We start from the raw sequence: 55,707 nt of genomic DNA on the forward strand, positions 1-55,707 counted from the left end.
GTGAGCGGGCTCTGGTGCCGTGGATCGCAAGGCGGAGGAGGGAGGCATGGCGGAGCCATGCCGACCGACGACAACGCGGCGAGGCGCGGCACCAGAGCCCGCGAGCCCGGCAAGATCCAGACGACAGGCCCTAGCGGCCCAGGGGCCAGGCGAACTGCTCCGGCGTCGCGTTCTCGCCGGCGTACTTCGCGCACGCGTCCGTCAGCGTCTCCAGCAGCGTCAGCGGGTCCGGCAGCGGATGCTCCGGCCCGCGCACCCAGCTCACGTCGAGGTCACCGGGCAGCCGCGCCGGCGGTACGAGCACATAGCTGCCGCGGCAGTGCCAGCGCAGCCCCGGGTGCTCGTCCATGGTCTCGGGATGGCAGTCCAGCTCGCACGGCCACCACTCGTCCTCGTCCTCGGGCGTGCCGCGGGTGGCGGTGAAGAACAGCATCCGGCCCTCGTCGTCGGTCCCGGCGGACTCGGCGACCGGGCCGACCTCGATCCCCTGCTCGAGCAGGCGCTCCAGCGCGCCACGGCCCGCCTCAAGCGGTACGTCGAGCACGTCGTGGACCATGCCGGTCGCGGTGATGAAGTTGGCCTCGGGCTGGCCCCCGGCCCAGCGCGCGATCTGCGCGCGGTCGGTGGTGGACTGCGTCTGCCAGGCGAACGAGACGGGGTGGCGGCCGGGCGTCGGACAGCCGATGCGCTCACAGGAACACCGGTACGAGACGGGATACGCGGCGGGCGCGAGCGGCAGTCCCGCGGCGGCGGCGGCCAGCAGCAGGGTCTCGCGGCGGGAGTCGTCGGGCTCGGTGTCCTTGGGGCGCCGGCGCAGCCACTGGGGCAGCCGGGACTCCCGGGAGAGCCTGTTCTCCGTACCGCGGTAGCGGCCTTTACCGTCGCCCATCTATCCCCTCACACCTCACGCTCGCCCCAAGCGGACTCTGCCATCGTCCCACCATCCTGCTCCGCGGGTGGACACAGTCCCCAACCGGGGTGCGGACCGGTGCATTCCGGGGCGCTCTCGGAGCGCGGCGGGGGCGCTCAGCGGCGCGCGGTGAGGCCGTACAGCGCGTAGTCGACGAGAGCGTCCGCGTAACCGTGAGTGAGCGGGAGGGTGCGCAGCAGCCAGCGGTGCGTGAGCGGTCCGACGAACAGTTCCAGCGCGATACGGAGGTCGATGTCCGGGCGGACGTCGTCCGCGTCCTGGGCCGAGCGCAGCCGCTTCACATAGAGCTGGAGCTGGGGTTCGAGCAGCTTCTCGACGAACTGTGCGCCGAGCACCGGGTCGACCACGCCCTCGGCGGCGAGCGCGCGGGCGGGGGCGTCGTAGCCGGGGCTGTTCATCTCGTCGACGGTGGCGCGCAGCACCAGCTTGAGATCGGCCTCCAGGTCGCCGGTGTCGGGGATCTCGGCCTCGCCCGCGGCGGCCTGCTCGGCGAGGTCCATGAAGGCTTCGAGGAGCACGGCGGCCTTCGACGGCCACCAGCGGTAGATGGTCTGCTTGCCGACGCCGGCGCGGGCGGCGATGCCCTCGATGGTGGTACGCGGGTAGCCGAGTTCGCCGACGAGCGCGAGGGCGGCGTCGTAGATCGCGCGGCGGGAGCGGTCGCTGCGGCGGGTGGAGTCCGGGGTCTTGGAGTCCGGTGCCTTGGGGTCGGTCATGGCGGCAAATCTACAACCGGGCTGATCCGAGACGTTTCGTCTCGCATGACAAGTGACGTACAAAACGATGAAGCACTCGGCGGAGTGCAGCACAACCGGTACCGCAGGCCTCATATTGGCAGCACGCAGACCGCGTGTTCCCAGTCTCCACCGTCGTACGTGAGGAGCCCTCATTGCGCTCATCGCTTCGTGACGCCTCGCCGCGCCGCTATCTGATGTGCCCACCCGCGCACTTCAAAGTGACGTACTCCATCAACCCGTGGATGGATCCGGCGAAGCCGGTCGACCTGCCGCTGGCCCTGACCCAGTGGGAGGACCTGCGCGACCGCTACCGCTCGCTCGGCCACACCGTCGAGCTGCTGCAGCCGCAGGCAGAACTGCCCGACATGGTCTACGCCGCGAACGGCGCGACCGTGATCGACGGCCGGGTGCTGGGCGCGCGCTTCGCCCACCCGGAACGCGAGGCCGAGGCCGCGGTCCATCTGGACTGGTTCCGCGCCAACGGCTTCACCGAGATCCACGAACCGCTGCACATCAACGAGGGCGAGGGCGACTTCGCGGTCACCGAGTCCTATGTGCTGGCCGGGCGCGGCTTCCGGTCGAGTCCGCTGTCGCACGACGAGGCGCAGGAGTTCTTCGGCCGGCCCGTCATCGGGCTCGACCTGGTGGATCCGCGGTACTACCACCTGGACACGGCGCTGTGTGTGCTGGACGACGCGGCGGACGAGATCATGTACTACCCGGACGCGTTCTCGCCGGGCAGCCGCAAGGTGCTGGCCCGGCTCTTCCCGGACGCGCTGATCGCGGCGGAGGCCGACGCGGCGGCGCTGGGCCTGAACGCGGTGAGCGACGGCCGCCATGTGCTGCTCGCGCAGGCGGCGGTCGGGCTGTACGAACCGCTGCGCGACCGCGGGTTCGAGCCGCTCGGCATGGACCTGGGTGAACTGCTCAAGGGCGGTGGCAACGTGAAGTGCTGCACACAGGAGCTGCGACTCTGACCGTCAGTCGGAGTGGGGCGGCCACGCGTCGCCCCACGCCGCATCCCGCGCCTCCTTGTACAGCGCGCCCTGGCGCTTGGTGACCGTGTCGCGGCGCAGGCCTTCCGTGTCCGTGCAGAGGTCCAGCAGCACAAGGCCCTTGCGGATCTGGGGCTTCCGGGTGATGCGCGACAGGGCCGGGGTCGCCGGGAAGCGGGTCGCGGCCACATAGCTGAACTTCTCGTCCTCGTACGGCAGTGAGCCGCCCTTGACCTGGCGGTGCAGCGAGGAGCGGCTGACCCGGGCCGCGAAGTGGCACCAGTCCGCGCCCGGCTCGATCGGGCAGGCGGCGCTGTGCGGGCAGGGCGCGGCGACCGTCAGGCCCGCCTCGATCAGCCGGTCGCGCGCCTCGATCACACGGTGGTAGCCGTCCGGCGTACCGGGCTCGACGATCACGACGGCCTGCGCCGCGCGCGCCGCCTCGGTGACGACCGCGGCCCGGTCCTGCGCGGTGAGCTCATTCAGGACGTACGAGACGGTGACGAGATCGGTGCTCTCGATACGGAGCGCCGAGCTGATCCGTGAGCGCTGCCACTCAGCCGTACGCAGCGAGGGCACCCCCGACGCGGCGGCCAGTTCCCGGCCGAGCGCCAGCGCGGGCTCCGCCCAGTCCAGCACCGTGGTGCGCGGCGCGGCGTCCTCCCACGCCTCCGCGACGGCCCAACTCGCCGCGCCCGTACCGCCGCCGATGTCCGTGTGCGTGGCCGGGGTCCACTCGGGAGCCGCGGCGCGCAGCCCGGCGAGCGCGGACCGTACGGCCTGGAACGTCGCCGGCATCCGGTACGCGGCGTACGCGGCGACGTCGGAGCGGTCCCGGAGCACGGGCGCGTCGGTCGGAGTGGCGCCGCGGTAGTTGGCGATCAGCCGCTCGACGGCCTGCGCGGCCTGCCGGGCCGGCAGCCCGTCCAGCAGCGCGGCAAGGGCGCTGCGCAGGGCTTCCGCGGTGGGAAGGGTGGCGTTCACCTGGAGATTCTAGGCAGAGATGGCGTGGGCTGCGGTGGTCACACCGACTCCGTACGCCGCTGCCACGGCCGGCACAGCCCCAGGAAGCAGCCCGCCGCGGCCACCGCGCACACCACCTGGACCAGGGCCATCGGGACCGCCGTCGCCTCGCCCGCGATCCCGACGAGCGGCGAGGCGACCGCGCCGATCAGGAACGCGGACGTGCCGATCAGCGCGGACGCGGAGCCCGCGGCGTGCGGCGTGCGCAGCAGGGCCAGCGCGTTGGTGTTCGGCATGACCAGGCCCATCGCCGACATCAGCACGAACAGCCCGGCCGCGACGGCGGACAGGCTCGCATCGCCGAACACGCCCGAGGTGAGCAGCAGCAGCGCGGTCGCGGCGAGCACGATCACCAGGAGTCCGAACCCGAGCGACTTGTCCAGGCTGACCCGGCCCACCAGCACCTTGCCGTTGATCTGGCCGACCGCGATCAGACCGATGGAGTTGAGGCCGAAGAGCAGGCTGAAGGTCTGCGGGGACGCGCCGTAGATCTCCTGCACGACGAACGGCGAGGCGGAGATGTACGCGAAGAGCGCGGCGAAGGCGAGTCCGCCGGTGAGCGTGTAGCCGGTGAAGACCCGGTCGCCGAGCAGTCCGCGCATGGTGCGCAGCGCCTCGCCGAGGCCGCCACTGTGCCGTTTCTCCGGTGGCAGCGTCTCGTGCAGCCACTTGGCGACGACGAGCGTGAGCACCAGCCCGACGGCGGTCAGGACGACGAAGATGCCGCGCCAGTCGGTGATCCGCAGCACCTGGCCGCCGATCAGCGGCGCGATGATCGGCGCGACGCCGGATATCAGCATCAGCGTCGAGAAGAACCGGGCCATCTCCACGCCGTCGTACAGATCGCGGACCACGGCCCGAGCGATGACGATGCCGGCCGCGCCCGCGAGGCCCTGGAGCAGCCGGAATCCGATGAGGAGTTCGGCGGTGGGCGCGAGGGCACAGGTCGCGGTGGCGACGACGTACACGATCATGCCGATGAGCAGCGGCCTGCGGCGGCCCCACTTGTCACTCATCGGGCCGACGACGAGCTGGCCCAGCGCCATGCCCGCGAGGCATGCGGTGAGCGTGAGCTGGACGGTCGCCGCGGACGCGTGGAACGACTCGGTGACCGCGGGGAGCGCCGGGAGATACATGTCCATGGAGAGCGGCGGCACCGCGGTAAGTCCGCCGAGAACGAGCGTGACGAGGAACCCGACGCGGCGCGCGGCCACCACCGGAAGCCGGTCGGCGACCTGCTCGGCGACCTGCTCGGCGGGCGTCACCGATGCCGGGTCCGCGGCCTGTATGTGTCCTTCTGTGTTTCTCCGGCCGCTGTCCGGCTTCGCCATTGCGTCTCCATGTTCTTGAATCCCTCCCTATGCTCTCAGCTCGTCCGGAGTGGTCGAGACCTTTTATCGTTCGAGGGCAGGGCTGGGATGAGCGAGATCGTACGGTGGGGCGTGCTGGCGACCGGTGGGATTGCCGCCTCCTTCACGGCTGACCTGCAACGGATGCCGGACGCCGAGGTGGTGGCGGTGGCCTCCCGCACGGAAGCGTCCGCCAAGGCGTTCGCGGATCGGTTCGGCATCACTCGGGCCTACGGCGACTGGGCCTCGCTCGCCGCCGACGAGGACATCGACGTCGTGTACGTCGCGACCCCGCACTCCGCGCACCGGACCGCCGCCGGCCTGTGCCTGGAGGCCGGGAAGGCGGTGCTGTGCGAGAAGGCCTTCACGCTGAACGCCGCCGAGGCCGAGGAGCTGGTGGCCCTGTCCAGGGACCGCGGCCGCTTCCTGATGGAAGCCATGTGGATGTACTGCAATCCCCTGATCCGCCGGCTCGCCGCACTCGTCGGGGACGGCGCTATCGGTGAAGTACGCACGATCCAGGCCGACTTCGGGCTCCAGGGGCCCTTCGCGCCGGACCACCGGCTGCGCGACCCGGCTCTCGGCGGCGGCGCGCTGCTCGATCTCGGGGTCTATCCGGTGTCGTTCGCCCAGCTGCTGCTCGGTGAACCCGACCGGATACAGGCCGACGCGCTGCTCTCGGACGAGGGCGTGGATCTGAACACGGGCATCCTGCTGGGCTGGCAGGAGGCGGGCGCGACCGCGCTGCTGTCGTGCTCGGTGACCGCCGCAACCCCGGTGACGGCCTCGGTGACGGGCACGGCGGGCCGTATCGATCTGCCGCCCGGCTTCTTCTTCCCGGACCGGTTCGTCCTGCACCGCGAGGGCCGGGAGCCGCAGGAGTTCAGCGCCGACGGGCAGCGGGACGGAATGCATCATGAGGCGGCCGAGGTGATGCGGTGTCTGCGGGCGGGTGAGACGGAGTCGCCGCTGGTGCCGCTGGACGGGAGCCTGGCCGTGATGCGGACGCTCGACGCGGTACGGGACCGCATCGGCGTCCGCTTCCCGGGAGAGCTCCCGGACACCGGCGTCACACGGGCTTGAGCCCGGGATCGCCGGCTTCCGTCACGAAGGACGCGGCCGTCGTGATCGGCGCCCCCGGCGTGGTGACGGCGGCGACCGTCTTGAAGTCGGCGCGCGCCTGCTGCTCGCCCAGCGTGACGGTCACAAAGCCGCGCCGGCCGTTGTAGAACTTCATGTGCGGGTTGGACTGGGTGAGGTTGTCCCAGTTGGCGGGCTTCTCCGCGCCGTCCTTGCCGCTGCTGATGGACGTGGCGACGATCTCGGTGCCGACGGTGCGGGACGCCGGGTCGGCCCAGTCCTTCTTGAGGTCGAGGCCGTAGCCGACATGGACGTCTCCGGTGAGGACCATCAGGTTCTCGATGCCGGCCGCCTCGGCTCCGGCCAGCAGGCGCTGCCGCGAGGCCGGGTAGCCGTCCCAGGCGTCCATGCTCACCTTGTACGTGCCGGTGGGCGCATCGCGCCGCTGGGCGAAGGTGACCTGCTGCGGCATGAGGTTCCACAGGGCGCGGGAGCTCTTCCAGCCGTCGAGCAGCCAGCGTTCCTGGGTCGCGCCGGTCATGGTGCGCGCCGGGTCCTCGGACTCCGGGCCCGGCACCTTCCAGCCGTCGCCGTACGCCTGGTCGGAGCGGTACTGACGGGTGTCGAGGATGTCGAACTGCGCGAGCCGCCCGAAGTGCAGCCGGCGGTACAGCTGCATGTCGGGGCCCTGCGGCTGCTGGGGCCTGCGCAGCGGCTGGTTCTCCCAGTACGCGCGGTAGGCGGCCGCCCTGCGCAGCAGGAACTCCTCCGGCGGCACGTCGTTCTCCGGCACGCCGCCCGCGTAGTTGTTCTCGGTCTCGTGGTCGTCCCAGGTGAGGACGAAGGCATGCGCGGCGTGCGCGGCCTTGAGGTCGGGGTCCGACTTGTAGAGGCCGTAGCGCAGCCGGTAGTCCTCGAGCGTGACGGTCTCGCGGTTGAAGTGGGCCGGCAGCCGGCGGTCGGTGTAGTTGCGGGCGCCGCCGACGGCGTTCACGGCGTACTCGTAGAGATAGTCGCCGAGGTGGAAGACGACGTCCAGCTCCTCCTGGGCGAGGTGCTGGTACGCGGTGAAGTAGCCGTCGTGGTACGCCTGGCAGGACACGGCGGCCAGCTTCAGCTCGCCGATCCGGGCCGAGCGGGCGGGCGCGGTGCGGGTGTGTCCGGTGGGGCTGATCCAGCTCCCGGCGCGGAAGCGGTAGTAGTACGGCCGGTCGTTGTCGAGGCCGTCGGCCTCGACATGGACGCTGTGGTGGAACTCGGGGTGCGCGGTGACGGATCCGCGCCGCACGATCCGGGTGAAGCGCGAGTCGTGCGCGATTTCCCAGCGCAGCGTGAACTTTGCGCGGGGCAGTCCACTGTCGGGCTCGTACGGCCGGGGTGCGAGCCGGGTCCACAGGAGTACGGAGCCGGGCTGCGGGTCACCGGATGCGACGCCCAGCGTGAAGGGGTCCTCGGTGATCTTCCTGGCGTCCAGTTCGGCGGCGTGGGCGGTGCCGGGCAGGTCGACGGCGAACGCGAGTGCGGCGGCAGCGCCGGTGACGGTGAGAAACCTGCGGCGGCCGATGTGCTGGGCGGCGGCCCGGAACTCGGGTGCGTGCGATGCGGGTCTCATGTACCCCTCCCCTGACGGCTGTTGTCCTTTGCATTTGAGTAGGGGCCGACGACTCCGTGTTGTCGAGGACACAACATCCGTATGTCGGTCGGATGAGTTCCCCGCACACGTACACACGGCCAGATACACGGCTACGCTGCGCGTCCATGAACGCTGTTGGGAAAATCGCGGTGGTGACGGGAGCGGGCTCGGGCATCGGCCGGAGCGTCGCGGTGACGCTGGCGGGCGCGGGCTGGTCGGTCGCGGCGGCGGGCCGCAGGGCGGAGGCGCTGGAGGAGACGGCGTCGCTGGCGGCTGGGAACGTCCTTTGCGTCCCTACGGATGTGACATCGCCGACGGACGTCACCGCGCTGTTCGCGACGGTGCGCGAGCAGTACGGCCGCGTCGACCTGCTCTTCAACAACGCGGGCACGTCCGGGCCACGGGGCGTCCGCTTCGAGGACATTTCATACGAGGACTGGCGCGCGGTGGTGGACGTCAACCTCACCGGCGCGTTCCTCTGCGCGCAGGCGGCCTTCCGGGTGATGAAGGATCAGTCGCCGCAGGGCGGCCGGATCATCAACAACGGCTCGATCTCGGCGCATGTGCCGCGCCCGCACTCGGCGCCGTACACCTCGACGAAGCACGCGATGACCGGCCTGACGAAGTCGCTGTCGCTGGACGGGCGTGCGTACGGGATCGCCTGCGGCCAGATCGACATCGGCAACGCTGCGACGGAGATGACGCGGCGGATGCAGTCGGGGATTCTGCAGGCGAACGGCGAGAAGATGGTCGAGCCGGTGATGGACGCGGCCGATGTGGCGCGGACGGTCCGTCATATGGCGGAGCTGCCGCTGGAGGCGAATGTGCAGTTCGCGACGGTGATGGCGACGGGTATGCCGTACATCGGACGCGGGTGACGTCTGCCGCGGGCCCGTTCGGGCTCAGTTTCCGCCGGCGCTCGCGTCGACGGCCTCCGAGCCGGGCACGTGCTTGGCCGAAGGCCGCTTGAGGTCCGAGGCGCGGGCCGGTCGGCCCAGGCCCGGCCCGGGTGCGGCTGAGCGGAACGCGGCCGGGGTCTTGGGGCGCAGCCCCAAGTCTGAAGGTGCGAGCCCCGCTCACCCGAAACGGACCGGGAGGTGCTTGATGCCGTTGATGAAGTCCGACCGCATCCGGCGCGGCTCGCCCGTCAGCCTCACCTCCGCGTGCCTGCGCAGCAGCTCCCTCGTCAGCGACTTGATCTGGGTGCGCGCCAGGCCCGCGCCCAGGCAGTAGTGCGGGCCTCCGCCGCCGAACGTCAGATGGTCGTTCGGCGCGCGGCGGATGTCGAAGACGTCCGGGTCGTCGAACACCGCCTCGTCCCGGTTCGCGGAGGTGTAGTACAGCACCGCCTTCTGGCCCGCCTTGACCGGTACGCCGCGCACCTGCGTGTCCCTCGTCGCCGTACGCCGGAAGTTGTGGATCGAGCCGTTCCAGCGCAGGAACTCCTCCGTCGCCGTCGTCCACAGCGCTTCGTCGTCGACCGCCGCCGCCAGCTCCGCCCGCGCGGCCGGCTGCTCGACCAGCGTGAGCATCGTGCCCGCCAGCAGATTCCGTGTCGTCTCGTTTCCCGCCACGCAGAGCGTCACGAAGAACATGTCGATCTCGTGCGTGCTCAGCCGCTCGCCGTCCACCTCCGCGTGGACCAGCGCGCTCAGGATGTCGTCCCGCGGTGACTCACGGCGGGCCTCGGCCAGAGCGTCGCAGTACGCGTAGATCTCCGCCGCCGCGTTCTGCCCGTCCTCCGGCGACGTCCGGAAGTCCGGGTCCTGGAGGCCGACCATCCGGTTGCTCCAGTCGAAGATGCGGTCCTCGTCCACCGCCGGGACGCCGATCATCTCGCAGATGATCTGGAGCGGCAGCCGGGCCGCGATCTGCTCGACGAACTCCGCCTCGCAGCCCGGCCGTTCCACCGTCGAGGCCAGCGCGGCCGCCCGGCGCTCGATGTCCTCGGTCAGCTTCCTGATCATCCGCGGCGAGAACGCCGTGCTCACCAGCCGCCGGTACCGCGTGTGCTTCGGCGGGTCCATGCCGACCAGCGTGAGCCCGAGGCTCTCCAGCGCCTCCGGCGTCTGGTCCCGGATGAAGAAGGAGCCGAGCTCGACGGACCAGAGCTCCGGGTCGCGGCTCGCGGCGACGATGTCCTCATGCCGGGTCAGCGCGAAGAAGCCCTGGTGGTCCGGGACTTCGTGCCAGTGCACCGGATCCTCCCGGCGCAGCCGCGCGAACTGGTCGTGCGGCACCTCCCGCGCCCAGGTGTCCTCCAGCAGATCGATCATGACGCACCTCCTGGCTGTGTCTCTCGGGTGAGGCCGAGCAGCCCGCTCAGCCCGTCGACGACCAGCTGCTGCGGCATGCAGCGCGGATCGAGCCGGTACTGCATCGCGCAGCCGAGGAGCACGCCGAGCACCAGCCCGCCGGTCTCGTCCGGCGGATACGGCAGTTCGGAGCCGGTGGCCGCGGCCCAGTCCGCCAGGCCCTCGCCGAGCAGGGCGCGCACCTCGGCGTACCGCTGCGAGAGCTGCGCGCCGACGAGCGGGTCCCGTACTCCGTACAGCCAGAGTTCGAGCTCGAGCAGCAGCCAAGCGTCGCCGCGGTCCGCGGCGGGCCGGGTGACGCTGCGCCACATCGCGGCGAAGTGGGTGCCGGGGTCGGGCGCGCGGGAGAGCTCGTCGGCCAGTTGCTCGGCGGTGCGTTCCCGCCAGACGTCGAGCAGCGCGAGCAGCAGGCCCTCCTTGCCGCCGAAGTGGCTGTAGAGCGCGCCGGTTGTGCGGTCGGCGGCGGCCGCGACCGACTCCGCGGAGACGGCGTGGAAACCCTTGCGGGCGAAGAGGTCGGCGGCGGCGTCGATGAGCCGCGCGCGGGTCTCGGACTTGCGCTGCGCCTGCGTACGGGCCATGGGTTCCCCGGGCTGTGTGTCGGTTCGGGCTGTGTCCGTTCGGGTTATATCGGTTCGGGTTATATCGGTTCGGCGATATAACCTGAGGAACCCACAGAACTGACGACCCGTCAATCCTTCGCGCAGGAGTTGCCTTCGAGGTGGTGGGTCGGGGACAGCGCCGCTACGCCGCCGACTCGCGCGAGAGCAGCTTGTCGATCTCCTCGAGCTGCTCGGGACGGAGCGGGCCGTGCTCGAGCGCGCCGGCGTTCTCCTCCACCTGCGCCACGGTGCGGAAGCCCGGGATCGGCACGGTCTGCGGGCTGCGCGCCCACAGCCAGCCGAGCGCGCCCTGCGCGAGCGTGCGGCCGTCGGAGGTGAGGACGTCGCGTACGGCATCGACGCGGGCCATCCACTCCGGCGCGGGCACACCGCCCTCACCGAACCAGCGCAGCCAGACCGGCGGAGTCGCCCGGATGTCGCCGGAGGAACTGCGGCTGCCGGGGCCGTACTTGCCGGTGAGCAGGCCCATCGCGAGCGGACTGCGGTTGACGCCGGCGAGTCCGCGCCGCTCGCAGAGGTCCAGCAGTTCGGGTGCGTCCTGAAGCACATTGCAGGCGTGCTGCACGGCCACGCAGTGCGGGCCTTCGGCGAAGAGCGCGGCGCGCTCGGGGTCGTCGGTGCTCCACGCGTAACCGCGGATCAGCCCCTCGGTCACCAACTCCTCGCAGACGTCGCGGAGTTCGGCCGCCTGCGCGAGCGGAGCGTCGGAGAGATGCAGCTGGTAGAGGTCGATGTGATCGGTGCCGAGCCGGGCGAGCGAACCGGTGAGCGCCTGGCGCACATAGCCGGGCGTGGCATCGGCGCCGGTCAGCGTGCGGGTGTCCGGGTCGAAGCGGTTGCCCCACTTCGTGGCGACGACCACCTCGTCACGGCGGCCCGCGAGCGCCCGGCCGAGCACCCGCTCACTGTGCCCGGCGCCGTAGGTGTCGGCGGTGTCGAAGAAGGTCACGCCGAGGTCGAGCGCGCGGTGGATCGCGGCGACGGACTCGGCGTCGTCGACCGCGCCCCAGCCGAGCGCGTTGCCCTCGACGTCCTGCCACTCACCGCCGATCGCCCAGCACCCGAGCCCGAGCGCGCTCACGGTGATGCCGCTCTGCCGTCCCAGTGTCCTGCTCTCCATTGCGTTCATGCCGCAGGACGCTACGAGTTGGAGTGCACACCAGGGCAAGGCCCGCGACGCCCGCCGTCACCAGGAACGCGGCACTCAGTCCGTGGAGGTCGGCGTACGCGCCGAGCAGCGCGGGTCCGGCGACGGTGCCGAGCCCCAGGAAGAAGACGGTGACGCTGAACCCGGCGGACGGCCGCTCCGGGAAGACCCGGTAGCTCCACACCGCCAGGACACCCGAACCGGCCATGAAACACGGGCCGTAGAGCAGCGCGGAGACGGCGACGGCGGGCAGCGAGCCGGGCGCGAGGCCGAGGAGCGCAACCGCCACGGCGATGCCGGTGAAGAGACCGGCATGAACGGCGCGCAGTCCGTACCGGGCGACGGCATGGCCGGTCAGCGCTCCGGCGGTGCCGGCCAGCCCCATCAGCGACCAGAACAGCGGGGCGGTCGCGGAGCCGGTGCCTTGGGCGTCGGTGACGGCCTGCACGGCGAAGGACCAGTAGAAGGAGCCGACGACGCCGTAGAGGACGGCGGTGATCAGCAGCGGCAGCGCGGCGCGGCGGTGCTGCGGGCGGCCTTGGGGGCGCGCGCGGCCCGGACCTCGGGGCAGGACACGGGCGTTGTAGACGCTCGCCGCCAGCGCCGCCAGCGCGAACACCAGCCAGGCGTACCGCCAGCCCGTGCCGCGCGCGAGCAGCGCCAGCGGTCCGGCGACGACGACCGCGAAGGCGGTCCCGCCCGCGATCACGCCCATCACCTGCTCGCGCCGCCCGGCGGGCACCATCCGGTCGACCGCGTCGGAGTACGGGGCCCAGGCCCAGCCGGAGCTGGTGCCGGCGAGCACCAGACCGGCGATCAGCAGCGCCGGTTCCTGGGCGAGCGCGACCAGTCCCATGCCGACCGCGGCAAAAAGGCCGCCGGCGAGAACCAGCGGCCTGGGTCCGACGCGCGCCACGAGGACGCCGACCAGCAGGAGCGCGGCGAGATAACCGGCGTACGTGGCACTGCCGATGAGCCCGACGAGCGAGACGGAGAGCCCGAACTCGGCGCGCAGTTCGGGGAGGAAGAGTCCGTATCCGTACCGTGCGAAGCCGAAGGTCACGCCGATCGCCGAGACGCCGGCGAGGGCGAGACGCCCCGGTCCGGCGAGTGGTCCGGTGAGTGGGTTGATTCGCATGCACCTACCTTCCGACCTGCTACTTCTCCATACCACTGGCGTAAACGTCAGCTTCCACTAGATTTACGCCATGGCACTTCGTGTGGTCGTGACGCTGCTGGAGGAGACCTCGCTGTTCGAGCTGGCCGTGCCGTGCGCGGTGTTCTCGGGCGCGGGGTACGAGCTGACGCTGTGCGCGACCGCGCCCGGCGGCGAGCAACGCGCTCCCGGCGGGCTGCGGCTGGCGGCCGAGCACGGCCTCGACGCGCTGTCCGAGGCGGATCTGATCGTGGTCCCGGCCGCGATGATGAACGGCTACGAGCCGCCGGCAGCGCTCCTCGACGCGCTGCGCGCCGCGCACGCCCGCGGCGCGCGGATCGCCTCCCTCTGCTCGGGCGCGTTTGTGCTGGCCGCGGCGGGACTGCTGGACGGCCGCCCGGCGGCGACCCACTGGATGTACGCGGAGGAACTGCGCCGCCGCCATCCGCGGGTGCGCGTCGACGACCGTTCGCTGTACGTCGACGACGGCTCGATCCTCACCAGCGCGGGCACCGCCGCCGCGATCGACCTGTGCCTGCACATCGTGCGCGGCGACTACGGCTCGGCAGCGGCGGCGGAGATCGGCCGCCGGATGGTGGTGGCGCCGCACCGGGAGGGCGACCAGAGCCAGTACGTACCGGCTCCCGCCGCACCGCGGGCGGAAGGACTCGCACCGGTGCTGGACTGGGCGGTGCGCCGGCTCCACCGGCCGCTCACGATCGGCGAGTTGGCCTACCGGGCCGGGATGAGCACACGCACGTTCGGCCGGCACTTCGCTCAGGAAGTCGGAGTGACGCCGCTGAAATGGCTGAACCAGCAGCGGCTGGCGCGGGCGCGTGAACTGCTGGAGACGACGGATCTGCCGGTGGACACGGTGGCGGAACGGAGCGGGCTCGGCAGCGGAGACAGTCTGCGCCAGCACTTCCACGCCGCGCTGGGCACGACCCCGGCGGCGTACCGCCGGACGTTCCGCGGCACAGGCCCTGCTTCGGGCTCTGCTCCGTACTCCGCTCAGGCCTGACCGGTCTCGAAGCGGCCGACCTTCCCGTCCTCGACGACGAACTTCCAGGCGGTACGCATCTCGCCCCAGGTGTCATTGCGGTACCGGGCGACCAGGGCAAGCCCGTCGGCGGACTGCGACTCGATCTCCATGTGCCCACCGGAGGAGAAGATCTCGCGCTCGGTCCACTCCCCGAGATCCCGGTCGGTTCCGTCGTCGGACATGGTCGCGCCGGGCGTGAGGGCGGCACGGAAGCTGTCGCGGTCACCGGAGTTGAGCGCGCCGACGAAGGCGCGTACGGCGGGGTCGGTGAGCCGGTCCACGGAAAGGGTCACAGTGTCTCCTTCGGCCTGACGGGCACTCGATTTCGGGGCATCTCCATCCCTACACCGCCAAGCCCGCCGTCACCCCTTGGCATGGGCCACCCGCGCGACCCACTCCCCCGGCCGCCGGCCATGGCACCCTTGCGCCATGCCACAGACCCTGGACTCCACGCTCGACCCCATCTGGGACACCGTCGACCGCCTGCACACCTGGCTCGACCGGGAGAGCGAACTCCCTCCCCAACAGGAGCTGCTGCTGCGGATGTTGAAGTTGACCGAGGAGGTCGGCGAGGTGTCCGCGGCCATCATCGGCGCGACGGGCCAGAACCCGCGCAAGGGCCGTACGCACAGTTGGCAGGACGTGGAGGCGGAACTCTGCGACGTCATCATCACGGCGATGGTGGCCCTGCGCACGCTCACGCCGGACACGCGGGAGGTCTTCGCGGGTCATGCCGGGAGAGTGGCGCAGCGGTCGCTCACCGGCTGAACTCCCGGCGGCAGTGGCCCTCTTGGGTCACGCCGGAGGCTCCCATTCGAGTGCCTCGACCGTGGCCAGCGGCCAGCGGTGGTCGCGCTTGCGCGAGTCGTACGCCTCGGCCTCGCTCGCCTGCTGTTCCCGCCACAGTGTCTGCTCGGCGTGCAGCGCCGGCCGGGACAGCCGGCCGACCGAGGCGTAACACGCGCCGATGACCTGCGCCAGCGCCAGCGCGGCCGCCGCGTCGCTGCCGGGGTCGCCGGGGCTGTCGTGCGGTACGCCGTACCACTGCGCGACCTTCTCCAGCGCCCGGCCGCCGGACCGGAAGCGGTCGACGTGCCGGTCCAGGAGCAGCGGATCGCAGATCGGGAAGAGACCGGCGGGGCCGCGCGCGGACAGCGGTGGCAGCCCGTGGCGCAGCAGCTCGGACTCGATGAAAGTCAGGACGTACGGAGCGTGCCAGACGACCACCAGCTCCTTCGCCGTCAGCTGCTCGCCGAGGAGCGTCGCGAGTTCGTCCAGCGCCTGTTGCGGCAGCAGGCCGTCGGCGCGTGCGCGGTCCATGGTGATGCCGTGCGTCTTGCGCGGATCGACCGACGGTCCGGGACCGGGGTCGATCAGCCAGTCGGCGTCGCGCTCGTCGGTGCTGCGTACGGCCGCCGCGAGGATCCGGTCGACGCCGGTGCGGTTGCCGGTCGTCGCGATGTCCACGGACATCAGACGGCGGCGGTGCCAGCCGGTGTGCCTGCCGCGCGGCGGCGGAGCGGGTTCGCGTGCGTGCCCGGTGTGGAAGACGTCCCAGCCGCCGTGCTGTCCGGGCAGTACGACTCCCTGGCCCGCGGGCACGGTCTCGCCGCAGACGACGCAGGGGTCCGCGTAGCGGTTGGGCCGGGGTGTTGCGTTCACGGGGGCCGCCCTCGGTCAGGAGCTCCGACCATCATGTGACACGGCTCGGCGGCAGGCTCCCTGGACGCTTCGGGAGCGTGGCCGGGCTGAAGGGGCGGGCAGCCTGGATCGTGCCTAACCTGAAGGCCCGTCCCCCAGGAGGACGCAGATGGTTGGCCGCCTGGAAACCGAACGGTTGATCCTTCGCCCCTGGCGCGTCGAGGACGCGGAAGAGGCGCTCGGCATCTTCAGCGCGGCCGACGTCGCACGCTGGCTGAGCCCGGCCATGGACCGGGTCGCGGACGTCAACGCCATGCGGCTGGTGCTCCAGCAGTGGATCGGCGAGTCCGGCAGGCTGCTCACCCCGGCGGGCCGCTGGGCCATCGAACGGCGGGACGACCATCGCCTCGTCGGCGGCGGAATCCTGCTGCCGCTCCCGCCCCGCGGAGAGGACCTGGAGATGGGCTGGCAGCTGCATCCCGACGTGTGGGGACAGGGTTACGCCTCCGAGGCGGGGCGCGCGATCGCCCGCTGGGCCTTCGACCAGGGGTTCGACGAGGTAGTCGCGGTGGTCCGGCCGGCCAACGACCGCGCCGCGGCAACGGCTCGCCGGATCGGCATGGAATGGGTCGGCGAGACCGAGAAGTACTACGACCTGCGCCTTCAGGTGTTCCGGCTGCGCCCCGGCGACTTCAACGCCCAGGGGCCCCAGTCCGGCCCGGCGCCCTGACCTGGGCGGGAGCGGGTGTGGCAGACGAGTCGGGCTGTACGCCGGGTTCTGTGCCCCGGGACCTCGCGGTCGTCGGGGCGACGGCCATCCATCTAGGACCGGCGTTGCCACCGGTCTCGTGCGGTCTACCCGCGGACTCGGGCGGGCAGCCCTCGAACGTCCGCGCAGGGCCGCGTTTTACGGCGACCCCTCTTGACCTTGCTCCAGGTGGGGTTTACCTAGCCGCCTGAGTCACCTCAGGCGCTGGTGGTCTCTTACACCACCGTTTCACCCTTACCGAGGACCGAGGTCCACGGCGGTCTGTTTTCTGTGGCACTGTCCCGCGGGTCACCCCGGGTGGCCGTTAGCCACCACCTTGCCCTGTGGAGCCCGGACGTTCCTCGGGAAGATCCACTGGACCTTCACGCGGCCGCCCGCCCGGCTCGTCTGCCGTGGCGACCATGCTACCCGGCGTGCGGAGGGAGCCGGGTCAGAGGAAGTCGGCCGTCTCCAGGTCGAAGCCGAAGGGGTCGGGAAGGGGAAGGGACTTCCCGAACGGTGCCAGGTAGTGCTGGCGGTACTCGTCGTCCTCCGGATCGCTGAAGAGCGTCACGGTGGAGGCCTCACGGTCCACGAGGAGATAAAGCGGGATGGCGCCACGGGCGTAGCAACGGCGCTTGATCTCGCGGTCGACGTTGGGGCGGGTCGAAGTGACTTCCAGAACCATCGCCACGCCGTCGCAGGGCATCCAGGGTTCCGCACCGCGGTAAAGGCGCAATGCCTCCGGTGCAAAGGTTCCGTCCGGGATGACGTGGTCCCTGGGGGCACCGGGGGCCTCCTTCAGGGTCAGGCCCTTATTGCCGGAGAATTGCATCTGGGTGCGTGATCGCCGGTAGATCTGGCCGACGATCAGCCCGATGTAGTCCTCGTGGTCCCCGTCCGGCGGCGGTGTCACAACGATCTCCCCCTCGATCAGCTCCGCGCGGAAGCCCTCCGGCGTGTCCAGCGCCAGGAAGCCCTCGAGCAGGAACTCCGCCTGCGTGAGTGGTTCGTGCGGCATGGCAGTCATGTCGTCAGCGTCAGACATCGAGGAACCCGCCGTCCGTGAGATCGGGGTCGTTCCCTCGATCGTGGCACATGATCGAGGAGACGCGGCGGACGTGGCTTGACCCTGCCGCAGCGTCATGCTTTCTACTGGCCCCATGAGGATCGGAGAGATCGCCGCACTCGCCGGCGTAACCCGCCGCACCGTCCGCCACTACCACCATCTCGGTCTCTTCCCGGAGCCCGAGCGCCTGCCGAACGGCTACCGCGACTATGGCCTCCAGCATGCCGTCGCGCTGGCCCGTATCCGGCGGCTCACCGAGCTCGGGCTCGGCCTCGCCGAGGTGCGCGATGTGCTCGCGGACGACGCCGGGCGGGAGCTCGCCGAGGTGCTGGCGGAGCTCGACGCCGATCTGGCGCGGCAGGAGGCCGCCATCGGTGAGCGGCGGGCACGGCTCGCGGAGCTGATCAAGCAGGCGCAGGAAGGCCGGCTGCCGGCCGAAGGGCCCGTGTCGCCGGAGCTCGCCGGGCTGTTCGGCGCGCTCGCGCCCAGCGAGTCGCCGATGGCCGCGAAGGACCGCGCACATCTGGCGCTGCTGGACACGATCGTGGCGCCCGAGCAGCGCGACCGGCTGTTCGCGGCGCTGCGGCCGCTCGCCGAGGACCCCGAAACCAGTGGCCGCGTCCACGAGTTGTACGAGCGCCTCGACGCACTCGAGGACGCCGACGTGGACGACCCCAGGATCGGCCCGCTCGGCGACGAGCTCGCCGCGAGCATGCCCGACGCGCTGCTGGATCTGATGGCAGACGGGCCGCGGAACGTGGACGACTCCTTCGGCGCGGCGTTCCTCGCCGACTTCGCACCCGCGCAGGGCGCCGTCGTACGACGGATGCTGGCTGTGCTCAACGCACGTGTGGAGGCCCGCCGATGAGGGTCCTGCGCCGACTGCTGGTTCACGAGGTCCGGGCCGCGTACAGCCTCGCGCTCTGGATCGCCCGGCGGCGGCACGGCATCGGACCGGGCGCGCACGCCGCCCCGTACACCGAGCCGCAGACCGCGATGATGTGGGGCTTCATCTTCGTTTCGGTCGTCGAGACGGTGGCGCTGGCCGTGCTGATCCCCTGGCCGCTGGTGCATTCGATCACGCTGGTGATCGATGTGTACGGCGTGCTGCTCATGGTCGCGCTGCACGCGTCCTGTGTGACACGGCCCCATGTGGTGGAGGCGGACGGGTCGTTGAGACTGCGCTACGGCGCTCTGTTCGACCTGCGGATTCCGGCGGACCGGATCGTCCGCGCGCGAGTCGAACGCCGCTACCCGGACGGAAGGCTGGTTCAGCCGCGGGAGGACGGTTCGCTGGAGATCGTCGTGGCGGGTCAGACGACCGTGAGCATCGAACTGTCCGCTCCTGTCGGCTATGTACGCCCGCTCGGCAAGCGCGGCACCGCCCACACGGTCCGCTTCCACGCCGACGACCCGAAAGCCCTGGTCGCCGCGCTCACGCGGGAGCGAACAGCGCCTTCGCCGATCCCGGGTCCGCCTGTGTGAGCCGTACCCGCAGCCGCTCTCCCAGCGGCAGCGGCGACCCGCCGCTCTCGACCCGGGCCACCACCGCCGGGTCCTCCAGATGGATCGTGCCGACGGCCGGTTCCTGTTCGTTCACGTCGACCACGATCCCGTCGAAGAGCTCGCCGACCCGCTCCTTGAGCAGCGCCGCCTCGACGATGTCCACGCACTCCCGCTCCACCGTGTTGGCGCGCCTGGACCCGTCGGCCATTTCCTTCGGGAGCCCTTCGAGCGCGGCGAGCGCCCACTCCGGCGGCTCCCGGCCGGCGACCGCGGCCACGCACAGCTCGCCCGCGTAACGGTCGACGAGCCGCCGCAGCGGCGCGGTGCAGTGCGTGTACTCGTCGGCGACCGCCGCGTGGATCGCGTGCTCCGGCAGCCGGCCGCCGGAGAAAGCGCTGTAACCCGCGCCGCGCAGCAGGCTCGTGCACTCCTGCAGGAAGGCGGCATGGCGGGCGTTGTGCGGATCGAGCGAGCGGACCACGTCCGCGTACGAGACATGGTGCGGCCAGTCGATGTGCAGGGCGGTCGCCGAGCGGCGCAGTCTGGCCACCGCGCCGTCCGGTGCGGTCGGCAGCGTGCGCAGGATGCCGGTTCCGGCCGCCGTCATGAGGTCGGCCGCGGCCATGCCCGTGAGCAGCGAGATCTGCGCGTTCCAGCCGTCGGCCGGGAGCGGTGCGCGGAATTCGAGGGAGTAGGCCGAGTCCCGTTCGACGATCTCCTGCTCGGGGACGTTCAGCGAGATGCCGCCGCGTTCGCGCTCCAGCTCCTCGCGCAGCAGCCCGATGTCCTTGAGCAGTGCCAGCGGCTCCTCGGCGGTGCCCGTGTCGATCCGGCGCTGCGCGCCTTCGTAGTCCAGCTTGGCCCGGCTGCGTACCAGGGCCCGGCGTACCTCGGTCGCGACGGTGCGGCCCTCGGCGTCGAGGTCGATCCGCCACAGCAGCGCGGGCGCCACCTGGTCGGGAAGCAGGCTGGCCGTGCCCTCGGAGAGCACGGCCGGATGCAGCGGAACCTTCTCGTCCGGGAAGTAGAGGGTCTGCACGCGGCGGTGGGCCTCGGCGTCCAGCGCGCCGCCCGGTTCGACGAAGGCGGCGACGTCGGCGATGGCGTAGTGCACGCGGAAGCCGCCGTCCCGGCGGGCCAGATGCATTGCCTGGTCCAGGTCGACGGAGGTCGGCGGATCGATGGTGAAGAACGGGATGTCGGTGGCGTCGGCGTCCGGCAGCCGCGGGCCCTTGGCGACGGCCGCCGCCTCGGCGAGGACGTCGGGCGCGAAGTCCTCGGGCACGTCGAGCGTCGTACGCAGTTCGCGGAGCGCGGCCCGCAGCGGAGCCTCGGCTGCGCCGGTCGTGTGCATCTGGCGGCGGGGCATGGACCGAGCGTATGGCGGGCGGCAGCGGTCGGCACCCCGGATGCGGGCCCGATGCGGGCCGGATGCGGGCGTGGACGCGGCCGCGGTCCGGGCGGCGGATGACCGTAGGCTGGCGCGGGGGCCGCACCCCCCGTCCCCGTACGTACGAAGGAGACTTGCCGTGCTCGTGCTGTTGCCGCCGTCGGAGGGTAAGGCCGCTGCCGGCCGCGGGGCTCCGCTGAAGCCGGAGTCGCTGTCGCTGCCCGGCCTCGCCGACGCGCGCGCCGCGGTGCTCGACGAACTGGCCGAGCTGTGCGCCGCCGACGAGGAGAAGGCGCGGGAGGTCCTTGGGCTGAGCGAGGGGCTGCGCGGCGAGATCGCGAAGAACGTGGAGCTGCGGACGGCCGGTGCGCGGCCGGCCGGTGAGATCTACACCGGCGTGCTGTACGACGCGCTGGGCCTCGCGACCCTGGAGCCGGACGCACGGCGCCGGGCCCGGAAGTCGTTGCTGGTGTTCTCGGGTCTGTGGGGCGCGGTACGGATCGGCGACCGGATCCCGCCGTACCGCTGCTCGATGGGCGTGAAGCTGCCGGGGCTCGGCGCGCTGGGCACGCACTGGCGCGGGCCGATGGAATCGGTCCTGCCGGAGGCCGCCGGGCGGGGCCTCGTCCTGGACCTGCGGTCCTCGGCGTATGCGGCGGCGTGGAAGCCGAAGGGCGAGGTGGCGGAGCGGACGGCGACGGTGCGGGTGCTGCACGCGCCGACCCGGAAGGTGGTCAGCCACTTCAACAAGGCGACGAAGGGACGGATGGTGCGCAGCCTGCTGGATGCGGGCGTGCGGCCGTCCGGTCCGGCCGAGCTGGTGGAGGTGCTGCGGGGTCTCGGCTACGTGGTGGAGGTACAGGCTCCGGGGCGGGCGGGGCGTCCGTGGGCGCTGGACGTGCTGGTCACGCAGATCCATTAGCGCATTGCAGTATGCGCAACGCTCGTTGCGTGATGTGCTGACGCCGGGAAGGATGGGGCCATGACCTCCGCGCCCTCTGTCCTGGACCTCGCGCCCGTCGTCCCCGTCGTCGTCATCGAGGACGCCGCCGATGCCGTACCGCTCGCACGGGCTCTCGTCGCGGGCGGGCTGCCCGCGATCGAGGTGACATTGCGGACGGCGGCCGCGCTCGACGCGATCCGCGCGATCGCGGCGGAGGTGCCGGACGCGGTGGTGGGCGCGGGCACCGTGATCTCTCCCGACGGTGTGGACGCGTCGGTGGCGGCAGGTGCGCGGTTCCTGGTGAGTCCCGGGTGGACGGAGCGGCTGCTCGGCACGATGAAGGCGTCGGGCGTGCCGTTCCTGCCCGGGGTCTCGACGACGTCGGAGGTCGTGGCGCTGCTGGAGCACGGCGTGAGTGAGATGAAGTTCTTCCCGGCGGAGGCGGCGGGCGGCAGGCCGTTTCTGAAGTCGATGTCGGGCCCGTTGCCGCAGGCGCGGTTCTGCCCGACGGGCGGGATCTCGCTCGCGTCGGCGCCGTCGTATCTGGCGCTGCCGAATGTCGGCTGTGTGGGCGGCACATGGATGCTGCCGGCGGACGCGCTCGCGGCCAAGGACTGGGGGCGGGTCGAGTCCCTGGCCGCGGAGGCGGCCGCGCTCGGGCGAACGAACTCCGAGGTGTCAGCGCAGGTGTGACGTGTCGTTGAGCAGGCGCAGCGACGCGTTGCCGTCCGCGTAGTACGCGACTGCCGACACCGACGCCGCCGAGAGTTCCATCCGGAAGACCGACTCCGGCGGGGCGCCGAGCGCCAGGCGGACCAGCGTCTTGATCGGGGTGACGTGCGTGACCAGCAGGAGCGTGCGGCCGGCGGACGACGTGAGGAGTTTGTCGCGGGTCGTGGCCACCCGGCGGGCGACCGTGGCGAAGCTTTCGCCGCCGCCCGTCGGAGCCACCTTCGGCGAGGCCAGCCAGGCCGTCAGGTCGTCGCCGTACCGCTCGCGGACCTCCGCGAACGTCAGGCCCTCCCACGCGCCGAAGTCCGTCTCCCGCAGGCCGTCCTCGATGCGTACGTCGAGGTTCAGGCGGTTCGCGACCGCCTCGGCCGTCTCGCGGCAGCGCTTCAGCGGGGAGCTGACGATCTCCTGGACCGTGCCGCGTGCCGCGAGCGCCGCGGCGATCGCCTCGGCCTGACGCCGGCCGGCCGGTGACAGCTCCGGGTCGGTGCCGCCACTGCCCGAGAAGCGCTTTTCGGGCGTGAGGGCCGTCTCGCCGTGCCGCAGCAGTACGAAGGTGGCCGGAGGGCCGAGGTCCGCAGGGCCCCAGCCGACCGACGGAGCGGAGACCGCGCCCGACAGCGCTGCCCGGGCCTTCGCCGCGCCCGCCGTCGCGTCGCCGACCACGCGCGCCGCGCCGGCGTCCCGTGTGTCCAGCTCCGCCGTGGAGGCCGACGGCTCCCACTGCTTGCCCTTCTTGCCCGCGTCCATCGCCTCGTTGGCGAGCCGGTCCGCGTGCTTGTTCTGCTCGCGCGGGATCCACTCGTACGTGACCTGCGACGGCGGGAAGACCCGCGCCGCCTCCGCCGCCAGCGGCTTCATGTCCGGGTGCTTGATCTTCCAGCGGCCGGACATCTGCTCGACGACGAGCTTGGAGTCCATCCGTACGTGGACGGCGGCGTCGGGCGCGAGTGCGTGCGCGGCCTTGAGTCCGGCGATCAGGCCGCGGTACTCGGCGACGTTGTTCGTCGCGACGCCGATGTACTCCGCCGCCTCCGCGAGCGTCTCGCCGGTCGCCGGGTCGAGGACCACAGCGCCGTACCCTGCCGGGCCCGGGTTGCCCCGCGAGCCGCCGTCCGCCTCGACGACGAACTTCCGCATCAGAGACCCGATTCGGACGTACGGACCAGAATGCGGCGGCAGTTCTCGCACCGCAGCACGGTGTCGGGCGAGGCCGCGCGGACCTCGTTGACCTCGGTGATGTTCAGCTCCAACTGGCAGCCCTCGCACCGGCGCTGGAAGAGCCGGGCCGCGCCGACCCCGCCCTGCTGGACGCGGAGCTTCTCGTACAGCTTCAGCAGGTCGGCCGGGACGGAGGCGGAGACGACCTCGCGCTCCTTGGTCACGGACGTGGCCTCCGCGTCCAGTTCCTGCTGCGCCGCGTCCCGCCGTGCGGTCGCGTCGTCGACCTTGCCCTGGACGGAGGAGACCCGCTCGGTGAGCTCGGCGACACGTTCCTGCGCGGACTCGCGGCGCTCCATCACCTCGAGGACGACGTCCTCGAGGTCACCCTGGCGCTTGGCGAGCGAGGCGATCTCGCGCTGCAGGTTCTCCAGGTCCTTGGGCGAGGAGACCGTGCCCGAGTCGAGCCGCGTCTGGTCGCGCACGGCACGCTGGCGCACCTGGTCGACGTCCTGCTCCGCCTTGGTCTGCTCGCGGGCGGTGTCGCTCTCCTCGGTCTGCGCGGCGACCAGCAGGTCCCGCAGCTGCGTGAGGTCCTTGGTGAGCGACTCGATCTCGGCGTGCTCGGGCAGCGACTTGCGCCTGTGCGCAAGCTGCGACAGGCGTACGTCCAGGGCCTGGACGTCGAGGAGTCTGATCTGGTCGGCGGGCGCGGCGTTCAGTTGGGGGCTCCAGGAGAAGAGGGTTGGCCAGAAGAAGCGTGGTGGCCGGCGGAAGAGTGGTGGGACGACCAGGGGTCGGTGACGGTGTGCGAGACATGGACCCTGAGGTCCCAGCCGTGCCGGTCGGAAAGCTGGTCGAGCTGTGCGGCGGCCTGTTCGCACCAGGGCCATTCGGTGGCCCAGTGCGCGGCGTCGACCAGCCCGAGCGTGGAGTGCTGCGTGGCCTCGGAGACCGGGTGGTGGCGCAGGTCGGCGGTGAGGAAGGCGTCCACCCCGGCGGCCCGTACGTCCTCGAAGAGGCCGTCGCCGGAGCCGCCGCTCACCGCGACCGTACGGACGACCGCTTCCGGGTCGCCCGCGATGCGGATGCCCTGCGCGGTGGCGGGCAGCCGCTTGGCTGCGCGCTCGGCGAACTCCGCGAGCGTCTGCGGATGGTCGAGCTCGCAGATCCGGCCGAGGCCGCGGCGGCCGCTCGGATCCGTCGGGTCCGGCACCAGGGGGCGTACGACCCGGAGGTCGAGCGCGCCCGCGAGGGCGTCGGACACGCCGGGGTCGGCGGTGTCGGCGTTGGTGTGCGCGACATGCAGGGCGATGTCGTTCTTGATCAGCGTGTGCACGACGCGGCCCTTGAAATGACCGGCCGCGACCGTCGTCGTACCGCGCAGATAGAGCGGATGGTGCGTGACGATCAGCTGGGCGCCGAGCTCGACCGCCTCGTCCGCGATCTCCTGGACGGGATCCACGGCGAACAGCACACGCCGGACCTCCGCGTCGGGATCGCCGCAGACCGTGCCGACCGCGTCCCACTGCTCGGCCCGCTCGGGGGGCCACAGGGTGTCGAGCGCGGCGATGACTTCAGACAGACGGGGCACGGAGGAAAGGCTACCTGGCCCCCGTGCCCCTGTGACCTGCCGCTGGAAGGCGGTCTGCCGCCGCCGGTCGGCGGGGCTCCTTCCTGACCGGCCGCTACTTGATCAAATACGTGCGCAGGTCGTCGAGGACCTCGTCGGCCGCGGTGACACCGAGGCCCAGGTACCAGGTCTCGTCCGGCACGTCCTTGGCCTGGCCGGCCTTGACGGCCTTGAGGTTCTTCCACAGCGGGTTGGACTGGGCGGTGTCGCGCTTGGTGGTCTTCGGGTCGCCGTAGACGCCGGTGAAGATCCAGTCGGCGTCGGCCGAGTCGATCTTCTCGGGGCTGATCTCCACCGCGAGGTCCTCGACCTGCTGGTTGGCCGGCCGGGGCAGCCCGGTGTCCTTGAGGATCGTGCCGATGAAGGAGGCGCCCGCGTACAGCCGGATCTTGCCGGGCATGTAGCGGACCATCGAGATCGTCGGCTTCTTGGCGCCGATGTCCGTGCCGAGCTGCTTCGCCTTCGTCTCGTACGCGGCGAGCTTCGCCTTCGCCTCGGCGGTCTTGTCGAGGGCCGCGGCGTTGAGGAGGTAGTTCTCCTTCCAGGTGAAGCCCGGGCGGATGGAGAAGACGGTCGGAGCGATGGTGGCGAGCTCCTTGTACTTGTCGGCGGCGCGCAGCTGGCTGCCGAGGATCAGATCGGGCTTGAGGGCCGCGATCGCCTCCAGGTTGAGGTTGTTGATCGTGCCGACGCTCTTGGGACTGCCGGCTTCCTTCTTCAGGTAGGCGGGGATGCCGTCGTCGCCCTCGGTGGGCGCGTAGCCGACGGGCTTGATGCCGAGCGAGGCAACGTTGTCCAGTTCGCCGACGTCGAGGACGACGACCCGCTTGGGCGCGGCCTTGAGCTCGGTCTTGCCGAGCGCGTGCGTGATGGTGCGCGGGAACTGGCCGGCCGCCGCGTCCGTGCCCATCGCCGCGGTCTTCTCCGCCGCCTCGCCGAAGCCCTTGCCGCCCTGCGCCACTGCCTTCTTGCCGCCGTCGTCCGCCGGGGCGGCCTTGTCACCCGCGTCCGAGCTGCCGCAGGCGGCGAGCGAGAGCGCGGCGGTGAAAGCGACGGCTGCGGCTGCACCGCGGCGGTGAAGGGACATGACGTGCTCCTGATCCAGGTACTCAAGGCTGTACTTAGGCGGACCTAACCTTAAGCGCCCGCATCTGCGGCAGCACAATCGCCTGCCGCTCCTCAGGCGAATCGCCACATGGCCACCCTTATGTGTGAAGTGGCGGGGCGCGTGTTGTTCGTCAGGAAGTGCGAACCTAGCTTCGTTGCCGGAGGTGACGAGCCGATGACAGCCTGTGCCATCGAGACCGCTGCTGGGGACGGTGCGGAGGACGCGGTCGTGGGAAGTGTCGTGGGACGTACGGGGATCACGATCACCGCGGACGGCGCGTACGCGGCCCGGCTCGCGGGTGCCGGAGAGGCCCTCTTCCCCGAGCGCTGGACGCTCGACGGGCCGGAGCCCTACGCCGTGCCGCTGCCGCTGGACCAGCCGGAGGAGCGCGACTCCGACGTACTGCCGCTGTCCGACGGGCGGGTGCTGATCCGGCGGCGGACGGCCGGTCGGCACACCTTCTCGCTGCTCTACCCGACGGGTCCCGCAACGGGTGAACTGCCGCTCGGCGCGGTCGAGTCGGCGGAGCTGACGCTCCTTCCGCCATCGCCGGACGGCATGAGCGTGTACGCCGTCGCGCCCGGCGAGCGATCGACCGCGATCTGGCTGGTGGCCGGCGGATCCTTCGGGCCCGAGCATGTCGCCGAGGTGCCGGGCCGCTGTTCGGGCGGGGTGTGGCTGGACCGTACGGGCCGGATGCTGGCCCTGGACCGGCAGCTGGACGGCGGACCGATGAAGGCGGTGGCGGTCGATCTGCGACGGGGCGGCGAGGTGTCGCCGCTGCTGCAGATCACCGACGACAGCGACGACCGGCTGCTGCTCGCGGATCCGGACAGCGGCCTGCTGCTGATCCGCTCGAACGCGCCGGGCCACGGCCGGCTGGGCTGGGGAGTGCTGGGCAGTCTGCAGCCGGTGCGGTTCCCGGAGTGCCTGCGGCTCGCGGACTGCGCGGTGAAGCCGTTCGCCGTACAGCCGGGCCAGGTGCTGATGCCGGAGAGCTGCGCGGTGGCGCTGCGGATCGACGGGGCGGCCGGGAGCTGGCTGGGGTTGTGGCGGCCGTCGGGACGGCGGCTGCATCAACTGGCAGCGCCGGAAGGGTGGCTGGCGGGTGCGGGGCTGTGGAGCAGCGAAGGAGTGCTGCACCTTCCGTACGCGACAGGGGCGGTGCCGTGCGGGGTGGCGAAGGTGGACGCGGCGGAGGTCGAGGCGGAGGTCCGGGCGTCGGCCGCTGCCGAGGTGCCGACCGTGGAACACAAGGTGACCACCGATCCCGCACAGGCAATTCCGCTTGTGTGCAAGCCGGTTCCGTTGCGGGAGGCCCCGCTCACCGGCGGCGGCACCGCTGACTAACTCCGGCGCCGGGGCGAACCACATGGCCATCACACAGGGCCGGTGCCTCGTGACACGAAAGCAAGCGATCACAACGGGGTGAACTACCACCATGTCCGAAAGCCGAACCGACACGACTCAGACGCGTCCGCAGGGGGCGGATGCGGGAGGCGCGGGCAAGCACCGGGGAGGTGCGGCGCCCACGGAGGACTCGACGGCCACGCCGCACGGCAAGCACCGCAAGTCGCAGAAGTAGGCGCGGGATTCCGTCTCCTGGGGCCTCGGCTCCAGGAGACGGACCCCAGCCAGGGGCATTCGTTTGGATCACCGGGCGGAATGCCCATGTACGGAAAGTGCAACTCTGCCTGGATTTGCGCAGTTTGCTGCTGGCAAGTCTTCGCCATGGCGAGGACTTGCCGTCATCAGGCCTTCACGTCGGCGTTTTCCGGCCGATAGACCCATGGCATGTCCTCCCCTTCGCAGTCTTCCGCCTTCCGGCGCAGACGCTGGCAGCTGCTCTCAGCCGCCACCGCAGTGCCGCTGCTGGCATCGGGTCTTGCCGTTCTGCAAGCACCCGCACAAGCCGCTCCGAGCAAGCCCGCCATTCCCGCCAAGCCCTCGGCGACCCACAAGGTCACCCTGGTCACCGGCGACGTCGTCACGGTCACCACGACGGCCGACGGCAAGCAGATCGCCGACGTCGACCGGCCGGACAGCGCCGTCGGCGGCGTCAAACTCCAGGAGATCAAGGGCGACTTGTTCGTCATCCCGGACGAGGCCGCGCCGCTGCTCGGCACGGACAAGCTCGACCGGCGGCTGTTCAACGTCACCGACCTGATCGAGATGGGCTACGACGACGCCAAGTCGGCCGCGGTACCGCTGATCGCGACGTACGCCCGGCCGAAGTCCCGGGGGGCCGTCGAGCCGACGGCCCCCCGGGGCAGCAGGCTGACCCGCAAACTCAAGGGCATCCGCGGTGCCGTGCTCAGCACCGAGAAGCGGCAGGCCCGCACCTTCTGGACCGCTGTCGCGCCGCAGGGCAGCGCGACGTTGGGCGCGGGTGTGGCGAAGCTGTGGCTCGACGGTCGCGTGAAGGCCAACCTGAAGGAGAGCGTGCCGCTGATCGGCGCGCCCGGGGCCTGGGCGGCCGGATACACCGGCAAGGGCGTCAAGGTCGCGGTGCTCGACACCGGCATCGACGTCAACCACCCCGACTTCGCCGGCCTGATCGACGGCACGGCCAGCTTTGTGCCGAATGAGGCCGTCACCGACGTCAACGGGCACGGCACGCATGTGGCCGGCACCATCGTCGGTTCCGGCGCCGCTTCCGGAGGCGACAACAAGGGCGTCGCCCCCGGCGCCGACCTCTTCGTGGGCAAGGTGCTCGGCGGCAAGGAGGGCTACGGCCAGGACTCCTGGGTCATGGCCGGCATGCAGTGGGCCGCCGAGTCCGGCGCCGACGTCGTCAACATGAGCCTCGGCGACTCCTACCCGACGGACGGCAGCGACCCGATGTCGCAGACGGTCGACGCGCTGTCCGCGCAGTACGGCACGCTGTTCGTCATAGCCGCCGGCAACGCGGGCCCGGAGAGCATCTCCGCACCGGGCGCGGCCGCCTCCGCGCTCACCGTGGCCGCCACGGACAAGGAGGACCGGCTCGCGTCCTTCTCCAGCACCGGCCCGCTGGCCTACTCCGGCGGCATGAAGCCGGACCTCGCGGCGCCCGGCGTGGACATCACCGCGGCCCGCTCGCAGGAGATGACCGACGGCGGCGAGGGCCTGTACCGGACCATCAGCGGCACCTCGATGGCCACTCCGCACGTGGCCGGCGCGGCGGCGATCCTGGCCCAGCAGCACCCGGACTGGACCGGCGCGCAGCTCAAGGAACACCTGACGAGTACCGCGAAGGGCCTGGACGGCGGGTACTCGCCGTACGAGGTCGGCACCGGCCGTCTCGACGTGGCCGCCGCCGTGCGCGCCACGGTCCGCGGCACCGGATCGCTCTTCTTCGGCAACTACACGTGGCCGCACGAGCCGAGCGACGTCGCCGTCACGAAGGAGCTGACCTTCACCAACACCGGCTCCGCCGACGTCACGCTGAACCTGGCACTGACCAACGACGGCGGCCCGTTCACGCTCGGAGCCACCACGGTGACCGTCCCGGCGGGCGGCACCGCCACCGTCCCGGTGACCGGGGACCCGAAAACCGCCTCGGCAGGCCGGCACGCCGGCTACGTGACAGCCACCGACGCGGCCACCGGACAGCCGGTGACCCGCACCTCCGTGGCGCTGCTCAAGGAGGAGGAGCGCTACGACCTGAACATCAAGCTGGTCGGCCGGGACGGCAAGCCCGCCGCCGGCTGGGTCGGAGTCAACCTGGCCGGCGACGTCTGGCCGTGGTCGGTCTACGTCGACGGCTCGACCACCATGCGCATGGCACCCGGCCTGTACACCGTCGCGGGATACCTCGACGTGGCCGGCGAGAAGGCGGACCGCTCGGGTCTGGCCGTGCTGGTCGACCCGGAGACCGTGCTCAAGGACGGCTCCGCCGACGTGGTGCTGGACGCGAGCAAGGCACGCCTGCTGCAGACCGAGGCGCCGCAGCGCACCGAGGACCGCCAGCGCAAGGTCGACTTCAACGTCCACTACAAGGGCCACGACCCGTACATGGACTACCGCAGCGCGTACGTGCTGCCGCTGACGTACGACGACGTCTACGTCGCCCCGACGGAGCCGATGAAGCAGGGCGAGTTCATGCTGACCACTCGCTGGCGCAAGGGCGAACCGCAGCTCGGCCTGAGCACGATGGGTGGTCGGCTCCGCTTCGAGGCACGGGTACAGGCGGGCAGCGCGCTGGGCACCGCCACGGACACGCTCGGCGTCGTCTACGCGGGCAACGGCGCGGCGGCCGCGTACGGGAAGGTCAAGGCCAAGGGCAAGGTCGTCGTCGTCGAGCGCAGCGACGAGGTCTCGCCGCAGGAGCGCACCGAGGCCGCGGTCGCGGCCGGTGCGAAGGCGCTGATCGTGGTCAACGACGGTGTCGGTGCGCTGATGGAGTACGTCGGCGAGTCGACCATTCCGGTCGCCACCGTGCACCGCGACGCGGGCAAGGCCCTTGTCTCGATGGCGAAGGCGGGCATCTTCAAGCTGACCGCAGAGCAGACCGAGCACACGCCGTTCGTCTACGACCTGACCCGGGAGTACCCCGGCCAGGTGCCGGACCGTGCCCTGGTCTACAAGCCGGCCAAGGGTGACCTCGCCCGGATCGACGCCCGCTACTACTCGGCCGCGGGCGGCCGGTTGGCGGAGGGCTACCGGTCCGACTTCACCCTCAGCCCGTCGTTCAACTTCCCCGAGCTCGAGTGGCACCCGGGCACCCGCACCGAATGGGTGACCCCGGGCCAGGTCTGGAGGGAGTTCCACACACAGGGCATCGACGGACCGCTGCCGTGGTCGATGGTGTCGGGCGACAACACGTATGCCAAGGGCAGCGCAACCCGTCTGGACTGGTTCGCTCCGGCGACCCGGCCCGGCCAGAGCGAGTCCTTCGGCGTGTACAACTCCCGCTGGCAGAACTACATGACCTGGAACGTGCAGGCGTGGGCCTCCGCCAGCGACACCATGCGTCTTGGCGGCTACCTGCCGTGGGGTGAGACGCCGTCCCACCTGAAGGTCTTCCAGGGCGACACGCTGATCCACGACAACCCGGTCGGCGGAGACATGCAGTGGGTGGAGGTGCCGGCGGGCAATCTGCCCTACCGCGCCGTCCTCGACGTGGAGCGGCCTGGTGACGTCTTCCGGCTGTCGACGCGCACCCACACCGAGTGGACGTTCATGTCCGACACCGTCGACTCGGACTTCTTCGAGCGGTTCTCGGTGCTGAACCTGGACTACAAGCTGGAGTCGGACCTGCACGGCGACGTGAAGGCCAATGCGACCCAGCAGATCGCGCTCAAGCCGGTGTCGATGGACTCCGGCACTGTGCCGGGCACCGTCACCAAGGTGACGCTGGACGTCTCGTACGACGACGGCGCCACCTGGCAGAAGGTGACCCTGGCCAAGGGCGCCGACGGCTACTGGACGGGTTCGTTCAGGACGGCGAAGAAGCCCGGCGGCTTCGTCTCGGTCCGCGCGAGCGCCGCGACGGACAGCGGCTTCAGCGTCAAGAACGAGATCATCCGGGCGTACGGCCTGCGATGAGCCGCACTGCCGGGCCCCGGGGAGGCGACTTCCCGGGGCCCTTCCCGTCACACCCGCTCCCACCAGGGACTATTCAGGGTCTGCCGCCATGGCGCATACTCTCCCCGCTGCGGCAAGCGGAAGAGAGTCGGTCGCCGATGCTGGATGTGCTGGGCCTCGAATCCGATGACGAGCGCGTCTACCGGGCGCTGCTCGGGCGGCCGAAGTCCACCGCGACGCTGCTGTCGGATCTGCTCGTCGCATCGCAGGCCGACGTGGACAAGGCCCTGTCCCGCCTGGTCGGCTGGGGACTGGTGACCAGGTCGGCGGACGAGGAGTTCACCGCCGCGCCGCCGGCCATGGCGCTCGGCGCTCTCATCAGCCAGCGCCGGGACGGGCTGCGCACGGCCGAGCAGGCACTGGTGACCTTCGCCGAGGAACACCGGGCGGCGATGACCGGGAGCAGCATCAACGACCTGATCGAGGTCGTCACGGGCGTCGACGCCATCCGCCATCGCTTCCTGCAGGTGCAGCAGGCAGCCCGCACGCAGGTCCGCAGCTTCATCACCGCACCGTTCGTCGCCGTGCCGCCCGACGAGAACACGGCCGAACCGGTGGCCATCGGCCGCGGCGTGCACTTCCGGGCGGTGCTGGACCGGGCCGTGCTGGCAGAGCCGGGCATCGTCACGGATGCGATCGATTCACTGCGCAGTGGTGTGGAACTGCGTGTCGCCGACCAGCTGCCGATGAAACTCGTGCTGGCCGACGCCGACCTCGGACTTGTCCCGCTCGCGGTCACACCGGCCGGAGAGCCCGGCGCCGTGCTGCTGCACCGCAGCGGCCTGTTGGATGCGCTGGACGCACTGTTCGAGACGGTATGGCGCACCGCCCACCCGCTCGAGCTGTCCGGCAACGGCGGAGAAGTCGGAACCACCGTCGAGGTCGGTGCGGACGGCCCGACCGACGTCGACCGGAGGATTCTCGCGCTCCTCCTGGCCGGCCTGACCGACCAGACGGCGGCGGCACAACTGGGTCTGTCACCGCGCACGTTGCACCGCCGCCTGCGCCACCTCATGGACATAGCCGGAGTTCGGACCCGGATGCAGCTCGGCGGTTACGCCATCCGGCACGGCTGGGTGGAGCCACACTGAAGATCCTGTGCCGCTCAGAGACCGCGACGAAACTGCCTCCTAGCCCTTCTTCAGTCCCAGCACCTCCGCCGCCGCGAACGTCTCGTTCCCCGGCCGCCCCGCGTAGTGCGGCGTCAGCAGCGCATCCAGCTCGTCGAAGCTGAACGCCTCCTTCGAGGTGTCGAACTTGGCGGCCACCTTCGGCCGTTCCACGATCGCCACCATTCCTCCATGCACCACGAACAGCTGGCCGTTCACCTGGCCGGCCGCCGGCGACGCCAAGTAGCCCACCAGTGGTGACACATGCTCCGGTGCCAGCAGGTCGAGCCCGCCGTCCGTCGGCTCGGCGAACCCGGCGAAGACGTCCTGAGTCATCCGCGTCCGGGCCCGCGGGCAGATCGCGTTCGCCGTGACGCCGTACTTCGCCAGCGCCAGCGCCGTGGACGTGGTCAGCCCGACGATGCCGCCTTTCGCCGCCGCGTAGTTCGGCTGGCCCGCCGACCCCGCGAGGAAGGCCTCGGACGAGGTGTTGACGATCCGCCCGTACACCGGCGCACCGGAGGACTTGGCGCGCTCGCGCCAGTGAACCGACGCGAAGTGCGTGGTGTTGAAGTGGCCCTTGAGGTGGACCCGTATCACCGAGTCCCACTCGCTCTCGCTCATCGAGAAGATCATCCGGTCCCGCAGAATGCCCGCGTTGTTGACCAGGATGTCGAGCTTTCCGTTGGCGGCGACGGCCAGTTCGACGAGTTCGCGGGCCTGCGCGAAGTCGGAGACGTCGCCGTGGTGGGCGGTGGCGGAGCCGCCCGCCGCGCGGATCTCCTCGGCGACCTCCTCGGCCGGCGTCGCCGACGCCTCGCCGGAGCCGTCCCGGCCCGGCCGTCCGTAGTCGTTGACGACGACGGACGCGCCGAGACGGGCGAGTTCGAGGGCTTCGGCACGCCCGAGGCCACGGCCCGCGCCCGTGACGATCGCGGACAGGCCGTCGAGTGGCAGAGACATTCAGTGGTCCTCTCCGGAAATGTGGCGCATCAGATTTCGATGCAGGTGCGCAGTGCCTCACCCGTGCGCATCAGGGCCAGCGCGTCGTTGATCTCCGCGAGCTGCACCCGGTGCGTGATCATGCTTTCGAGGTCGATACGGCCGGCCCGCCACAGCGCGATGGCCCGCTCGTACGAGGTGAGCACGTCTCCGCCGCCGTACATCGACGGCAGGATCCGCTTCTCGTCGAAGAACAGCTCGAACATGTTGAGCTGGAGGTAGTCGTCCATGGCTCCGGCCCCGACGATGCACAGCGTGCCGCCGCGCCGGGTCGTCTCGTACGCGGTGCGCGCGGTGGCGGACTTGCCGACGACCTCGAAGACATAATCGAAGCCCTCGCCCGCGGTGATCCGCTGCTTGGCGTCGCCCAGCTCGTCCGGCGAAACGGCCTCCGTCGCACCGAACTTGAGCGCGGCCTCGCGACGGCTCGCGACCGGGTCGACGGCGACGATCTGGGCCGCGCCCTTGAGCCGCGCGCCCTGGATCGCGGAGATGCCGACGCCGCCGCAGCCGATGACGGCGACCGACGAACCGACCGCCACATCGGCGGTGTTGATGGCCGCGCCGAGGCCCGTCGTCACTCCGCAGCCGATCAGCGCGGCGATGTCGTACGGCACGTCGTCGGGTATCGGCACGGCGCAGCCGGCGTCGACGACGACCTCCTCGGTGAACGTGCCGGTGCCCGCGAAGCCGAAGACGTCACCGCCGGGGCGCTTGAAGTTCGGCGTGCCCGCGTTCATGAAGCCGGCCAGACACAGCTCCGTCTGGCCGCGCTTGCAGGCGGGACAGCTGCCGCACGCGGGCAGCCAGCACAGCAGCACCCGGTCGCCCTGCTTGAGGCCGCCGACTCCGTCGCCGACGTCGATGATCTCGCCCGCGCCTTCGTGGCCGGGGATGAAGGGCGCGGGCTGTGGCAGTACGCCGTTCATCGCGGAGACGTCGGAGTGGCACAGTCCGGTGGCCCGGACCCGGATCTTGACCTTTCCGGGGCCGAAGCCCACCGCCTCGATGTCGTCGAGGACTTCCAGCTTGTCCTGACCTGTCTCGTGGAGTACGGCTGCTCGCATGGTGCGGTTCCTTTCAGGAGTGCTCGACGATGGTGTCGGCGAGGACGGGCGCGTCGTCCCTCTCGACGGCGGTCACCGCGGCCTGGACGCGGCCCTCGTCGGCCCACATCCGAATGCGCAGGGTCTCGCCGGGGAAGACCACACCGGCGAAGCGTGTGGTGTACGAGCTGACGCGGTCCACGTCGCCGCCGAGGACGGTGTCGACGATCGCCTTGAGCGTCATTCCGTACGAGCAGAGCCCGTGCAGGATGGGCCGGTCGAAGCCCGCGAGCGCCGCGAACTCGGGGTCGGCGTGCAGGGGGTTGAAGTCGCCGGAGAGCCGGTAGAGCAGCGCCTGGTTCTCGCGGACAGGGCGTTCGACGGTCTTGTCGGGCTCGCGGGACGGGAGTTCGGTGCGGGCGGAGGGCCCGCGTTCGCCGCCGAAGCCGCCTTCTCCGCGTACGAAGATCTGGGAGTCGTTGGTCCACAGCGGCCCGTCGTCGTCGGCCGCTTCGGTGCGCAGGACGAGGACGGCGGCCTTGCCCTTGTCGTAGACGGCAACGACGCGCGAGGTCGAGACGGCCTTCCCCGCGACCGGGATCGGCCGGTGCAGCCGGACCGTCTGTCCGCCGTGGAGTACCGACGCCAGGTCGATGTCGAGTCCGGGGACGTTGAATCCGCCGGCACCGCCCTGGCCCGCGCCCGCGACGGTGGCGAAGCTCGGCAGGACATGGAGCTTCGATTCGAGGGTGTAGCGCAGTTCGTCCGGATCGGTGGCGGGGATGCCCGCGCCGAGGCCGAGGTGGTAGAGCTGGACGTCCTTGCGGTCCCAGCGGATCTCGGCGCTGCGGGGTTCGGCGGCGACGGCCTTGGCGGCATCAATCGGCATGAGGCTGCTGCTCCTTGAGGGGCTTGAGGAGTCTTGAGAAGTCCTGAGGAGTGGAAGACCTCGGCGCGGCCGTCCGCACCGTCGGCCGCACCGAGGTCGTACGGGACCGGCCCCGCGGCCGTTCTAGAACGCGTTCTAGGGGTCGGTGGCCCTATGTATAACGCAGCCCCCAATACTTGGGAAGACCGCTGACGCTATGTCAGATGTGCGGCCCACCTGCTGGGCCGCCCAGGACATTTGTCACTGCCGAGTCCGTACATGCGCATCTGCCGGGGCCTGCCACCTTCTTCGTAGCGTGATCCTCATGAAAGAGACCGGGATCCTCGTGAAGCAGACGCACGGCGTGACAGGAGCGACGATGTCCAGAGCGGCGAAGTCCACAGCGAGGAACTCCACGGCGACGACGTCCACCGCGCCGGAGTGCGGGAAGAGCCGGCGGTGGAGGCTCGTCCGAGGGCCGGAGCACATCGGCCCGCCCAACGGCTTCGCGCTGCTGCCGTGGCTGCTGATGGGCCTGGGCGCGGTCTCCAATCTGCTCCAGGGCAAGACGCCGAACCCGTGGATCGGCGGCATCGGGGTGCTGGTCTTCAACTCCCTCTACATCGCGCTGGTCTTCCGCGCCTTCGACAAGAGCGCGCGGGAGGCGCCGCTGACCCGGTGGCTGCTGGTGGCGCTGGGCGCGGTCACCTTCGCTCTCGCCGCGGGTTACGGCGGAGTGTGGCTGCTCTTCTTCCCGCTGCTGGGACTCGCCACGGGCGCGGTGATGCACGGTCCGCGGATCGGCCCGGTGATACTCGCGCTGGCCGCCGCGTCCGGACTGGTCGCGGGGCTGCGGGACGGCTGGAGCGCGATCGGCATCGCCTACGGCACGCTGCTCTCCGGCCTGGTGACCGCGGCGATCCTGCGGCTGTCCGAGACGGTCCGCGAACTGAGCGACACCCGGCAGGAGTTGGCCCGCACAGCGGTCGAGAGGGAGCGGCTGCGGTTCTCCCGCGATCTCCATGATCTGCTCGGTCACACGCTGTCGGTGATCGTGGTGAAGTCGGAGGCGGCGAGGCGGCTCGGGCCGCGGGACATGGCGGCGGCGCTGGCGCAGATCTCCGACATCGAGTCGGTGGGCCGCCAGGCACTGACGGAGATCCGCGAGGCGGTGACCGGCTACCGCGCGGGAAGCCTCGCCTCGGAACTCGACGGGGCGCGCTCGGCCCTCGCCGCGGCCGGCATCGAACCGGTCGTACGCCAGTCGGGTCCGCCGCTCGAACCGCAGACGGCGGCGCTGCTGGGCTGGGTGGTGCGGGAGGCGGTGACCAATGCGGTACGCCACAGCGGCGCGACGGTCTGCGAGATCACCGTGGACGGCACACAGGACAAGGTCCGCCTGACGATAAGCGACAACGGCCGTGCCACCGCGGCCGACTGGATACCCGACCCCGCCGGCACGGGCCTGAAGGGTCTCGCCGAACGCCTCTCGGCAGCCGGCGGCTCCCTCGAGGCGGCCCCGTCCGCCCGCGGCGGCTTCCGCGTCCAGGCGGAACTTCCGGTGGACGCGCTGCAGGAAACCTGGCCCGCGGTGTGAGCCGACCCGATGCCCGGTCCGCCCCGGTCGCGTCCATCCGCGCTGATCGGACATACGCTTGCGACGTGGAAGAAATGCCTCAGAACCACCGTGCCGCCCAGTCCGTTCGTGTCCTCCTCGCCGAGGACCAGGGCATGCTGCGCGGCGCGCTCGCGCTGCTGCTCGGCATGGAGGAGGACATCAGGGTCGTCGCCCAGGTCGGCCGCGGGGACGAGATCGTGCGCACGGCGCTCGACGTGCGGCCCGATGTGGCTCTGCTGGACATCGAGTTGCCGGGTGTGAGCGGCCTGGACGCCGCCGCCCAGCTGCGGGACGAGGTGCCCGATTGCCGGGTGCTGATCCTGACGACGTTCGGCCGGCCCGGCTATCTGAGGCGGGCCATGGAGGCCGGGGCGGTGGGCTTCCTGGTGAAGGACGGACCGGTCGAGGAGCTGGCGGAGGCGATCCGCGCGGTGCTGCGCGGCGAAACGGTCATCGACCCGGCCCTCGCCGCGGCCGCCCTGGGTGCCGGGCCGAGCCCGCTGACCGCGCGGGAACGGGATGTGCTGAACGCCTCGGTGGACGGCGCGACGGTCGCGGACATCGCGGGCACGCTGCACCTGTCGGAGTCGACGGTCCGCAACTACCTCTCGTCGGCGATCGGCAAGACGGGCACCCGCAACCGCATGGAAGCGGTGCGAGCGGCGCGGCAGCAGGGCTGGCTCTGACGGCGACCGGTCGCCGGCTCAGCGCTGAGCGACGACCTTGCCCTCCTTGTCGTAGTACGCAAAGTGCAACCTGCCCGGGTTCTCAGGAATGGCCGCCGCGTAGAACCTGACGTCGATCCCCGGAACGGAAACGAGCCTGGGCCTCACCTTCGGCTGCGGGCCCCAGCCGATCTCCACTGCGCTGTACAGGCTGCCGACTGCGCCCACCCACACGCCGACGTACTTGCCGCGAATGGTTTCGGTGTTGCTGCTGTCCTCGTGGCGCTCGCGACCGTCGCGCTCGGGGCCCGAAAGCAATTGGCGCTTCTTGCCCTCCGCGTAGTGGATGACGTACCAGTTCTGGCCGATAAGCAGCTCCCGGGCATCGCCGGATTTGGCTCTCTTCTCGACTCCCTCGGACCACCCACGGGGTACATCCCCGCGCTGCTCGGCGAACTTGAGCTGCCGCAGCGACTCCTCCTTCGTGCGTGGCGCCCCGTACACCGTGACCTGCGCCTTCCGCACCGCACCGTCCGGATACTTCAGCGTGGCCACCGTCACAGTGACGGGCGTCAGCAGGCCGGGAACGGTCGGCCGGGCCGCCACGCCGTCCGCGCTCCTCGTTCCCTTGTCGTCCATCGCCGCTCCGACCGCGAAGCCGCCCGCGGGCAGCAGCGCGGCCACGGCGAGTGCTGCCACCGCGGCACGACGGCGCGCCCTGCGACGGCGGCCTCCTGCCATCACCGCCGCGGTGGGCACGGGCACGATGCGCACGCCCTCTGCCGCTTCCGCCAGCCCCGCACCCAGTGCTGTCTCCGCCGTGCTCTGCCGCTCTTGTCCCATCATCAGTTCCCTCGGCTTCCGACTGCGCTCGCCAGCGCGGATATGGCGCGCAACTTGGCGATCCCCTTGGCTGCATTGCTCTTCACGGCGCCCACCGAGCACCCCATGCACTCCGCCACCTGGGTCTCGCTAAGGTCCTCCCAGTAGCGCAGGACCACCGCCTCCCGCTGGCGCGGCGGCAGTTGGACCAGCGCACGCAGCAGCACCGCGCGGTCGTCGGCCTGCGCGATCGAGTCACTACGCTCGGGCAGGTCGCCGCCGATTCCGGTGTCGTCGTGCGGCGACAGGTACTCCTTGAGCCGCTTGCGGTGCTTGCGGGCATGGGCGTTGACCATGACCCGTCTGACATAGGCGTCCTGGTCGTCCGCCCCGCTCACCCTGCGCCAGGCCACATAAACCCGCTCCAGTGACGACTGGACCAGGTCCTCCGCCGCGTGCTGCTCCCCCGTCAGCAGAAACGCCGTGCGCAGCAGCCTTGGCCAGCGGACTGCTGCGAATTGCTGGAACTCCTCGTCCAGCGTCTGCTTCTCCCCCATGGGCACCTCCTCACACAATGGAGTCCGTGAGGGACGGAAACCGTTGCCTCATCCCTCAGCGGCATCCTTCGCGCCGTCGCGCGGCAGCCACAGCAGCATCAGCACCACGCCCGCCAGCAGCACCCCGGTCCCCGTCCGGAACGCCAGTGCGTAGCCGGCCGTCAGGGACTCCGGGTCCGTCGCGCCCGCCGTTCTCGATGCCGCGACCGTCGACAGGACCGCGAGGCCCAGTGCGCCGCCCATCGTGCGGGAGGTGTTGACCAGGCCGGAGACCAGGCCCGCGTCGCCCGGGTCCGCGCCCGAGGTGGCCAGGGACGCGAGAGGGGTCGCGGCGAGGCCGCCGCCGAGCATCATCAGAAGGCCGGGGAGCAGGATCGCCGTCGGGTACGAGCCGTGGGCGTTCATCGTCGACTGCCAGGCGAAGCCGACCGCGCTCACCAGAGTGCCGAGTACGGCGGTGTTGCGCGCGCCGATCGAGCGCATCAGCGGTGGTGCGGCCTTCGAGCCGACGACCACGGCGAGCGAGCTGGGCATCAGGGCGAGCCCGGCGGCCAGAGGGCTGTAGTCGAGGACGTTCTGGGCGTACAAGGTCATGAAGAACCACATGCAGAACATGGCCGCGCCGCAGCTGAACATCGCCGCGTTCGCCGCCGAGACCGACCGCACGCGGAACAGTTTCAGCGGCATCAGCGGTGCCTTCGCCCGTGCCTCGACCGCGACGAAGAGGCCGAGCAGCGCGAGCCCGGCGGCCAGCGGCACGAGGGTCGCCGGCGCGGTCCAGCCTTCCTGTTCGGTCTGGACGATGCCGTATGCGAGCGTCGCAAGGCCCGCCGTCACCAGCACCGCGCCCGGCAGGTCGAGCCGGCGCCGCTGCTCCCCGGCCCGGCTCTCGGTGAGCCACCAGATCCCCAGGACCAGCACCAGCGCGCCGACCGGCACATTGATCAGCAGCGTCCAGCGCCAGTTGAAGGCGTCGGTCAGCGCCCCGCCGACGAGTCCTCCGGCCGCGCCTCCTCCCGCACCCACGGCGGTCCAGGTGCCTATCGCCCGCGCCCGCGCCGGTCCTTCGGGCACCGCCGAGGTGAGGATCGTCAGCGTCGAGGGCGCGAGGACGGCGGCCCCGAGCCCCTGACCGGCGCGCGCGGCCAGCAACTGCCAGCCCTCCTGGGCGAGCCCGCCCGCGAGCGAGGCCGCGGTGAACAGCCCGAGCCCGACCAGGAACATCAGCTTGCGGCCGAAGATGTCCCCGGCCCGGCCGCCCAGCAGCATGAACCCGGCGAACGCGATCGAGTACGCGTTGACCACCCACTGCAGCCCGACGGCGCTCAGCCCCAGGTCGGCGCGCATCGACGGCAGCGCGGTGTTGACCACGGACACGTCGAGGACGACGAGGAACTGCCCGGCGCAGGCGGCGAGTACGACCGGCCAGGTGCGCATGGCGCGGCGGCCGGCGGCGGAGACAGAGGCGGCTGCGGTGTCTGAGGGGGCTTGGACCATGCCCGTCATGCTCGCAGGCAGCCGGTGGTCCGTACATCGAGATTTCGATGTACGGAAGGTCCCGGCCCTGGTCCTAGGACTTACGGAGCAGAGTGACCACGGCCGCCCCGCCGAGCCCGATGTTGTGCGCGAGTCCCACCCGCGCGCCCTCGACCTGCCGCGCTCCGGCCTTGCCCCTCAACTGCCACACCAGCTCGGCGGCCTGGGCCAGTCCGGTCGCGCCCAGCGGATGGCCCTTGGAGATCAGCCCGCCCGACGGGTTCACCACCCACCGCCCGCCGTAGGTCGTCGCGCCGCTCTCCACGAGCTTGCCGGACTCGCCGTCCGCGCACATGCCGAGCGCCTCGTACGTCAGCAGCTCATTGACCGAGAAGCAGTCGTGCAGCTCGATCACATCGACGTCCTCGATGCCGAGCCCGGAGCTCTCGTACACCTGGCGCGCGGCCGACCGCGACATCGGTTTGCCGACGACATCGATGCAGGAGCCGGAGGCGAAGGACTCCTCGGTGTCGGTGGTCATCGACTGGGCAGCGATCTCGACGGCCCGCTCGTGCAGCCCGTGCCGTACGACGAAGCGCTCGGACACGACCACGGCGGCCGCCGAACCGTCGGAGGTCGGCGAGCACTGGAGCTTGGTCAGCGGCCGGTGAATGGTCCTGGCCGCGAGGATCTCGTCCACCGACCAGACGTCCTGGAACTGCGCGTTGGGGTTGGCCGCCGAGTGCCGGTGGTTCTTGGCGGCGACCGCGGCGAGCTGTGCCTCGGTCGTGCCGTACCGCTCCATGTGCTCCCGCGCGGCGTTGCCGAAGATCTGCGCGGTCGGCGGGGTCATCTCGAAGCCGTGGGCCGCGGCCATCGCACCGTAGTGCCGGGCCACAGGTGAAGTACTGAAGTCACCGCTGTCCGCGCCGCCGCCCAGCGCACCCCGCTTCATCTTCTCGAAGCCGAGCGCGAGCACACAGTCGCTGATGCCGCCCTCGACGAACTGCCGCGCCATCATCAGCGCCGTCGAACCGGTCGCGCAGTTGTTGTTGACGTTGTAGACGGGCACGCCGGTCAGGCCGAGTTCGTACGCGGCCCGCTGGCCGGCCGTCGACGCCTGGAAGCAGTAGCCGACCGGGACCTGCTCGACAAGGTCGTACGAGATCCCGGCATCGGCAAGCGCCTGCGTTCCCGCCTCCTTCGCCATGTCCCAGTACTGCCAGTCCCGGGTCTCGGGCTTCTCGAACTTCGTCATCCCGACGCCGACGATGTAGCTCTTCACGACAAGCTCCTTCAGTCCCTGGGCAGGCCGAGGATCCGCTCGGCGACGACATTGAGCTGCACCTGTGTGGTGCCGCCCGCGATGGTCAGACAGCGCGACATGAGAAAACCGTGCACGGCCCGCGCGCCCGCCCCTTCGCCCAGCGCACCCTCGGGACCGAGGAGTTCGAGAGCGAGTTCGGCGGTCTTCTGCTGGTGCACGGTCTGGACGAGCTTGCGTACGGACGCGCCCGCGCCCGGTTCGAGCCCCGACACCTGCCGCATCGTGGTGCGCAGACCGATGCAGGCCAGGGCATGCGCCTCGGCGGCCAGCGCCCCGATCCGGGCGCGGTAGGAACCGTCCAGGCCGGACGCCCGAGCGAGCAGCGCCTCGAGGCCCGTGCCGAAGGTCAACTGGTCGGCCATGTGGACGCGTTCGTTGCCGAGCGTGTTGCGCGCGACCCGCCAGCCGTCGTTCACCTCGCCCACCACGGCGTCGTCCGGCAGCAGCGCGCCGTCGAAGTACACCTCGTTGAAGAGCGAGTCGCCGGTGATCTCCTTCAGCGGCCGGATGTCGATTCCTTCGGTCCGCTTCATGTCGACGACGAAGTAGGTGAGCCCCTGGTGCTTGGGAGCGCCGGGGTCGGTGCGGGCGAGCAGGATGCCGTAGTCGGCCCGCCGGGCCGAACTCGTCCACACCTTCTGGCCGCTGACGAGCCAGCCGTCCCGGGTTTTCTCGGCCCTGGTGCGCAGGCTCGCCAGATCCGATCCGGCGCCGGGCTCGGAGAACAGCTGGCACCAGCGCAGCTCTCCGAGCAGCGTCGGCCGCAGGTAGCGCTCCTGCTGGGCCGGTGTTCCGTAGGCGAGGAGCGAAGGCACCACCCAGGTCGCGATCCCGAGGTCGCTCATCCGCACCCCGGCCGCCCGCAACTCCTCCTGCACGACGAGCTGTTGGACCGGTCCCGCGCCGAGGCCGTAGGGCTCCGGCAGATGCGGGGCGGCGTACCCGGTGGGTGCGAGAGCACGGCGTACCGCGGCCGGGTCGAACCCTCGTACGCCGTCGGCCGCAGCCCGGGCGGGACCGCGGTACGCGTCCGCCTCCGCCGGCAGCTCCAGCCGCAGCTCGCGCCGTGCCCCGCCCGCCGCGAGCCGTACCGCCCGCAGGCGATACCGGTCGCCGGGTCCCAGAAGCTGCCGCGCGACCAGCGCCCGGCGCAGATACAGATGCGCATCGTGCTCCCAGGTGAAGCCGATCCCGCCGAGCACCTGGATGCAGTCCTTGGCACAGGAGTACGCGGCGTCCAGCGCCACGCTCGCCGCCAGCGCGGCCGAAAGGCCACGCACCTCCGGCCCCTCGGAGTCCACGGCTCCGACCGCGTCCCAGCTCAGTGCGCGGGCCTGCTCGACCCGCACCAGCATGTCGGCGCAGAGGTGCTTGATCCCCTGGAACTGCCCGATGGGCCGCCCGAACTGCTCGCGCACCTTGGCGTACTCGGCGGCCGCCTCCAGCGCCCAGGCCGCGGTCCCGCACGACTCCGCCGCGAACAGCACGGCGGCGCAGTCCCGTACGAGGGAGGTGTCCACATCCAGCAGGCGGTCCCGTGGCACGGTCACGCCGTGCGCCGTGACGTCGGCGGTGGGCCGGGTCGGGTCGGCGCTCTCGTGCACGCGGATCGAGAGGCCCTCGGCGTCGACGGCGAACCAGCCGAGGCCCGTCTCGAGCAGCAGCAGATCGGCATGTCCGGCGCCGAGTACGGGAGGCGCGGTCCCGTCGAGGCGGTAGCCGTCCGGGGTCTCGGCGGCGGTGAGGCCGCCGGCGCCGAGGCCGACGGCTCCGATGCGTGCGCCCGAGCCCAGGGCGTTCGCCAGATCGCCCCGCCCGGCGCGGGCGAGGACGGCGGAGGCGAGTGCGCTGGGTAGATACGGCCCCGGCAGCGCGGCCCGCCCGGTCTCTTCGAGTACGACGGCGAGGTCCAGGAGCGTTCCGCCACCGCCGCCGTGCTCCTCGGGCAGATGCAGGCCGAGCAGCCCCTGCTCCACGGCCCCGTCCCAGTACCCGGGCCGTCCGCCGGCCCCGGCTCCGGGTGCGTCGAGCAGCTTGCGCACGGCTTCGGGCGGCACGGCGCGCGCCAGCCAGCCGCGCACGGAGTCCGCCAGCGCCCGTTGCTCCTGCGTGATTCCGATCCCGACTCCGACACCGATTCCGATGCCGCCGTCTCTGCCGATTGCGGTGTCGCTACCCGTCCCCATGCGCGGCAGACTAGAACACGTTCCAATCTGATGGAAGGTCAGATCGCGCCCGCACCCGCACGACCTGCCCGTACCGATGGCACGATGGGCCACCGGACATCCCGCAGGACCAGGAGAGCGACCCCATGACCGCCGTCCCGAAACCGAAGACCCTCGCCGCCTTCGAGGCCGCCAAGGGCTTCATGCCCGTGCGCGAGGGGCTCGCCCTGTACGCCGCCGCCGTCGACGCGGGGGCGCACGGGCTGCCGCTGGTGGAGGTCGGCACGTACTGCGGGCGGTCGACGATCCTGCTCGCGGACGCGGCCCGCGAGACGGGCACCACCGCCGTCACGGTCGACCACCACCGGGGCAGCGAGGAGCAGCAGCCGGGCTGGGACTATCACGACCCCGATGTGGTCGATCCGGAGATCGGCCTGATGGACACGCTGCCGACGTTCCGCCGCACGCTGCACAAGGCGGGCCTGGAGGACCATGTCATCGCGGTCGTCGGCCGCTCTCCGCAGGTCGCGAAGGTGTGGGGCCGGCCGGTGGGCCTTGTCTTCATCGACGGCGGACACACCGACGAGCATGCGAACGCCGACTACGAGGGCTGGGCGCCGCATGTCGCCGCGGGCGGCCTGCTGGTGATCCACGACGTGTTCCCGGACCCGGTCGACGAGTGGACGGGCCAGGCCCCGTACCGCGTCTACCTCCGGGCACTCGCGTCCGGCGCGTTCACCGAGGTCTCGGCAACCGACGCGCTGCGCGTCCTGCGGCGTACGGGACCGGGAATCTGAGCCGCGGGGCCCAGGCCCTGCGCGGTCGAGCGTGCCGGGCTCGCGTGCCCTGGCGCGCGCCGGACCCCGCTCGCGAATCCGGCCCGATCCGGCAGACACCCCCTAAGCTCGCCACGTGTCGTACGACGAGAACCCGCACCCCGCCCGCCAGCGCCGCCGCGGCAATCTGACCATCGCGATCGCCGCCCTCGTGCCGACCGCACTCGCGGGCTGGCTGGTCTGGCAGGCGATGAGCGGTCCGGAGGAGAACGAGCCGCCGAAGGTGCTGCCGCTGCCGAGCAAGCAGACCACGGCGGGCAAGCCGGGCCCGGCGGCGTCTGAGTCGCCGACTCTCGCACCGCCCACGACCGCCTCACCCTCGAAGTCGCCGTCGTCTTCGGGGAAAGGCGGCGAAGGCCCGCTCGCCGGCAAGGTCGTGGTCGTCGACCCGGGTCACAATCCAGGCAATTTCCGGCATACCGCGGAAATCAATAAGCTCGTGAACATCGGCACCAACAGCAAGGAATGCGACACAACCGGCACCGCGACCAATGACGGTTACACCGAAGCCGCATTCACCCGCGATGTTTCACAACGTCTTCGCACTCTGCTCGAAAAGCAGGGCGCAACGGTCAAATTCACCCATGACAACGACCGGGCGTTCGGTCCCTGCGTCGACGAGCGGGCCAGGATCGGCAACAAGGCCGCGGCCGATGCCGTGATCTCCATCCACGCCGATGGCGCGGCCGACGGCGACCGCGGCTTCCATGTCATCCTTCCCGCCCTGGTCAAGGCGGGTGACGCGGACACCACGGCCATCGTCGGGCCGTCCCGCGACCTCGGTGAGCGCATCGCCGGGAAGTTCGTCCGCGCGACCGGAAGCGCCCCGTCCAACTATGTAGGCGACGGTACGGGGTTGGACGTACGCAAGGATCTCGGCGGTCTCAACCTGTCCACCGTGCCCAAAGTGTTCATCGAATGCGGCAATATGCGTGACCCAAAGGACGAGGCGCTGCTGACAAGCTCGAGTTGGCGCCAGAAAGCGGCGCAGGGAATCGCGGACGGCATCAGCAGCTACCTCCTGAAGTAACTGCGATACCGGGCAGACGGCCGGAACGGGCAGACGATAGATTCACCTCTACGATGGGGAGTCACCCCCGAGCTCCGCGCCGTGCACCCGCCACACCGGCGGCAGCGACGACCGCCCCGATGAGACGACCGACGAAGGACTTTTTACGTGAACATCCGCTCCCTCACTCGAGGCGATGGCGTGGTGATCGGAGCAGCGGTGTTGCTGTTCATCGCCTCGTTCCTCGACACGTTCGACTGCTCCGGCAGCAACTGTGACGACGTGCCGACCGCCTGGGACAACGGGTCCCTGCTCCTCGGTGTCTACCTCGCCGGAATCATCGGCGCGGCGCTCATCGTTGTCTCGCGCGGCCTGCCGCAGTCGCCCAAGATCATCGGGATCGACCTCGGCCAGTTCGGTGTCGCGCTCAGCGTCTTCACCGCCTGGAGCGCGCTCGGCGCGATCTTCGACCCGGCAGGCTCGCTGGACGTCGGCGGCAGCGTCGACTCCGGCACCGGCCTCATCCTCGGCTTCATCGCCGCGCTCGTGCTGGCCGCCGGCGCGGTCTGCTCGCTGATCGTGCCCGCCTTCAAGGCCCCGCTGGTCGGCGCCCCGAAGCCGGCCGCGGCTCCGTACGGCATGCAGCCGCAGGGCGGTTACGGCTACCCGGGCGCCCAGCAGCAGCCGTACGGCGCCCAGCCCGGACAGCCCCAGCCCTACGGCGGCCAGCCGCAGCCGGGCCCGGGTCAGCCGCAGCCCGGCCAGCCCGGTCCGGCCGCGCCGCAGAACGCCGGTGCTCCGTCCGACTTCACGCCGTTCTGGTTCGCGGTCCCGGTGGGCCGTCCGCTGTTCGGCGAGGACGGTTCGCCGACCCCGATCGCCGAACTCGCGCCCGGCACCTGGTACCTCGCGGTCGAGCAGCGCGGTCCCGGCCTGGTGGCCCAGACGCAGGACGGCCGCCGTGGCGTGCTGCAGGACACCTCCGGCATCCAGCGCGGCTGACGCAGTCCGTTCCGCCGACGGCCCCTCGCCCTTCCGGGCGGGGGGCCGTTGTCGTACAGTCGCGGACGGACCGGCTTACCTGACGCACCGTCAGAAAGGATCGGCATGCGACTGGGACTCGCTCTCGGCTACTGGGGACGCGGCCCCGATCCCGGCCATCTGGAGCTCGCGCGCGAGGCCGAACGCCTCGGCTACGACTCGGTGTGGACGTCGGAGGCGTGGGGTTCCGACGCCTTCACGCCGCTCACCTGGATCGCAGCGCACACCTCACGGATCCGCCTCGGCACGGCGATCGCACAGATGGCCGCGCGCACGCCGACCGCCACCGCGATGCACGCGCTCACCCTCGACCACCTCTCCGGCGGGCGGATGATGCTCGGCCTCGGCCTGTCCGGGCCGCAGGTGGTGGAGGGCTGGTACGGCCGCCCGTTCCCGAGCAGCCCGCTCACCGCGACGCGCGAGTACGTCGACGTGATCCGCCAAGTCCTGCGGCGTGAGGCCCCTGTTGAGCTGGACGGCCGCTTCCACCTCCATCCGTACCGCGGCGACGACGCCACCGGCATCGGCAAAGCGCTGAAGCCGATCACTCACCCGCTGCGCTCCTCGCTGCCGCTGCTGCTCGGTGCGGAAGGCCCGAAGAACATCGCGCAGACGACACGGATCGCGGACGGCTGGCTGCCGCTGTACTGGTCGCCGCTGCGCACCGACGCGTACAAGGCCTCGCTCACCGAACTGCCGGAAGGCTTCATGATCGCGCCGATGGCGCGCGCCAAGGTCTGCGACGACATCGCCGAAGGACTGCTGCCGGTCAAGGCGATGCTCGGTTTCTACATCGGCGGAATGGGCCACGCGGCCCGTAACTTCCACGCCGACCTGATGGCACGGATGGGGTACGAGGCGGAGGCCAGGAACATCCAGCGGCTGTTCGCCGACGGTCGCCGCGAGGAGGCGGTGCTCGCCGTCCCCGACGCCTTCGCCGACGAGATCTCGCTGGTGGGACCGCGTGAACGGATCGCCGAACGGCTGGAGTTGTGGCGCGCCGGACCGGTCACGGATCTGCTGGTGACCGCGCCGGACCCTCAGACGCTGCGGGTCCTGGCGGAGCTGGCGCTCTAGCTCCCGAGCCCGGCCTTCACTCACACCGTTCCGGCACGCGGGCGAGGACGAAGGGGTTTCACACGCGCACAAGCGGTAATCCGATGGCTATGAGTCCTCGTGAACGAACGAATCAGGCCGCGACGGTCATCACGATCGTCACGGACATCGTCGCCGTCATCATCGGCCTCTGGATCCTCATGTACCTGCTGGACGCCAACCGCGCCAATGACCTGGTCGGCTTCGTCCAGGACGCGGCGCGCTGGCTGGCGTCGTGGTCGTACGACCTGTTCACCTTCGACGACGCCTGGGCACGGGTCGTCGCGGGCTACGGCCTGGCGGCCGTGGTGTACCTCTTCGTCGGCCACGCGGTGGCCGGCCGCCTGCGCCGCCACTGAATCGCGACCGGCTAACAGCAGTCCGGCGCAAGGCCCTTGGGGAGGCGAGCCCCGCCGAAGACCGCCGTCGTCGGCTCGTCTCCTCCGAGCGCCGCCACCGCCAGCAGCAGCGACCCCGCCGTCCAGGTCGTCAGTTCCTCCGGCCAGAGGGCCCGGTTGCCCTCGAAGACGTACCCCGTCCAGTACATGCCTCCGTCGGCCCGCAGATGCTGGATCGACTGGAGGATCTCCAGCGCCTTGTCCGACTCCCCCATCACCCACAGCGCCAGCGCCAGTTCACAGCTCTCGCCGCCGGTCACCCAGGGGTTCGGCAGCACACACCGCACGCCGAGGCCGGGCACCACGAACTCGTCCCAGCTCTTCTCGATACGGGACGTCGCCTCCGCACCGGTCAGCGCGCCGCCGAGGACCGGGTAGTACCAGTCCATCGAGTAGTGGCTCTTGTCGAGGAAGCGCTCGGGATGCCGCTGGATCGCATGCGCGAGCGCGCCCGCCGCCAGCTCCCAGTCGGGCTGCGGCTCTTCGCGTTCCTCGGCGATCGCGAGCGCGCAGCGCAGCGCGTGATGGACCGACGAACTGCCGGTCAGCAGCGCGTCGTTGACCGGCGTCCCGTCCGCTTCCCGCTTCCAGCCGATCTGGCCGCCGCTCTGCTGGAGCCGCAGCACGAACTCGATCGCCGCACAGACCGCAGGCCACATCCGGTCGAGGAACACCTCGTCGCCGGTGGCCAGATAGTGGTGCCAGACGCCGACCGCGATGTACGCGCAGAAGTTGGTCTCCCGGCCGCGGTCGGTGGGCCGGTCCGCGTCGCCGTCGTGGTACGCGGCGTACCAGGAACCGTCCTCGTTCTGGTGCCTGAGCAGCCACTCGTACGCACGGGCCGCGGCCTCGTGCTCGCCCGCCGCGTCCAGCGCCATCGCGGCCTCGGTGTGGTCCCACGGATCCAGATGGTGGCCGCGGAACCACGGGATCGCGCCGTCCTCGCGCTGCACCGCGCGTATGCCCGCGACGGTCTCGGCAGCCTGCTCGGCGGTGAGGACTCCGGGCAGGACAAGGTGTTCCGTACGCCCGGGAGACGTCACTTGGCAGCCACCGCGGGCAGGTGCGGCTTGGTCGCGTACGCCACGAAGCTCTTGCCGATCAGCGGGTTGAGCGCCTGCTCGGCGAGCCGGGTGGCCAGGGGTTTCTTCATGATGTCCCAGACCAGCAGCTGGTGGTACGCCTTGACCGGCAGCGCCTTGTCGTTGTCGACGCCGAACGCGCACTTCAGCCACCAGTACGGGCTGTGCAGCGCGTGCGCGTGATGCGTGCCGTACGGCTTGAGCCCGGCTTCCTTCATCTTGCCGAGCAGTTCGTCGGCCTTGTAGATGCGGATGTGCCCGCCCTCGACCTCGTGGTACGCGTCGCTGAGCGCCCAGCAGATCTTCTCCGGCCCGTACCGCGGCACCGTCACCGCGATCCGGCCGCCGGGCTTGAGCACCCGGACCATCTCGGCGAGCACGCCCTTGTCGTCCGGGATGTGCTCCATCACCTCGGAGATGATCACGACGTCGAACGACTCGTCGGGGAACGGCAGATTGAGCGCGTCGCCCTCCATCGCGGTGGCCGTCGCGCCCTCGGGCGCCTCACCGGCCTCCTTCATGGCGGCGAACCACTTGGCGACCTCGCGGATCTCCTCGCCGTTCTGGTCCAGCGCGACGACCTGCGCGCCGCGCCGGTAGCACTCGAACGCGTGCCGTCCGGCCCCGCATCCCAGGTCCAGCACGCGGTCGCCCGCGGCGAGCGGGAAACGGGAGAAGTCGACGGTCAGCATGAGTGGTTGCTCCCCACCACTGGGGCCGCGGAGCGGCCTGATTCCTTGGCTGCCGAGCGGCCCTCGGCGATGGCCTCGCGGTAGCGCTCGGCGGTGCCCTGCGCCGCCCGGGCCCAGGTGAAGCGGGACAGCACCCGCTCACGGCCTCCGGCGCCGAGACGCCGCCGCAGGTCGGGGTCGTCGAGCAGCCGGCCGAGCGCCGCCGCCAGCGCGCCCGCGTCGCCCGGCGGCACCGCGAGACAGCTCTCGCCGTCGGGGCCCGCGACCTCCGGGATCGCGCCGCCGGTCGTGGCCACCAGCGGTGTGCCGGTCGCCATCGCCTCCGCGGCGGGCAGCGAGAAGCCCTCGTACAGCGACGGCACGCAGGCGATCTGGGCGCTGCGCACCAGGTCGACGAGTTCGGCGTCCGTGATGCCCTTGACGAACTCGACCGCGCCCTGGAGTCCGTACCGCTCGATCAGCTGCGCCACCGGCCCGTCCTCCGCGCGCTTGCCGACGACGACGAGATGGGCCTCGGGGTTCTCCGTACGCAGCTTCGCCAGCGCCTCGACCAGGTGGACGAGCCCCTTCAGCGGCACGTCGGCGCTGGAGGTGGTGACGATGCGCCCGGGCACTTCGGCGACGGCCGGATTTGGCGAGAACAGGTCCGTGTCGGCGCCGATGTGGACGACATGGATGCGGTCCCGCCGTACGCCGAGATGCTCGACGATCTCCTCCTGCGAGGTGCCGGAGACGGTGAGCACGGACGGCAGCCGGCGCGCGACCCGCTTCTGCATGCGCGTGAAGCCGTACCAGCGGCGCACCGAGGCGCGCCGCCGCCAGCCGTCCGCAGCATCCAGTTCGAGCTGCCGGTCGACGGTGATGGGGTGGTGGATCGTGGTGACGAGGGGCGCGCCCAGCTCGCCCAACAGCCCGTACCCAAGTGTCTGGTTGTCGTGCACGACATCGAACTCGCCGCGCCGCGCGAGCAGATGCCGCCGGGCCCGCAGGGAGAACGTCAGCGGCTCGGGGAAGCCGCCGGTCCACATGGTCGCGACCTCGAGCGCGTCGATCCAGTCGCGGTACTCGCCGCGCTTTGGCGTACGGAACGGGTCGGGGCTGCGGTACAGGTCGAGACTGGCGAGCTCGGTGAGCGGCACGCCTTCGTCGAGTACGGGAAAGGGCTGGGCGCCGATCACCTCGACGCTGTGCCCGAGGCGGGCGAGCTCGCGCGACAGGTGGCGTACGTAGACGCCCTGGCCGCCGCAGAAGGGGTTGCCCTTGTAGGTGAGGAGCGCGATGCGCAGCGGGCTGTCGTCACCGCCGGACGGGCTCGTACTGCTTGTTTGAAGGCTCGCACGTGGGCCGGCCTCTATGGCCTCAGCGGTCACTCACGGCCCCCTTCTCACTGCGTTTCGCCGGAGCGTAACCGGTCGCGCTAATCTAGAACAAGTTTCAGACTTGATCGTTCAAGGAGCTTCGAATCTACCGGCAGGTAGCGCCGCTGTAAGAGCCGGATCAGGTGATTCGCGCCACGACGGGCACGCTGCCATGCTGTGCGGTCCGGACTCGCGCACGGAACGGGAAACATGACAGCCGAAGCCAAGCCGGGGGTACCTGCGTCGCCGCCCCTGACAGAGCGCCAGGAGGCGCGCCGCCGTCGCATCCTGCACGCGAGTGCCCAGCTGGCCAGCCGCGGCGGTTTCGACGCGGTCCAGATGCGCGAGGTCGCCGAGGCGGCAGGCGTCGCACTCGGCACGCTGTACCGGTACTTCCCGTCCAAGATCCATCTGCTGGTCGCCACCATGCAGGACCAGCTCCAGCACATGCACACCACGCTCCGCAAACGCCCGCCGGCCGGCGACAGCGCGGCGGAGCGGGTCGCCGAGACGCTGATGCGCGCCTTCCGCGCGCTCCAGCGTGAGCCGCAGCTCGCGGACGCGATGGTGCGGGCGCTGACGTTCGCGGACCGCAGTGTGAGCCCCGAGGTGGACACGGTCTCGCGCCAGACGACGGTGATCATCCTGGACGCGATGGGCCTGGAGAACCCGACGCCGGAGCAGTTGTCGGCGGTGCGGGTGATCGAGCACACCTGGCACTCGGCGCTGATCACGTGGCTGTCGGGGCGGGCGTCGATTGCGCAGGTGAAGATCGACATCGAGACGGTGTGCCGGCTGATCGACCTGACGACTCCGTCGGCGCCGTCGCGGTCGGCTGCGCCGGGGCGCACCCGGTAGGGGCCTGACTCGCGGACCCGATAGGGGGCCTGTCTCGCGCACGCGGTCGTGCACGCCAGGCGTTCACGCCCGGTCCGTGCGCCCCTCTTGCCACCCCTTGGCCGGATCTCCCCGCCCGTGGCGGCGCAACGCCCACCACAATGTTCGCTGTGCTGCACGGAGCAAACCGGTGGGCGGGGCTTGAGGGGGCGAAACGTGATCCGGGTACTTCTCGTGCACGACGCGGGTCTGCTGCGCTCGGCGCTGGCGGACAGGCTCGCTGATGAGCCGGACCTTCAGGTCTCCCATGCGCCGTGGCGCACCGCGCCGGTGCTCGCGCGGACTCTCGCGCCCGACGTCTGCGTCGTCGACCTGGAGTGCGCGGACTCGGGCGCCATCGCGCCGCTCGGAGAACTGCGCGGGCGGCGCAAAGGAGCCGCGAACAGCCGGCTGCTGGTACTCGCCAGCGCAAACCGGCCAGGTCCGCTCCGGCGCGCGGTCGAGGCACAGGCCATCGGCTATGTCGACAAGGAAGGCACGCCCGAGCGCCTGATCCTGGCGATCCGGCAGGTGGCACAGGGCGAGCGCTTCGTCGACTACTCCCTGGGCTTCAGCTTTCTCAAGGCGGCCGAGATGCCGCTGACGAGACGGGAGTTGGGCGTGCTGTCACTCGCGGCCGAGGGAGCCTCGATCGCCGATATCGCGAGCAGTCTCCATCTGTCCAACGGCACGGTGCGCAATTACATGGCGGCCATCACCCGCAAGACCGGGGCCCGCAACCGGGTCGACGCCATAAGGATCTCCCAGGGCGAGGGCTGGGTGTGAGGCTTCCGAGCCGGTGAGCTCGGAGCCGGTGAGTTCGGAGCCGGTGAGTTCGCGGTAGAAGGGCGAGGACGCGAGCAGTTCCTCATGGGTGCCGCACTGCGTGTGCGTACCGTCCATGAGCAGGACGCGCCCGGCCCGCCGCGCCGAGCCGATCCGGTGGGCGACGACGATGAGCGTGCCGCCGGGGCGGGCTGCGAACGCCCGCTCCGCCAATGCCTCGGCCTCCGGGGCGAGATGGCAGGTCGCCTCGTCGAGCAGGACGAGGGGCGCGGGCGCCACGTGGGCGCGGGCCAGCGCGAGCAGCTGTCGCTCACCGGCCGACAGGGCGCCGGGGTCGAGCTTCGCGTCGAGCCCGCCGAGCCGTTCGACGAGCCCCAGCGCACCGACGGCCGCGCAGGAGGCGAGAAGGGCGGCGGCGGTGGGCGGCTCGGGGCACAGGTAGCCGAGGTTGTCGCGCACGGTGGCGGTGAAGACGTACGCCTCCTGCGGTACGAGGACCCGCTCGCCGCCGAGCGCGATCTCGCCGCGGTCGGGCCGGAGCACCCCGGCGATGAGCGCGGCGAGCGTGGACTTGCCGATGCCGCTGGGACCGGCGACGACGAGGTGGCCGCCGTGCGGGACGTCCAGATCGAGCCCGTCGACGACGGCGGCGGCACCCGGCCCGTAGGCGAAGGTCACCCCCCGCAGCCGGACCGCCTGCTCCGCTCCCCCCGTCGGGGGCACGGCACCCGGCCGCCGTGCCCCCTCGGCGGTGAGACGGCGCAGCACGACCGCGAGCCGCGCGCCCGAGGTCCCGAGGCCCTGCATCAGCGACTGCAGGGCGGGCAGCAGGGACTGGCTCAGATAGGCGAGGGCGCCGACCAGCGCGCCCGCGCTCACCCCGTGCGTGAGCAGCCAGGGCGCGGTGACCAGCAGCAGCACCATGGGCAGCCGGCCGCCGATGCCCACGGCCAGGACGCGCAGGGTGCCCCAGCGCGCCAGCGCGCGGGCGGCCCGGTACTCGTCGGCGAACCGTACCTGGGCGTCGGCGGTCACCCGCTCCTCCGCCCCGGCCGCGGTGATGTCCCTCAACCCCGAGGTCAGCGCGCCCAGTTCGGTGGCGATCGTCTCGTCGGCGACGAGGAAGGTCTCCTGTCTGCGCGCCATCGGGCGCAGGGTCAGCGCGAAGAGCGTCAGCCCGGCGAACAGCGGCGGCGTGACGACGAGGAGCAGTACGGGTGCCAGCGTGAGCAGTCCGGCCAGGGCTCCGGCGGCCGTGAAGACGAAGGTGCGCGAGACCAGGACGAGGCCCGCGAAGGTGTCCCGGGCGATCTCCACCTGGTGGGTCAGCCGGGACATGGCCGCGTCGTCCCCGTCGCGCAGCGCCCGGTCCACCACCCGTCGTACGAGTGCGTCCCGCAAGGGCTCCACGAGGTCGGCGACCACCCGGTGCACCCTGCCGGTGCCGTACGCCCCGAGGACGACGGCGAGCGCGGCGGCGGCCAGCCAGCGCAGGCCGTGGACGGGGTCGTGGGCGAGGAAGCCGCCGTCGACGGCGCGGGCGAGGGCGTAGCCGAGGAGGAAGGTCTGCCCGGCCTCCAGCGCGGACCAGGCGGCGAGGCGTACGAGCACTGCGGGCCGGGCGCGCAGGAGCCGGAACTCACTCATCGAACACCGCCCGGTACTCCGGCAGTTGCCACAGCTCGGCGTGCGGGCCGACCGCGCGGACGCGCCCCTCGTCCAGCCAGACCACGAGATCCGCGCGGGCGGCGGTCGGGGCGCGGTGGGCGACGATCAGCCGGGTCCGGTGGGCCCCCGTGAACAGGGCCTGGGACACCTTGCGCTCGGTGGCGGAGTCCAGACTGGAGGTCGCGTCGTCCAGGATGAGCAGCCGTCCGGTGTGCGCGAACGCCCGTGCCAGACCGAGGCGTTGGGCCTCGCCACCGGACAGCGGCGCGGCCGTGCAGGGGGTGTCGTAGCCGAGCGGCAGACGGCGTACGAAGTCGTCGGCACAGGCGGCACGCGCGGCTTCCTGCGCGGTCTGAATCACGGTCTCGCCCGCAGGCAGGTGGGCGCCGAAGGCGATCGTGCCCGCGACGGTTTTGCCGAGCAGTGCCGGGCGGGCGAAGGCGTGGCCGACCTCGCGGCGCAGCGTGTCGTGGGAGAGCGAGGGCAGCGGGACGCCGTCGATGAGGACGGCGCCCGCGTCGGGGTCCGCCAGCCGTCCGGCGACGGCGGCCAGTGCGGACTTGCCGCTGCCCGAGCGTCCGACGACGGCGGTGACCGAGCCGCCCGGCACCACCAGATCGATGCCGCGCAGCCCGCGCAGACTGACGCCCTTGAGTTCCAACTCGCCTTTGCCGGGCCCCA

At 71.2% G+C, this 55,707-nt stretch carries 52 protein-coding genes, 1 other RNA gene and 1 pseudogene (1 of these 54 only partly in view); 23 read left to right on the plus strand and 31 right to left on the minus strand.

All coding sequences use genetic code 11. The features are described from left to right. Positions 1-130: 130 nt before the first annotated feature. Together ACH4YL_RS30325 and ACH4YL_RS30330 are read right to left on the minus strand one after the other, a co-directional pair. A complete protein-coding gene (locus ACH4YL_RS30325; protein ID WP_398510658.1) occupies positions 131-889 on the minus strand; it encodes a bifunctional DNA primase/polymerase in 759 nt (252 codons plus the stop codon). A gap of 137 nt (positions 890-1,026) precedes the next feature. Continuing rightward, positions 1,027-1,647 (minus strand): TetR/AcrR family transcriptional regulator, encoded by a 621-nt coding sequence (locus tag ACH4YL_RS30330; protein ID WP_398510659.1) that lies wholly within the window; start codon positions 1,645-1,647, stop codon positions 1,027-1,029. Between the two features lie 173 nt (positions 1,648-1,820). Here ACH4YL_RS30330 and ddaH point away from each other — a divergent pair, with 173 nt between their 5' ends. Then, on the plus strand, positions 1,821-2,645 hold the full coding sequence (gene ddaH / locus ACH4YL_RS30335; RefSeq protein WP_398510660.1) for a dimethylargininase: 825 nt from the start codon (positions 1,821-1,823) through the stop codon (positions 2,643-2,645). 3 nt (positions 2,646-2,648) lie between these two features. Here the strand turns inward: ddaH and ACH4YL_RS30340 are convergent, their stop codons facing one another. Both ACH4YL_RS30340 and ACH4YL_RS30345 read right to left on the minus strand, forming a co-directional pair. Further along, positions 2,649-3,647 (minus strand): small ribosomal subunit Rsm22 family protein, encoded by a 999-nt coding sequence (locus ACH4YL_RS30340; protein WP_398510661.1) that lies wholly within the window; start codon positions 3,645-3,647, stop codon positions 2,649-2,651. 38 nt (positions 3,648-3,685) lie between these two features. Next, positions 3,686-5,017: a multidrug effflux MFS transporter gene (locus tag ACH4YL_RS30345; RefSeq protein WP_398510662.1), complete on the minus strand. Its 1,332-nt coding sequence runs from the start codon at positions 5,015-5,017 to the stop codon at positions 3,686-3,688. 87 nt (positions 5,018-5,104) lie between these two features. Here ACH4YL_RS30345 and ACH4YL_RS30350 point away from each other — a divergent pair, with 87 nt between their 5' ends. Further along, on the plus strand, positions 5,105-6,118 hold the full coding sequence (locus ACH4YL_RS30350; RefSeq protein WP_398510663.1) for a Gfo/Idh/MocA family protein: 1,014 nt from the start codon (positions 5,105-5,107) through the stop codon (positions 6,116-6,118). Here ACH4YL_RS30350 and ACH4YL_RS30355 read toward each other — a convergent pair. After that, positions 6,105-7,727 carry an alkaline phosphatase D family protein gene (locus ACH4YL_RS30355; RefSeq protein WP_398510664.1) on the minus strand — a complete coding sequence of 541 codons (1,623 nt, stop codon included), beginning with the start codon at positions 7,725-7,727 and terminating at the stop codon, positions 6,105-6,107. The two genes, ACH4YL_RS30350 and ACH4YL_RS30355, sit on opposite strands and share 14 nt — an antisense overlap. A 146-nt stretch (positions 7,728-7,873) precedes the next feature. On the opposite strand from ACH4YL_RS30355, the gene ACH4YL_RS30360 reads away from it, so the two are divergent. Continuing rightward, positions 7,874-8,626: an SDR family oxidoreductase gene (locus tag ACH4YL_RS30360; protein WP_398510665.1), complete on the plus strand. Its 753-nt coding sequence runs from the start codon at positions 7,874-7,876 to the stop codon at positions 8,624-8,626. Between the two features lie 198 nt (positions 8,627-8,824). Here the strand turns inward: ACH4YL_RS30360 and ACH4YL_RS30365 are convergent, their stop codons facing one another. From ACH4YL_RS30365 to ACH4YL_RS30380, 4 genes are all read right to left on the minus strand, one after another. After that, positions 8,825-10,024, minus strand: a complete 1,200-nt coding sequence (locus tag ACH4YL_RS30365; RefSeq protein ID WP_398510666.1) for a cytochrome P450 — start codon at positions 10,022-10,024, stop codon at positions 8,825-8,827. Continuing rightward, positions 10,021-10,644 carry a TetR/AcrR family transcriptional regulator gene (locus ACH4YL_RS30370; protein WP_398510667.1) on the minus strand — a complete coding sequence of 208 codons (624 nt, stop codon included), beginning with the start codon at positions 10,642-10,644 and terminating at the stop codon, positions 10,021-10,023. The genes ACH4YL_RS30365 and ACH4YL_RS30370 overlap by 4 nt, the downstream gene beginning before the upstream one ends. A 163-nt stretch (positions 10,645-10,807) precedes the next feature. Next, the gene (locus ACH4YL_RS30375; RefSeq protein ID WP_398510668.1) at positions 10,808-11,815 is read right to left on the minus strand and encodes an aldo/keto reductase; all 1,008 of its coding nucleotides are present in this window, start codon (positions 11,813-11,815) and stop codon (positions 10,808-10,810) included. Continuing rightward, on the minus strand, positions 11,727-12,971 hold the full coding sequence (locus ACH4YL_RS30380) for an MFS transporter (protein WP_398510669.1): 1,245 nt from the start codon (positions 12,969-12,971) through the stop codon (positions 11,727-11,729). Before ACH4YL_RS30380 ends, ACH4YL_RS30375 begins: the two co-directional genes overlap by 89 nt. 70 nt (positions 12,972-13,041) lie before the next feature. Here ACH4YL_RS30380 and ACH4YL_RS30385 point away from each other — a divergent pair, with 70 nt between their 5' ends. After that, positions 13,042-14,010 carry a GlxA family transcriptional regulator gene (locus tag ACH4YL_RS30385; protein WP_398510670.1) on the plus strand — a complete coding sequence of 323 codons (969 nt, stop codon included), beginning with the start codon at positions 13,042-13,044 and terminating at the stop codon, positions 14,008-14,010. Here ACH4YL_RS30385 and ACH4YL_RS30390 read toward each other — a convergent pair. Further along, a complete protein-coding gene (locus ACH4YL_RS30390; protein ID WP_398510671.1) occupies positions 14,001-14,324 on the minus strand; it encodes a nuclear transport factor 2 family protein in 324 nt (107 codons plus the stop codon). The genes ACH4YL_RS30385 and ACH4YL_RS30390 overlap by 10 nt on opposite strands. A gap of 136 nt (positions 14,325-14,460) precedes the next feature. Between ACH4YL_RS30390 and ACH4YL_RS30395 the strand changes: the two genes are divergently transcribed. Then, positions 14,461-14,799: a MazG-like family protein gene (locus ACH4YL_RS30395; RefSeq protein ID WP_398510672.1), complete on the plus strand. Its 339-nt coding sequence runs from the start codon at positions 14,461-14,463 to the stop codon at positions 14,797-14,799. Between the two features lie 27 nt (positions 14,800-14,826). Here ACH4YL_RS30395 and ACH4YL_RS30400 read toward each other — a convergent pair whose 3' ends face one another. Beyond that, a complete protein-coding gene (locus ACH4YL_RS30400) occupies positions 14,827-15,693 on the minus strand; it encodes a hypothetical protein (protein WP_398510673.1) in 867 nt (288 codons plus the stop codon). 148 nt (positions 15,694-15,841) lie between these two features. Between ACH4YL_RS30400 and ACH4YL_RS30405 the strand changes: the two genes are divergently transcribed. After that, positions 15,842-16,402, plus strand: a complete 561-nt coding sequence (locus tag ACH4YL_RS30405) for a GNAT family N-acetyltransferase (protein WP_398510674.1) — start codon at positions 15,842-15,844, stop codon at positions 16,400-16,402. A gap of 21 nt (positions 16,403-16,423) precedes the next feature. Here the strand turns inward: ACH4YL_RS30405 and rnpB are convergent. Continuing rightward, an RNA gene (rnpB, locus tag ACH4YL_RS30410) (RNase P RNA component class A) lies at positions 16,424-16,827 on the minus strand. Between the two features lie 44 nt (positions 16,828-16,871). Beyond that, on the minus strand, positions 16,872-17,450 hold the full coding sequence (locus ACH4YL_RS30415; protein ID WP_398510675.1) for a Uma2 family endonuclease: 579 nt from the start codon (positions 17,448-17,450) through the stop codon (positions 16,872-16,874). A gap of 133 nt (positions 17,451-17,583) precedes the next feature. Here ACH4YL_RS30415 and ACH4YL_RS30420 point away from each other — a divergent pair, with 133 nt between their 5' ends. Then, positions 17,584-18,357, plus strand: a complete 774-nt coding sequence (locus tag ACH4YL_RS30420) for a MerR family transcriptional regulator (protein ID WP_398510676.1) — start codon at positions 17,584-17,586, stop codon at positions 18,355-18,357. After that, entirely contained in the window at positions 18,354-18,974 is a 621-nt protein-coding gene (locus tag ACH4YL_RS30425; protein WP_398510677.1) for a hypothetical protein, read from the plus strand. The genes ACH4YL_RS30420 and ACH4YL_RS30425 overlap by 4 nt, the downstream gene beginning before the upstream one ends. Here ACH4YL_RS30425 and ACH4YL_RS30430 read toward each other — a convergent pair. After that, entirely contained in the window at positions 18,925-20,364 is a 1,440-nt protein-coding gene (locus tag ACH4YL_RS30430) for an RNB domain-containing ribonuclease (RefSeq protein ID WP_398510678.1), read from the minus strand. The genes ACH4YL_RS30425 and ACH4YL_RS30430 overlap by 50 nt on opposite strands. A 160-nt stretch (positions 20,365-20,524) precedes the next feature. On the opposite strand from ACH4YL_RS30430, the gene yaaA reads away from it, so the two are divergent. Both yaaA and eda read left to right on the plus strand, forming a co-directional pair. Then, entirely contained in the window at positions 20,525-21,307 is a 783-nt protein-coding gene (yaaA, locus tag ACH4YL_RS30435; RefSeq protein ID WP_398510679.1) for a peroxide stress protein YaaA, read from the plus strand. Positions 21,308-21,367: 60 nt separating this feature from the next. Beyond that, entirely contained in the window at positions 21,368-22,021 is a 654-nt protein-coding gene (eda, locus tag ACH4YL_RS30440; protein ID WP_398510680.1) for a bifunctional 4-hydroxy-2-oxoglutarate aldolase/2-dehydro-3-deoxy-phosphogluconate aldolase, read from the plus strand. On the opposite strand, the gene ACH4YL_RS30445 is transcribed toward eda, so the two are convergent. The 4 genes from ACH4YL_RS30445 to ACH4YL_RS30460 all read right to left on the minus strand — a co-directional run bounded on the left by ACH4YL_RS30445 (position 22,007) and on the right by ACH4YL_RS30460 (position 25,941). Beyond that, positions 22,007-23,200, minus strand: coding sequence for a bifunctional RNase H/acid phosphatase (locus ACH4YL_RS30445; RefSeq protein ID WP_398510681.1), 1,194 nt, complete (start codon positions 23,198-23,200; stop codon positions 22,007-22,009). The two genes, eda and ACH4YL_RS30445, sit on opposite strands and share 15 nt — an antisense overlap. Beyond that, positions 23,200-23,943, minus strand: a complete 744-nt coding sequence (locus ACH4YL_RS30450) for a zinc ribbon domain-containing protein (RefSeq protein ID WP_398510789.1) — start codon at positions 23,941-23,943, stop codon at positions 23,200-23,202. The genes ACH4YL_RS30445 and ACH4YL_RS30450 overlap by 1 nt, the downstream gene beginning before the upstream one ends. Continuing rightward, positions 23,940-24,815 (minus strand): Nif3-like dinuclear metal center hexameric protein, encoded by an 876-nt coding sequence (locus ACH4YL_RS30455; RefSeq protein WP_398510682.1) that lies wholly within the window; start codon positions 24,813-24,815, stop codon positions 23,940-23,942. Before ACH4YL_RS30455 ends, ACH4YL_RS30450 begins: the two co-directional genes overlap by 4 nt. Positions 24,816-24,909: 94 nt before the next feature. After that, entirely contained in the window at positions 24,910-25,941 is a 1,032-nt protein-coding gene (locus ACH4YL_RS30460) for an ABC transporter substrate-binding protein (protein WP_398510683.1), read from the minus strand. Positions 25,942-26,136: 195 nt separating this feature from the next. Between ACH4YL_RS30460 and ACH4YL_RS30465 the strand changes: the two genes are divergently transcribed. The 4 genes from ACH4YL_RS30465 to ACH4YL_RS30480 all read left to right on the plus strand — a co-directional run bounded on the left by ACH4YL_RS30465 (position 26,137) and on the right by ACH4YL_RS30480 (position 32,621). Then, on the plus strand, positions 26,137-27,312 hold the full coding sequence (locus ACH4YL_RS30465) for a hypothetical protein (protein WP_398510684.1): 1,176 nt from the start codon (positions 26,137-26,139) through the stop codon (positions 27,310-27,312). Between the two features lie 91 nt (positions 27,313-27,403). Then, the gene (locus ACH4YL_RS30470; protein ID WP_398510685.1) at positions 27,404-27,547 is read left to right on the plus strand and encodes a hypothetical protein; all 144 of its coding nucleotides are present in this window, start codon (positions 27,404-27,406) and stop codon (positions 27,545-27,547) included. Between the two features lie 209 nt (positions 27,548-27,756). Beyond that, positions 27,757-31,491: a S8 family peptidase gene (locus tag ACH4YL_RS30475; protein WP_398510686.1), complete on the plus strand. Its 3,735-nt coding sequence runs from the start codon at positions 27,757-27,759 to the stop codon at positions 31,489-31,491. A gap of 137 nt (positions 31,492-31,628) precedes the next feature. Continuing rightward, positions 31,629-32,621, plus strand: coding sequence for a helix-turn-helix domain-containing protein (locus ACH4YL_RS30480; RefSeq protein WP_398510687.1), 993 nt, complete (start codon positions 31,629-31,631; stop codon positions 32,619-32,621). Positions 32,622-32,660: 39 nt separating this feature from the next. Here the strand turns inward: ACH4YL_RS30480 and ACH4YL_RS30485 are convergent, their stop codons facing one another. The 3 genes from ACH4YL_RS30485 to ACH4YL_RS30495 are packed head-to-tail and all read right to left on the minus strand — an operon-like array spanning position 32,661 to position 35,576. Beyond that, positions 32,661-33,602, minus strand: a complete 942-nt coding sequence (locus ACH4YL_RS30485) for a 3-oxoacyl-ACP reductase (RefSeq protein WP_398510688.1) — start codon at positions 33,600-33,602, stop codon at positions 32,661-32,663. Between the two features lie 29 nt (positions 33,603-33,631). Next, entirely contained in the window at positions 33,632-34,708 is a 1,077-nt protein-coding gene (locus ACH4YL_RS30490) for a Zn-dependent alcohol dehydrogenase (RefSeq protein ID WP_398510689.1), read from the minus strand. A 13-nt stretch (positions 34,709-34,721) separates the two neighbouring features. After that, on the minus strand, positions 34,722-35,576 hold the full coding sequence (locus ACH4YL_RS30495; protein ID WP_398510690.1) for a MaoC/PaaZ C-terminal domain-containing protein: 855 nt from the start codon (positions 35,574-35,576) through the stop codon (positions 34,722-34,724). Positions 35,577-35,880: 304 nt separating this feature from the next. On the opposite strand from ACH4YL_RS30495, the gene ACH4YL_RS30500 reads away from it, so the two are divergent. Together ACH4YL_RS30500 and ACH4YL_RS30505 are read left to right on the plus strand one after the other, a co-directional pair. After that, entirely contained in the window at positions 35,881-37,152 is a 1,272-nt protein-coding gene (locus ACH4YL_RS30500) for a sensor histidine kinase (protein WP_398510691.1), read from the plus strand. A gap of 74 nt (positions 37,153-37,226) precedes the next feature. Continuing rightward, positions 37,227-37,859 (plus strand): response regulator, encoded by a 633-nt coding sequence (locus ACH4YL_RS30505; RefSeq protein ID WP_398510790.1) that lies wholly within the window; start codon positions 37,227-37,229, stop codon positions 37,857-37,859. An 18-nt stretch (positions 37,860-37,877) separates the two neighbouring features. Here ACH4YL_RS30505 and ACH4YL_RS30510 read toward each other — a convergent pair whose 3' ends face one another. The 5 genes from ACH4YL_RS30510 to ACH4YL_RS30530 form a co-directional block, all read right to left on the minus strand. Then, positions 37,878-38,681 (minus strand): hypothetical protein, encoded by an 804-nt coding sequence (locus tag ACH4YL_RS30510; protein WP_398510692.1) that lies wholly within the window; start codon positions 38,679-38,681, stop codon positions 37,878-37,880. A gap of 2 nt (positions 38,682-38,683) precedes the next feature. After that, positions 38,684-39,217 (minus strand): SigE family RNA polymerase sigma factor, encoded by a 534-nt coding sequence (locus ACH4YL_RS30515; RefSeq protein ID WP_398510693.1) that lies wholly within the window; start codon positions 39,215-39,217, stop codon positions 38,684-38,686. Between the two features lie 48 nt (positions 39,218-39,265). Then, on the minus strand, positions 39,266-40,723 hold the full coding sequence (locus ACH4YL_RS30520) for an MFS transporter (protein ID WP_398510694.1): 1,458 nt from the start codon (positions 40,721-40,723) through the stop codon (positions 39,266-39,268). Between the two features lie 64 nt (positions 40,724-40,787). Then, entirely contained in the window at positions 40,788-41,978 is a 1,191-nt protein-coding gene (locus tag ACH4YL_RS30525) for a lipid-transfer protein (RefSeq protein ID WP_398510695.1), read from the minus strand. 11 nt (positions 41,979-41,989) lie between these two features. Further along, the gene (locus ACH4YL_RS30530) at positions 41,990-44,206 is read right to left on the minus strand and encodes an acyl-CoA dehydrogenase (protein ID WP_398510696.1); all 2,217 of its coding nucleotides are present in this window, start codon (positions 44,204-44,206) and stop codon (positions 41,990-41,992) included. Positions 44,207-44,331: 125 nt separating this feature from the next. Here ACH4YL_RS30530 and ACH4YL_RS30535 point away from each other — a divergent pair, with 125 nt between their 5' ends. The 5 genes from ACH4YL_RS30535 (at position 44,332) to ACH4YL_RS30555 (ending at position 48,525) form a co-directional block, all read left to right on the plus strand. Then, entirely contained in the window at positions 44,332-44,982 is a 651-nt protein-coding gene (locus ACH4YL_RS30535) for a class I SAM-dependent methyltransferase (RefSeq protein WP_398510697.1), read from the plus strand. A gap of 115 nt (positions 44,983-45,097) precedes the next feature. Next, positions 45,098-46,051, plus strand: coding sequence for an N-acetylmuramoyl-L-alanine amidase (locus ACH4YL_RS30540; protein ID WP_398510698.1), 954 nt, complete (start codon positions 45,098-45,100; stop codon positions 46,049-46,051). Between the two features lie 147 nt (positions 46,052-46,198). After that, positions 46,199-47,032 (plus strand): hypothetical protein, encoded by an 834-nt coding sequence (locus ACH4YL_RS30545; protein WP_398510699.1) that lies wholly within the window; start codon positions 46,199-46,201, stop codon positions 47,030-47,032. Positions 47,033-47,137: 105 nt separating this feature from the next. After that, positions 47,138-48,148 carry an LLM class F420-dependent oxidoreductase gene (locus ACH4YL_RS30550; RefSeq protein WP_398510700.1) on the plus strand — a complete coding sequence of 337 codons (1,011 nt, stop codon included), beginning with the start codon at positions 47,138-47,140 and terminating at the stop codon, positions 48,146-48,148. A gap of 89 nt (positions 48,149-48,237) precedes the next feature. Next, positions 48,238-48,525 (plus strand): hypothetical protein, encoded by a 288-nt coding sequence (locus tag ACH4YL_RS30555; protein WP_398510701.1) that lies wholly within the window; start codon positions 48,238-48,240, stop codon positions 48,523-48,525. An 11-nt stretch (positions 48,526-48,536) separates the two neighbouring features. Here the strand turns inward: ACH4YL_RS30555 and ACH4YL_RS30560 are convergent, their stop codons facing one another. The 3 genes from ACH4YL_RS30560 to ACH4YL_RS30570 are packed head-to-tail and all read right to left on the minus strand — an operon-like array spanning position 48,537 to position 51,708. Continuing rightward, complete coding sequence (locus tag ACH4YL_RS30560) at positions 48,537-49,607, minus strand: prenyltransferase/squalene oxidase repeat-containing protein (protein WP_398510702.1); 1,071 nt, start codon at positions 49,605-49,607, stop codon at positions 48,537-48,539. Continuing rightward, positions 49,604-50,338 (minus strand): class I SAM-dependent methyltransferase, encoded by a 735-nt coding sequence (locus ACH4YL_RS30565; RefSeq protein WP_385302613.1) that lies wholly within the window; start codon positions 50,336-50,338, stop codon positions 49,604-49,606. Before ACH4YL_RS30565 ends, ACH4YL_RS30560 begins: the two co-directional genes overlap by 4 nt. Continuing rightward, the gene (locus ACH4YL_RS30570; RefSeq protein ID WP_398510703.1) at positions 50,332-51,708 is read right to left on the minus strand and encodes a glycosyltransferase family 4 protein; all 1,377 of its coding nucleotides are present in this window, start codon (positions 51,706-51,708) and stop codon (positions 50,332-50,334) included. Before ACH4YL_RS30570 ends, ACH4YL_RS30565 begins: the two co-directional genes overlap by 7 nt. 198 nt (positions 51,709-51,906) lie before the next feature. Here ACH4YL_RS30570 and ACH4YL_RS30575 point away from each other — a divergent pair, with 198 nt between their 5' ends. Further along, positions 51,907-52,554: a TetR family transcriptional regulator gene (locus tag ACH4YL_RS30575; protein ID WP_398510704.1), complete on the plus strand. Its 648-nt coding sequence runs from the start codon at positions 51,907-51,909 to the stop codon at positions 52,552-52,554. Positions 52,555-52,749: 195 nt separating this feature from the next. Continuing rightward, positions 52,750-53,358: a LuxR C-terminal-related transcriptional regulator gene (locus tag ACH4YL_RS30580; RefSeq protein ID WP_398510705.1), complete on the plus strand. Its 609-nt coding sequence runs from the start codon at positions 52,750-52,752 to the stop codon at positions 53,356-53,358. 252 nt (positions 53,359-53,610) lie between these two features. Here the strand turns inward: ACH4YL_RS30580 and ACH4YL_RS30585 are convergent. Both ACH4YL_RS30585 and ACH4YL_RS30590 read right to left on the minus strand, forming a co-directional pair. After that, positions 53,611-55,005, minus strand: a pseudogene (locus ACH4YL_RS30585) (ATP-binding cassette domain-containing protein); the annotation flags it as partial. Continuing rightward, positions 54,998-55,707: the end of an ABC transporter ATP-binding protein gene (locus ACH4YL_RS30590; protein WP_398510706.1), read on the minus strand. The gene runs 955 nt beyond the window's last position; the window shows 710 of its 1,665 coding nt (coding positions 956-1,665); the start codon falls outside the window, past its right edge; its stop codon occupies positions 54,998-55,000. The gene ACH4YL_RS30590 and the pseudogene ACH4YL_RS30585, both read right to left, overlap by 8 nt.

The organism is Streptomyces sp. NPDC020681 (genome assembly GCF_044334895.1).
In the GTDB taxonomy this organism is placed as follows: domain Bacteria; phylum Actinomycetota; class Actinomycetes; order Streptomycetales; family Streptomycetaceae; genus Streptomyces.

Bases quoted from the DNA above. Each gene is read 5' to 3' on its own strand.
- ACH4YL_RS30325 (WP_398510658.1), bottom strand. From the start codon at position 889: ATGGGCGACGGTAAAGGCCGCTACCGCGGTACGGAGAACAGGCTCTCC.
- ACH4YL_RS30330 (WP_398510659.1), bottom strand. From the start codon at position 1,647: ATGACCGACCCCAAGGCACCGGACTCCAAGACCCCGGACTCCACCCGC.
- ACH4YL_RS30345 (WP_398510662.1), bottom strand. From the start codon at position 5,017: ATGGCGAAGCCGGACAGCGGCCGGAGAAACACAGAAGGACACATACAG.
- ACH4YL_RS30350 (WP_398510663.1), top strand. From the start codon at position 5,105: ATGAGCGAGATCGTACGGTGGGGCGTGCTGGCGACCGGTGGGATTGCC.
- ACH4YL_RS30355 (WP_398510664.1), bottom strand. From the start codon at position 7,727: ATGAGACCCGCATCGCACGCACCCGAGTTCCGGGCCGCCGCCCAGCAC.
- ACH4YL_RS30360 (WP_398510665.1), top strand. From the start codon at position 7,874: ATGAACGCTGTTGGGAAAATCGCGGTGGTGACGGGAGCGGGCTCGGGC.
- ACH4YL_RS30365 (WP_398510666.1), bottom strand. From the start codon at position 10,024: ATGATCGATCTGCTGGAGGACACCTGGGCGCGGGAGGTGCCGCACGAC.
- ACH4YL_RS30370 (WP_398510667.1), bottom strand. From the start codon at position 10,644: ATGGCCCGTACGCAGGCGCAGCGCAAGTCCGAGACCCGCGCGCGGCTC.
- ACH4YL_RS30375 (WP_398510668.1), bottom strand. From the start codon at position 11,815: ATGAACGCAATGGAGAGCAGGACACTGGGACGGCAGAGCGGCATCACC.
- ACH4YL_RS30380 (WP_398510669.1), bottom strand. From the start codon at position 12,971: ATGCGAATCAACCCACTCACCGGACCACTCGCCGGACCGGGGCGTCTC.
- ACH4YL_RS30385 (WP_398510670.1), top strand. From the start codon at position 13,042: ATGGCACTTCGTGTGGTCGTGACGCTGCTGGAGGAGACCTCGCTGTTC.
- ACH4YL_RS30395 (WP_398510672.1), top strand. From the start codon at position 14,461: ATGCCACAGACCCTGGACTCCACGCTCGACCCCATCTGGGACACCGTC.
- ACH4YL_RS30405 (WP_398510674.1), top strand. From the start codon at position 15,842: ATGGTTGGCCGCCTGGAAACCGAACGGTTGATCCTTCGCCCCTGGCGC.
- ACH4YL_RS30415 (WP_398510675.1), bottom strand. From the start codon at position 17,450: ATGACTGCCATGCCGCACGAACCACTCACGCAGGCGGAGTTCCTGCTC.
- ACH4YL_RS30420 (WP_398510676.1), top strand. From the start codon at position 17,584: ATGAGGATCGGAGAGATCGCCGCACTCGCCGGCGTAACCCGCCGCACC.
- ACH4YL_RS30425 (WP_398510677.1), top strand. From the start codon at position 18,354: ATGAGGGTCCTGCGCCGACTGCTGGTTCACGAGGTCCGGGCCGCGTAC.
- ACH4YL_RS30430 (WP_398510678.1), bottom strand. From the start codon at position 20,364: ATGCCCCGCCGCCAGATGCACACGACCGGCGCAGCCGAGGCTCCGCTG.
- eda (WP_398510680.1), top strand. From the start codon at position 21,368: ATGACCTCCGCGCCCTCTGTCCTGGACCTCGCGCCCGTCGTCCCCGTC.
- ACH4YL_RS30445 (WP_398510681.1), bottom strand. From the start codon at position 23,200: ATGCGGAAGTTCGTCGTCGAGGCGGACGGCGGCTCGCGGGGCAACCCG.
- ACH4YL_RS30460 (WP_398510683.1), bottom strand. From the start codon at position 25,941: ATGTCCCTTCACCGCCGCGGTGCAGCCGCAGCCGTCGCTTTCACCGCC.
- ACH4YL_RS30465 (WP_398510684.1), top strand. From the start codon at position 26,137: ATGACAGCCTGTGCCATCGAGACCGCTGCTGGGGACGGTGCGGAGGAC.
- ACH4YL_RS30470 (WP_398510685.1), top strand. From the start codon at position 27,404: ATGTCCGAAAGCCGAACCGACACGACTCAGACGCGTCCGCAGGGGGCG.
- ACH4YL_RS30475 (WP_398510686.1), top strand. From the start codon at position 27,757: ATGTCCTCCCCTTCGCAGTCTTCCGCCTTCCGGCGCAGACGCTGGCAG.
- ACH4YL_RS30480 (WP_398510687.1), top strand. From the start codon at position 31,629: ATGCTGGATGTGCTGGGCCTCGAATCCGATGACGAGCGCGTCTACCGG.
- ACH4YL_RS30485 (WP_398510688.1), bottom strand. From the start codon at position 33,602: ATGTCTCTGCCACTCGACGGCCTGTCCGCGATCGTCACGGGCGCGGGC.
- ACH4YL_RS30490 (WP_398510689.1), bottom strand. From the start codon at position 34,708: ATGCGAGCAGCCGTACTCCACGAGACAGGTCAGGACAAGCTGGAAGTC.
- ACH4YL_RS30495 (WP_398510690.1), bottom strand. From the start codon at position 35,576: ATGCCGATTGATGCCGCCAAGGCCGTCGCCGCCGAACCCCGCAGCGCC.
- ACH4YL_RS30500 (WP_398510691.1), top strand. From the start codon at position 35,881: ATGAAAGAGACCGGGATCCTCGTGAAGCAGACGCACGGCGTGACAGGA.
- ACH4YL_RS30505 (WP_398510790.1), top strand. From the start codon at position 37,227: ATGCCTCAGAACCACCGTGCCGCCCAGTCCGTTCGTGTCCTCCTCGCC.
- ACH4YL_RS30510 (WP_398510692.1), bottom strand. From the start codon at position 38,681: ATGGGACAAGAGCGGCAGAGCACGGCGGAGACAGCACTGGGTGCGGGG.
- ACH4YL_RS30515 (WP_398510693.1), bottom strand. From the start codon at position 39,217: ATGGGGGAGAAGCAGACGCTGGACGAGGAGTTCCAGCAATTCGCAGCA.
- ACH4YL_RS30520 (WP_398510694.1), bottom strand. From the start codon at position 40,723: ATGACGGGCATGGTCCAAGCCCCCTCAGACACCGCAGCCGCCTCTGTC.
- ACH4YL_RS30530 (WP_398510696.1), bottom strand. From the start codon at position 44,206: ATGGGGACGGGTAGCGACACCGCAATCGGCAGAGACGGCGGCATCGGA.
- ACH4YL_RS30535 (WP_398510697.1), top strand. From the start codon at position 44,332: ATGACCGCCGTCCCGAAACCGAAGACCCTCGCCGCCTTCGAGGCCGCC.
- ACH4YL_RS30550 (WP_398510700.1), top strand. From the start codon at position 47,138: ATGCGACTGGGACTCGCTCTCGGCTACTGGGGACGCGGCCCCGATCCC.
- ACH4YL_RS30555 (WP_398510701.1), top strand. From the start codon at position 48,238: ATGAGTCCTCGTGAACGAACGAATCAGGCCGCGACGGTCATCACGATC.
- ACH4YL_RS30565 (WP_385302613.1), bottom strand. From the start codon at position 50,338: ATGCTGACCGTCGACTTCTCCCGTTTCCCGCTCGCCGCGGGCGACCGC.
- ACH4YL_RS30575 (WP_398510704.1), top strand. From the start codon at position 51,907: ATGACAGCCGAAGCCAAGCCGGGGGTACCTGCGTCGCCGCCCCTGACA.